At 46.0% G+C, this 41632-nt stretch carries 32 protein-coding genes and 1 tRNA gene; 16 read left to right on the top strand and 17 right to left on the bottom strand.

Annotated elements, in window-relative coordinates; genetic code table 11:
• Nucleotides 1-195 precede the first annotated feature (195 nt).
• From cysC to L876_RS0118495, 3 genes are all read left to right on the top strand, one after another.
• Complete coding sequence (gene cysC, locus L876_RS0118505; protein WP_028765156.1) at nt 196-852, top strand: adenylyl-sulfate kinase; 657 nt, start codon at nt 196-198, stop codon at nt 850-852.
• Between the two features lie 481 nt (nt 853-1333).
• Entirely contained in the window at nt 1334-3988 is a 2655-nt protein-coding gene (locus L876_RS0118500; RefSeq protein ID WP_028765155.1) for a glycoside hydrolase family 16 protein, read from the top strand.
• 106 nt (nt 3989-4094) lie between these two features.
• A complete protein-coding gene (locus L876_RS0118495) occupies nt 4095-7091 on the top strand; it encodes a TonB-dependent receptor (protein WP_028765154.1) in 2997 nt (998 codons plus the stop codon).
• Nucleotides 7092-7349: 258 nt separating this feature from the next.
• Here L876_RS0118495 and L876_RS0118490 read toward each other — a convergent pair whose 3' ends face one another.
• The 4 genes from L876_RS0118490 to L876_RS0118470 all read right to left on the bottom strand — a co-directional run bounded on the left by L876_RS0118490 (nt 7350) and on the right by L876_RS0118470 (nt 13603).
• Nucleotides 7350-8816, bottom strand: a complete 1467-nt coding sequence (locus tag L876_RS0118490) for a capsule assembly Wzi family protein (RefSeq protein ID WP_028765153.1) — start codon at nt 8814-8816, stop codon at nt 7350-7352.
• Between the two features lie 867 nt (nt 8817-9683).
• Nucleotides 9684-10682, bottom strand: a complete 999-nt coding sequence (locus L876_RS0118480; protein ID WP_028765151.1) for a LacI family DNA-binding transcriptional regulator — start codon at nt 10680-10682, stop codon at nt 9684-9686.
• 37 nt (nt 10683-10719) lie between these two features.
• Nucleotides 10720-12048, bottom strand: a complete 1329-nt coding sequence (locus L876_RS0118475) for a glycoside-pentoside-hexuronide (GPH):cation symporter (RefSeq protein WP_028765150.1) — start codon at nt 12046-12048, stop codon at nt 10720-10722.
• A 226-nt stretch (nt 12049-12274) separates the two neighbouring features.
• The gene (locus L876_RS0118470; protein WP_028765149.1) at nt 12275-13603 is read right to left on the bottom strand and encodes a GH1 family beta-glucosidase; all 1329 of its coding nucleotides are present in this window, start codon (nt 13601-13603) and stop codon (nt 12275-12277) included.
• A 419-nt stretch (nt 13604-14022) separates the two neighbouring features.
• Here L876_RS0118470 and L876_RS0118465 point away from each other — a divergent pair, with 419 nt between their 5' ends.
• From L876_RS0118465 to L876_RS0118435, 7 genes are all read left to right on the top strand, one after another.
• Complete coding sequence (locus L876_RS0118465; protein WP_248674665.1) at nt 14023-15285, top strand: sugar MFS transporter; 1263 nt, start codon at nt 14023-14025, stop codon at nt 15283-15285.
• Nucleotides 15286-15322: 37 nt separating this feature from the next.
• Nucleotides 15323-17884 carry a glycoside hydrolase family 3 protein gene (locus L876_RS0118460; RefSeq protein WP_037429279.1) on the top strand — a complete coding sequence of 854 codons (2562 nt, stop codon included), beginning with the start codon at nt 15323-15325 and terminating at the stop codon, nt 17882-17884.
• A 177-nt stretch (nt 17885-18061) separates the two neighbouring features.
• Entirely contained in the window at nt 18062-19147 is a 1086-nt protein-coding gene (locus L876_RS22090; protein WP_051413192.1) for a glycoside hydrolase family 16 protein, read from the top strand.
• A 243-nt stretch (nt 19148-19390) separates the two neighbouring features.
• Nucleotides 19391-20188, top strand: a complete 798-nt coding sequence (gene cysQ, locus L876_RS0118450) for a 3'(2'),5'-bisphosphate nucleotidase CysQ (protein ID WP_028765146.1) — start codon at nt 19391-19393, stop codon at nt 20186-20188.
• 25 nt (nt 20189-20213) lie between these two features.
• A complete protein-coding gene (mak, locus tag L876_RS0118445; protein WP_028765145.1) occupies nt 20214-21104 on the top strand; it encodes a fructokinase in 891 nt (296 codons plus the stop codon).
• A 73-nt stretch (nt 21105-21177) separates the two neighbouring features.
• Nucleotides 21178-21951: a YdcF family protein gene (locus L876_RS0118440; RefSeq protein ID WP_028765144.1), complete on the top strand. Its 774-nt coding sequence runs from the start codon at nt 21178-21180 to the stop codon at nt 21949-21951.
• A gap of 31 nt (nt 21952-21982) precedes the next feature.
• Nucleotides 21983-22657 carry a DUF2982 domain-containing protein gene (locus L876_RS0118435; RefSeq protein WP_037429273.1) on the top strand — a complete coding sequence of 225 codons (675 nt, stop codon included), beginning with the start codon at nt 21983-21985 and terminating at the stop codon, nt 22655-22657.
• 18 nt (nt 22658-22675) lie between these two features.
• Here the strand turns inward: L876_RS0118435 and L876_RS0118430 are convergent, their stop codons facing one another.
• From L876_RS0118430 to galU, 4 genes are all read right to left on the bottom strand, one after another.
• Nucleotides 22676-23086 (bottom strand): bactofilin family protein, encoded by a 411-nt coding sequence (locus L876_RS0118430; RefSeq protein ID WP_028765142.1) that lies wholly within the window; start codon nt 23084-23086, stop codon nt 22676-22678.
• 113 nt (nt 23087-23199) lie between these two features.
• Nucleotides 23200-23679 (bottom strand): ferredoxin-type protein NapF, encoded by a 480-nt coding sequence (napF, locus tag L876_RS0118425; protein ID WP_028765141.1) that lies wholly within the window; start codon nt 23677-23679, stop codon nt 23200-23202.
• A 56-nt stretch (nt 23680-23735) separates the two neighbouring features.
• Nucleotides 23736-24749, bottom strand: coding sequence for a UDP-glucose 4-epimerase GalE (galE, locus tag L876_RS0118420; RefSeq protein WP_028765140.1), 1014 nt, complete (start codon nt 24747-24749; stop codon nt 23736-23738).
• Nucleotides 24746-25669, bottom strand: a complete 924-nt coding sequence (gene galU, locus L876_RS0118415; RefSeq protein ID WP_028765139.1) for a UTP--glucose-1-phosphate uridylyltransferase GalU — start codon at nt 25667-25669, stop codon at nt 24746-24748. The genes galE and galU overlap by 4 nt, the downstream gene beginning before the upstream one ends.
• 297 nt (nt 25670-25966) lie before the next feature.
• Between galU and phhA the strand changes: the two genes are divergently transcribed.
• The 5 genes from phhA to maiA all read left to right on the top strand — a co-directional run bounded on the left by phhA (nt 25967) and on the right by maiA (nt 30850).
• A complete protein-coding gene (gene phhA, locus L876_RS0118410) occupies nt 25967-26764 on the top strand; it encodes a phenylalanine 4-monooxygenase (protein WP_028765138.1) in 798 nt (265 codons plus the stop codon).
• Nucleotides 26765-26784: 20 nt separating this feature from the next.
• The gene (locus L876_RS0118405) at nt 26785-27123 is read left to right on the top strand and encodes a 4a-hydroxytetrahydrobiopterin dehydratase (RefSeq protein WP_028765137.1); all 339 of its coding nucleotides are present in this window, start codon (nt 26785-26787) and stop codon (nt 27121-27123) included.
• A gap of 217 nt (nt 27124-27340) precedes the next feature.
• Nucleotides 27341-28885, top strand: a complete 1545-nt coding sequence (gene tyrR / locus L876_RS0118400) for a transcriptional regulator TyrR (RefSeq protein WP_028765136.1) — start codon at nt 27341-27343, stop codon at nt 28883-28885.
• 247 nt (nt 28886-29132) lie between these two features.
• Entirely contained in the window at nt 29133-30119 is a 987-nt protein-coding gene (locus L876_RS0118395; RefSeq protein WP_028765135.1) for a fumarylacetoacetate hydrolase family protein, read from the top strand.
• Between the two features lie 77 nt (nt 30120-30196).
• Nucleotides 30197-30850, top strand: a complete 654-nt coding sequence (gene maiA / locus L876_RS0118390; RefSeq protein WP_028765134.1) for a maleylacetoacetate isomerase — start codon at nt 30197-30199, stop codon at nt 30848-30850.
• A gap of 9 nt (nt 30851-30859) precedes the next feature.
• Here the strand turns inward: maiA and L876_RS0118385 are convergent, their stop codons facing one another.
• Nucleotides 30860-31750: a LysR family transcriptional regulator gene (locus L876_RS0118385; RefSeq protein ID WP_028765133.1), complete on the bottom strand. Its 891-nt coding sequence runs from the start codon at nt 31748-31750 to the stop codon at nt 30860-30862.
• A gap of 144 nt (nt 31751-31894) precedes the next feature.
• Between L876_RS0118385 and L876_RS0118380 the strand changes: the two genes are divergently transcribed.
• A complete protein-coding gene (locus tag L876_RS0118380; protein ID WP_028765132.1) occupies nt 31895-33109 on the top strand; it encodes an MFS transporter in 1215 nt (404 codons plus the stop codon).
• Here the strand turns inward: L876_RS0118380 and L876_RS0118375 are convergent.
• The 8 genes from L876_RS0118375 to L876_RS0118340 form a co-directional block, all read right to left on the bottom strand.
• A complete protein-coding gene (locus L876_RS0118375; RefSeq protein WP_211237673.1) occupies nt 33099-34466 on the bottom strand; it encodes a sigma-54-dependent transcriptional regulator in 1368 nt (455 codons plus the stop codon). The two genes, L876_RS0118380 and L876_RS0118375, sit on opposite strands and share 11 nt — an antisense overlap.
• Nucleotides 34466-36289 carry a sensor histidine kinase gene (locus L876_RS0118370; RefSeq protein ID WP_028765130.1) on the bottom strand — a complete coding sequence of 608 codons (1824 nt, stop codon included), beginning with the start codon at nt 36287-36289 and terminating at the stop codon, nt 34466-34468. Before L876_RS0118370 ends, L876_RS0118375 begins: the two co-directional genes overlap by 1 nt.
• 100 nt (nt 36290-36389) lie before the next feature.
• Nucleotides 36390-37787, bottom strand: coding sequence for a TRAP transporter large permease (locus tag L876_RS0118365; protein WP_028765129.1), 1398 nt, complete (start codon nt 37785-37787; stop codon nt 36390-36392).
• Entirely contained in the window at nt 37787-38425 is a 639-nt protein-coding gene (locus tag L876_RS0118360; RefSeq protein ID WP_028765128.1) for a TRAP transporter small permease, read from the bottom strand. Before L876_RS0118360 ends, L876_RS0118365 begins: the two co-directional genes overlap by 1 nt.
• A gap of 77 nt (nt 38426-38502) precedes the next feature.
• Nucleotides 38503-39522, bottom strand: coding sequence for a TRAP transporter substrate-binding protein (locus tag L876_RS0118355; protein WP_037429266.1), 1020 nt, complete (start codon nt 39520-39522; stop codon nt 38503-38505).
• Nucleotides 39523-39761: 239 nt separating this feature from the next.
• Nucleotides 39762-40991 carry an MFS transporter gene (locus L876_RS22085; RefSeq protein WP_051413191.1) on the bottom strand — a complete coding sequence of 410 codons (1230 nt, stop codon included), beginning with the start codon at nt 40989-40991 and terminating at the stop codon, nt 39762-39764.
• Nucleotides 40992-41172: 181 nt separating this feature from the next.
• Nucleotides 41173-41400: a hypothetical protein gene (locus L876_RS0118345; RefSeq protein ID WP_028765126.1), complete on the bottom strand. Its 228-nt coding sequence runs from the start codon at nt 41398-41400 to the stop codon at nt 41173-41175.
• Between the two features lie 151 nt (nt 41401-41551).
• Nucleotides 41552-41627, bottom strand: a tRNA-Val gene (locus L876_RS0118340).
• Nucleotides 41628-41632: the final 5 nt, after the last annotated feature.

Here is a 41632-nt window from a genome sequence, read left to right as displayed (position 1 = left end):
GGCATCGGGCTACGAGTTAAAGACAGAGCAAAGAAGGCATCGGGCTACGAGCCTATGATTAAAGCCGTTATGCAACAGATTAGCCGTTGTCGTTTGTTGATTGGATTTTTACTATCGCGTAGCTCGTAGCTCGTAGCTCGTAGCTCGTAGCTCGTAGCTCGTAGCTCGTAGCTCGAATTAACTTATGGATACTTTATGACATCGTTATTGAAAACTGAGGCATCGCCTTATAAAGAAATTGACAGCGAAATGGATAAATCTACCGATGTTGTGTGGCACCTTGCTAGTGTCTCGCATCAAGACCGTGTTGTGGCCAATGGCCATCAAGGCGCTGTGTTGTGGTTTACAGGCTTAAGCGGTTCAGGCAAATCTACGGTTGCTAATGCGGTTGATAAAATGCTGCATGATTTAGGGGCTAAAACCTATGTGCTCGACGGAGATAATGTGCGTCATGGGCTTAATGGTGACTTAGGCTTTTCAGATAGTGACAGAATCGAAAATATTCGCCGTATCGGTGAGGTGGCTAAACTGTTTGTCGATGCAGGTCTATTAGTCTCGACGGCATTTATTTCCCCCTTTGCGGCTGACCGTGGGTTGGTGCGCGGATTACTCGGTGACAAGTCATTTATTGAAGTCTTTGTTGATACACCACTTGAGGTGTGTGAGCAACGTGATCCAAAGGGGTTATACAAGAAAGCGCGCGCAGGTGAGATAAAGCATTTTACTGGTATCGACTCGGCTTATGATGTCCCTGTGTCGCCAGAGATCCATGTTCAGACTGCAAACCAAGATGTGCAGCAATGTGCCATGCAAGTCATTGAGTACCTCAAAGCCAAAGGACTAATGAATTAAGGTGCTCCGTTGTTAGCACCTTTTAAGTTACTTGTTATTTTTCAAATGGCTTCGTAAACGATTTGATACAGCTAATGGTTAACACCTTAGAGGCACTGTTAGCTTAAAGGTATTTTCGGTAGCGCTCTGAGCACCCTATAAATAAAAAGCCCTGACTATCATTAAGTCAGGGCTTTTTTGTTGTAGGTTAGCTTCAAGTTGCGTGTAAGGTTTCACCTAATTTAATTCTATTCATCCTCTCTCTTAACGTCACAATTTCAAGCCTTTATTAGTCGTTAGTCTAATTCTCTTTTGCTTACCACCGTGGTTGGGGAGTTTTTTAATGAGTTGTTAACATAGATTCTGTTGATTTTTTACAAGTTAGTCACTAGTATGATTCAAGTAAGCGCTTACATTTTTCATGTTGGTGTTAAAATTAAGAATAAATACGACATATTAAGCTGAATAATTTTGTTAATAAACAATGGGTTGGGCTTCGGTGATGAGAAAGGTTTCTGGAACGACCAAATATTTATCCCTTGGTATTATAGCGTTGGCTATTCAGGGGTGTGGGGGAGAGACAAATACCTCCACCAATTTGGATAATGTGGATATTTCTGGGCCAGCTACGGGCTGGGAAATGGTATGGAGTGACGAGTTTAGCGGGAGTAATATTGATACGGCTAAGTGGACTCATGAGATTGATTGCGCGGGGGGAGGTAATCAAGAAGCACAATGCTACACCGATGCGCCTGAGAACTCTTGGATTGAAGATGGTGTGCTGAATATTGCAGCGTTAAAAGCCGTTGAAGGCGCAGAAAAGCCTTACACTTCAGCAAGACTCTCTACTAAAGGCAAGGCTGATTTTTTGTATGGCCGCATAGAGATGCGTGCCAAGTTGCCAGTTGGGCAGGGCAGTTGGCCAGCATTTTGGATGTTGCCCACTGACAACGTTTACGGTATTTGGCCACGAAGTGGCGAAATCGATATTGTAGAAGCGGTTAACCTAAAAGCTAAAGATGCTGAAGGTAACCCTGAAGCCCACGTATACGGCACCCTTCATTATGGTCGTGAATGGCCTAAGAATGAGCAATCTGGCAAAGCCTATACCCTGCCTGACAACATCAACCCAGGAGATGACTTTCATACCTATGCAATTGAATGGCAGCGAGGTGAAATTCGCTGGTATGTTGATGACTACTTGTATGCGACTCAACGTCGCTCAGAGCTTAGATATAACGCTAAAGAGCAACCCGTTGGTTTAGCGTATAAAGGGTGGTTTACCGAATATTTTGATCAATCCACAGGTGACTTGAACTTAACCTGGGGTAATCAACCCTTCGATGAAAAATTTCATTTAATGCTCAATTTTGCTGTAGGTGGTAACTGGCCAATCAATGTAAATGAAACCGGCATTGATGAGGCTGCCTTTAACAGCGAAAACAAATATCAAGTTGATTATGTTAGGGTTTATCAATGTAGTGCTAACCCTGATACTGGTAAAGGTTGTGAAACTGTCCGTCCTGGTTACGATAAGCTTGATGATGCCCTCGTTGAGGGGAAAGCGCCCGCGCCAACGCCTCCATCTGATGGCGTGGCAAAAGATCTACTTATTTTTGACAGTATGCCAAATCCAAACTGGGCAGCGTGGGATTGTTGTGGTGGCTCAACGCCTGATTTAGTCGCCGATGCGGACAAAGGTGATGTTTATCGCTTTGTGGTGGGCGAAAGCCCAACGGTTAATGGGTTTATCAGTCGCTCTGCATTTATTACCGATCCTGAAGGTGTTCCAAGTCCATTTGATGCCTCACCGATAGAGTCTACTGGTGTGCTGAGTTTTGCCATGAAGTTGGTCAGTGCTCCGGCTGCACCTGATGTCACTTGGTCGGTGAAATTGGAAAGTAATGAAGGTGCGACGGCGGTGGAAGTGCCCATTACTGATAGCACCGAAGGTGTCCTACCTACAGTAGGCCAATGGCAAACTTATAGTTTTCCTCTCTCCTTGTTAGCGTCTAAAGGGCTAGATCTATCAGCTATCGATGTGGTGATGGTGTTCCCTGCATGGGGAAGTGGCAATGGCGCCGAGTACCTTATGGATGAAGTTAAGATCGCCCGTCCTAATACAACACTGCCTTCTGTCGTTATCTTTGCTGATAATGAAAACCCTGACTGGCCAATGTGGGATTGCTGTGGTGGCTCAACGCCTACCGTGGTCTCTGATGATGCGGAACATGGAATCGTATCTGAGTTCACCATTGGTAGCGAACCTACAGTGATGGGGTATATTAATCGCACTGAGTTTGGGGGTTCTGGGGCAACGTTTGATGCGAGCGCTATCTTTGAGAAAGGTTTGATTCAGTTTGACCTTAAGGTGGTCAATGCGCCAACTACACCAGATGCACCTTGGTTGTTTAAGGTGGAATCCAATAACGGTGATTCGGCTGCTGAAGTGGCACTAACAGCCAGTGTTGAAGGAGTGGCGCCAACAGCCGAGTGGCAAACCTTCAGCTTCTCTTTAGCAGATCTTTCTGCTGCGGGTCTCGATATCAGTGCGATTGATGTGTTGATGATATTTCCTGCATGGGGCCAGGGTGAGGGCGCAGTTTATCGTATCGATAATGTAAAAATCTCTCAGCCCGGTGCAGAAGGCCCTGCTTTAGATGGACTTACGCTTTTTGTTGACCAAATTGCCGATGCTTGGTCGATTTGGGATTGCTGTTCGGGCAGTACTCCTGCGGTTGTCTCTGATGACAATGATCATGGTGCTGTAGCAGAGTATGTGATTGGCGAACAACCAACCGTTGTTGGCTTCCTCGCGGACGATGGGGTTTATTACGATGCCAGTGCTGCCGTGCCTACCGGTATGGTTCGCTTTGACATGAAGGTCGTGAGTTCGCCAAGTGATCCGAGTTCAGAATGGAAATTTAAGATTGAATCTGGCGATGCAAGCAGTGCGGTGGAACTTAGTTTATCAGACAGTGCTGAAGGGATTGAGCCAGTCGTTGGCGAATGGCAAACGTACACTTTTCCCCTTCAAACGTTAGCGGATGCTGGACTTGATGCCAGTGCAATTGATGTCTTGATGGTCTTCCCCTCTTGGGGCACAGGAGATGGAGCGGTGTTCAGACTTGATAACGCCATCATAGGTACGCCTTGATATATGTGTGCTGATACCGCCACCTTGATTGATTTTGGTGGCGGTGCTTAATCAAATAAAACCAGTGAAATAAGACTGTTTCAATTCAAAGAATAATGAGGCAACTATGCGCGAACAAAAATTCAGACTCAATAGATTGTCGGCCGCGTTGGCCGCTGTTATGGGGGTGGCGATGGTCCCCAATACATTTGCCGCAGAAGAAGCTCCCGCGGTTGATGAACCAACGATCGAAGTGATTGAAGTCCGGGGGATAAGGGGAAGTCTTTATCGCTCTATGGATATTAAGCGTGGTTCAAATGGCGTGGTGGATGCGATATCTTCTGAGGAGCTTGGTAAATTTCCAGATACCAACCTAGCTGAGTCACTGCAACGTATCACGGGCGTGACCGTAAGCCGTGCAAATGGTGAAGGAAGTCAGATCACTGTGCGTGGTTTTGGCCCTGAATACAACTTGATCACCGTTAACGGCCGACAGATGCCCGGCACAGGTTACACGCGATCATATAATTTAGAGAACCTGTCATCAGAAGGGGTTAAAACCCTTGAAGTCGTCAAAACTGCACGTGCAGAAACGCCGACAGGTGGCCTTGGTGCTACGGTAAACATCATCACCCAAAAACCGTTAGATAATCCGGGGCAATCGTTTAACCTGTCTGCTAAAGGGATCTATGACGAGTCCAATGAGCAGGGCGATGATATTACCCCTGAAGTCGCGGCCATTTACAACAACACCTTTCTCGATGATGACTTCGGCATCATGGTGTCAGTATCACAACAGGAAAGAGATTTCCGTCAGCAGACTGCCAATGTTCAGGGGTGGGTCGCTCAAACAGACAACAGTCGTTTACCTATTCTCGCTGGGCAACAAGGGCTAGATCATCGCGAGAAAGATGCAGACGGTAACCCTATTGCCAACTTTAAAGATGCCGATGGCAATGCCATTGCGCCATTTTTTATGCCAAGGGACTTGAACTTCAGCATCAGTGATGTAGAACGCGAGCGCACCAATGGCATGGTGTCATTGCAATATAGTCCTATCGACAGTTTAGTGATAACAGCTGATTATATGGGAACCCGAGCGCTAACGGCGACGAATGGCTTTGGCTGGGGGATATGGAACTCTTCAACCGATGGCTCGCCGCTCATTGGTTATGAAATTGACGAGAACGGCACTGGTGTTTATTCAGAGATCCGTGGTGGCGATGGATCATTTACAGCCGAACGCAATACCACTGAAGTTAGAGCAGATAGTATTGGCTTAAATCTCGATTGGAGTGCGAATGAATATTGGCGCTTTACCTTCGACTATCACGATTCATCGAATAAGATTGATAACGGAGCCGATAAAGGGCTGGGCAGTGCAGCTCAAATCATTTTGGGGTCAGATCAGCTAACCTCAAAGGTTTACGATTACCGTACTGGTGACATCCCTAATTACCTGATCAACTGGAAAAATGGGACTAATCAGCTCTCTCCAGGTGAGATCGACTCTAACTTTAGTCAGTTTATCCACTCTCCAGGTGAAAGTGATATTCAGCAGGCGCAGTTTAATACCAACTGGTATCCTGAGTTTTATGATGCTCTCGTGAAAGTGGATTTCGGCGCGTCTTACACTAAGCAGTCAATGTCGGGGACAACCGCGTGGAGTGGTTTGCGTGGCGGCCCAGGCTTTAATCCGTCTTACACTGAGATCTTCCCTGATGGTATGTTTCAGGCACATGATGCTTCTGGATTGTTGGACGCCCTCGGCGGCGGTGGAAGCAGCATAAACCCTGATTACTATTATACCTTTAGCTTTGACGAAGCCATTGCACGCCAGCTGGCTTATATTACCCCAGACATCGCTGGCGATAACTATTACTCAATCGACCCTTACATTGACGGTATTGACAGCTCAAGCCTAGTGGAAGAAGAGACGCTTGCATTGTATCTAACCACTCAATGGGGGTTTGACATTGGTGATGTCGCTGTGAACGTTAATCTGGGCCTGAGATATGAGCAAACAGATACCTCAAGCACGGTTAAACAACGAGTTGAAGAGCAAGTCGTTTGGGCAAGCCCTACAGAGTGGATCATGAAATATGTCGATGGGGGAGATGATAACTATCTTACTCAAACTGGCGATTATGATGTTTGGCTACCAATGTTAGACATTGATGCGGAAGTGGTGGAAGACGTTGTGGTGCGTTTTTCAGCAGGTAAAACCATTGCCCGCCCATTGCTGGGTGACATGGTGGCTGGCAGAAGCTTAAGTGGTAGCCCCAAAATTGGTGCGCGTCGCGGGGGAAGTGGTAATCCTGGTCTACTGCCTTTGGAATCGTTTAACTTAGATCTATCCTTGGAATACTACTATGCTGATGCCAGTTATGCGGCGATTGGTTTATTCCACAAGGATGTAGATAACTTCGTTTCACGCTCGACATCGCAAACGACGATCGATGGTTTGCATGATGTCTACAACAGTCCGCGTTATCTTGAAGCTGTGTCACAGCTTGAGACGGCAGGCACTGCCGTTAATGAAAATACCATTTTCGAGCAAATGATTGCCAATGGATATGGTAATGCAGATGGCCAGATTGCGCCGCTAGACTCAGATCCGTTAATCGTTTGGGACCTAACAAGCCCTGTAAACAGTAACAAAAAGTCAGTACAGGGGATTGAGTTAGCGTTTCAACATGTATTTGGTGAATCGGGCTTTGGTCTAGGCGTCAATGGCACACTTGTCGAAGGCGATGTTGAGTTTGACCCCTACAGCCTTGCACAACAGCAACCGCTGGAAGGCCTGGGTAATTCAGCCAACTTTCAAGCCTTCTATGAGAAGGATGGGTTATCGGTGAAATTTACCTATGCTTGGCGTGATAGCTATCTGATTGGCGTAGGACAATCTCAGGGGTCTGCCGATGCGCCGCCACAATATGCCAAGGACTTTGGTCAACTTGATGCGAGCATCAACTACGATGTCAACGAGTACTTAACGGTATTTCTTGAAGGCATCAACCTTAACAATGAAGTTGAGCAGGGCTATGGTCGGTTTGAAGAGCAGTTCCTATTTGCTAATCAGTACGGTAGCCGTTACGCATTAGGGGCAAGAGTATCTTTTTAACGCCTAATGTAGGTCGTTTATAAAGAGATACACAATAAAAACGCTGAGAGACTACTCAGCGTTTTTTTCTGCTTATTGCTCTCAAGTCTTTCTAGCAAGTCAGTGCTAGGGGGCTATTTGGCTTAGTGGTTAAAACATACCTGATAAAATGAGAACAGCTCAAACACCGTAAAGGGCTTGAGTTAAAATATTAAAATAGCTGTAAAGAAAAAGCCCTGAATCAACGATGAATCAGGGCTTTTCGCTACTACGGGCCAGCTAGAAGCTGCGCTCCCAGCTTGCATAGACGCTGGTATCCCAGTCATTACCGCCTTGATGGACATACTGGCTGTAGCCTAGTGTGCCGCCCATCTTTAGTGTGCCTTGATAAAGCGGTCTGTGGTAGCTGGTGTCAAACTGATATACACGTTCGTATTCGCCCGGCGAGACAGGATTGCCGCCCTCTGGGTTACCAGTGTCTCTTCCATCTGTGTTAAGACGCAGCCAACGGAATTTGTTGGTGATGCTTTGGCCATTTCCGAGCTGAGTGATACCGCCGATGACCAGTGTTTCAGAGTCATTGTCATAGGTGCTACCTAAACTTTTACCGTAGTAACGGTAGCCGCTTTTGTAAAAACCATGCTCATACAAACAGTTATAGACTTGTGAGTCGAGGCCGCAAGACACCTTGGTATCTGAGTATTCGATGAAAACTCGAGTATTGAGGTCACTTAATACAAAGTCGATACCGCCCATATTGGCCGCATTAATAAGCTTGTTTTTACCGTTATGATAGTCTTCGTGAATGCGCTCAAAGTAGATGCCGTAAGGAATGCCAAATGCAGTATCTGACCAACGCAAATCATAGCCAGCGAGCATATTCTCTTGGCCGTTTTCGATTTCGCTTTCAGTTTGGCCACCGTTAAAGAGTCCATCCCACCAGTCACTTAAACTGTTGCCATAACCTTCACCGCCCCATTGCATGGTCCATGAAAAACCCACTTCCAGTTTTGAGATAGGTTTTAGTGTGCCACGTGCGCCCCAATGTTTGGTGTCAGGAACATAGCGATCGCTCTCCATCTGGCTAAAGCTGGTGGTAAAGGTCCAAGGGCCAACCCAATTAAGCCAAGGCGTTTCGAAGGCTGAACTGTTGTTGCGACTGAAGGTAATACCAGGCATAGGCCGGGCATTGGTGGTCTGAATTAAACCACTGTCCCAGCCGGGTCCCCAATACTTTTGCTGGGCACCAGCACTGACTATCCAGTTGCCTAACATGACCGCAGCAAAGCTGTCATCGAGGCGTGCGCGATTGCCATCGAGTGGATCGGCATGATAACTACCAGAGAGGCGGCCACTAAACCAAGATTGGGTGACATCGACACTGATTTCGGCTTCTGCTTTATCGCGATAGTCGTGACCAAAGCCTAAGAAGCGAGCTGTATCAGTTGCCGCGGCGAGTTTTACGTGGGTGCTAACGGCCTGATGGTCATTGTCATAAGCACTTATCACTCTATTGAAGGCATCCGCTTGAATACGTGACAGTGACGCAATATCGGCGTTATCGAGATCTTGCTTGAGTCCTGCCCACATCAACGGAAAGGTGGTAACAGGTTGCAAAATAATTCCAGTATCCGCAAGTAGTTGGATGTCTGCACGCAGCGGTAAGTCTGTGGGCTCAACCCACCACGCAGCTTGTGCTGAGCTAATGCTGAGTATCATCATTCCAGCGAGTAAGTATTTTTTCATGATATTCCCTTAACGATTTATGCCGCGCATTTTAGCGACATTGGGCGAGATAACAAGGCTATAAGTGTCATAGCGACTGAAGCGCTGGTGTTTGTTATTAGCTTGTTTTTATTGGGTTTGATATTGGTTGTAATCCTGTGGGATAGGGTTATATGTTAAGTTGTGAGCAAGGCTGGCAGTAACAAACTGAGAACGAAATAGGCTTGTAGGCGATTTGCTGCACGACCGTATTGGAGAACATCTACCAAGGTGATGACTTAAGCTTATGAATTAGCGTCACGTTACTGCGCGGCTTGCGCTAAGAAGTGGAGGTGTGTTTCTACTCTGTTGCCTCTATGTTCAGTTTCATTATTGGTCAGATATTCTTGTTGAAAACGGTTAGCGCTGAATGAGAGTTTAGGGTCAGGTTTTAGGCTACTTTGTTGTCCTTGATGTGGGGAAGTAAAACCGATTGTAAGCGCTTTCATTTTGTTGGCGATAGGCATATACTCTAGTTGTCGAGATGTTAATTAAGGTCGCATCTTGGTATTTAGGTGGTGTTTCTTTACGGAAGGCTGCAAAGGTGACCCCATCAGATTAGCCAAAGTTTTGGATATGCTGTTTGACACGGAAAGTGGGCAGCAAATTTTTTAATGTTAGGCTTTTATCCTGTCTTGCTGAACATCCCTGTCCATAACTCTTGTGTTGCACATTTTACCGCTTAGCTTTTGTATTATTGGCTGCGAGTGTTAAGGCTGAAAGCTAGCCTATACATTTAAGCCCTTGTCCGCTGTTTATCTCTGTTCCACTATTTTGTTAGGCTTTCTGCACTTATCTAACATTTAACCGCTAGCCTATTTATAGCCGATAACCTATTTAGGGCTGCGATTAGACGGCTTGAGTAGAATCTCGAATCACTACGCTTGGGGTAAAGATATGAGTGATATCATGCTCGGCTTGGTTAAAGGTGTGTTTCAGTGTCCAGCACGCGGCCATCTTGCCCATCTGTTTGATCGGGTAATCCACTGTCGACAACTTAGGATGAATAAATTGCGAAAAAAAGATGTTGTCAAATCCCATAAGCGAGATGTCATCAGGAACCCTGATACCTTTCTCTCGCAGCACCGTCATGGCTCCCAATGCCATCTCATCGTTGGCACAGACGAGTGCGGTGAAAGGTCGAGATTGTTCAAGCAGGTAGCTGGTTCCTTGGCTGCCACTGGTTTCTTGATAGTCACCTTCATAGGTTAATGCGTCATTGTAGGAGACATTAAACTCTTTTAGGGCGCGTTGGTGGCCTTTTAAACGCTCTTGAGCATCCATTTTCCATGAAGGGCCAGATATATAAGCAAACTGCCTGTGACCCTGTTCTAACAGGGCTTTAGTGGCGTAGTAACCACCGAGTTCGTTATTGAGGCTAATACAATGATCGGCAATTTCTGCGATGTAGCGATTGATGAGCACGATAGGGATATCACCCTTAACCAGTTCAACTAAGTACTCATCAGACACGGCTTCAACGTGCAAAATGAGCGCATCACATCTGCGGCTAATGAGAAACTCAATCCCTTCTTTTTCTAATGCTTCTTCGCTGTGGCCTGCCGCGATAATGACGTGTTTTTCAGCGGTTCTTAATTCCGCTTCAATGCCACTCATCATAGAACCATAAAAAGGGCCATGTAGCTCAGAAACTAAGATACCAACACTATTAGAGCGATTAGAAGCCAGGGATTGTGCAATAGCGTTAGGGCGGTAGCCTAACTGCTTCATTGCATCCTGCACCTTTTGGGCTGTTTTTTCGCTTACCTTGGCATTTTTGTTCATCACCCTTGAGACGGTGGCGAGAGAGACGCCTGCGAGCACTGATACATCATAAATTGTTGCCATAAAAATCCTTTACATTGCTACCAAAAGGAAAACCAAATCAGTTGGTAGCAGGTTGTAACTCCTGTTGTATTTGTGCGACTCGGTTGTCGTCCAAAATATACCAGCGCATGATACCTGCGACAATGAGTGAGCCGATAGCCGGATAGAGAGTAAATGAGAGTAAGATCCCCTCTTTAGTGGTGTTAGTTTGCGCGGCGTCAGAAACATAGCCGTAATACGCTAATGCCCACCCTGCGATAGCACCACCGAGTGCAATGCCCAATTTAATAAAAAATATCACCGTAGAATAAACCATGCCGGTCACACGGGTCCCGGTTTTCCACTGACCATAGTCAATTGTATCAGCCATTTTCGCCCAAAGTAATGGGCTGGCCATACCAAGGAAAAACTTCCAAAGGAAGAAGGCGACGAAGGCAATGATTATTTGCTCTGCCTGAATGAAAAAGCTCACTGCACAGATGATGGCGGCAATGATCTGCAACCCAATATAGGCCTTAACTTTACAGATATGTTGTGCCAATTTTTGTGCGAGCGCACAGCCTAACATACTGCCCACCATACCTGTGGTCATAAAGGCTGTAATTAAATCTTCGCGCTGTAAAAAGTACTTCACATAATAAACAGCTAATGTGATCCTCAATACCTGGCCAGTTAATAAGAATAGACCTGACATGCACAATAAACGAGCTTGGTCGTTATTCCAGAGGTGGCGTACCCCCTCTAAAAATGGTGTTTTCTGGGTTTTATTGGTGTGAACTCGTTCTTTGGTTCCAGCAAAACAGAGCAGAAATAAGACCACACCACCTAAACTCATCGCGGCCATGGTGAGTTGATAACCTTTTGCTGTATCGCCATTACCAAACCATTCCACCAGTGGCATGGTACATGATGCTACGATGACGCCACCAAGCATGGCACAGACAAAGCGGTAAGATTGAATCGAGACACGCTCTTTAGGATTTGCGGTGAGTACCCCACCTAAGGCGCAATAGGGGATGTTGATGGCAGTGTAGGCAATCATCAATAGCGTGTAAGTAACAAAGGCAAAAATGAGTTTACTAGTGTCACTAAGGTCTGGTGTAGTAAAGGCCAACACACTGATAAGCCCAAAGGGGATAGCTAACCAGAGTAGATAGGGGCGAAACTGCCCCCAACGAGTATGTGTTCTGTCGGCAAGAGAGCCCATTAATGGATCTGTGATAGCATCAAATACTCTGACAACCAAAAACAGGGTTCCGACCGTTGCAGGCGATAGACCAACGACATCAGTATAAAAAATGAGGAGAAACATCATTACGGTTTGAAAAATGATATTGCTTGCGGTGTCACCTAAACCATATGCAATTTTTTCTTTTATAGCGATCACTGACATCTTACATTACCCCTGCTTACACGATATTTTTTATTATTGTTCATGATAGGGCTGACTCCATGTTATCTGTGCTGGGTTGAAAGCTTTCACTCATTTTTGTTTGAAACGGCATGCTCTCTTCATAGAAGCGGACAAATTGTGCACCACACAGCGAAGCGATATCTCAAAGAACGGCCTTAATCGTTGTCGATTCTCGTTATCCATGGATGGTGACTTATTTTTATCTATTACTAATCAGTGCCTTATATGCATTGCCACTGGCTTTGATTATTCTTTCTTGGGTGTTGTAATCAACGTAAACGATACCAAATCGTTTCAGGTAGCCTTCAGCCCACTCAAAGTTGTCCATTAGGCTCCAGGCAAAATAGCCGCGAATATCAACGCCGGCGCTAATGGCGTTATTGACGGCATTAAGGTGGTCATTGTAATAAGCGACTCTTTCATCATCATTGACTTTACCATCAACCAGTTTATCAACCATGGCCGCGCCATTCTCGGTGATAAATATTGGCGGTAGGCGGTATTTTTGGTTAAGAGAGATCAGTAGGTCGCTAAAAGCCTTAGGGTAGATCTCCCACCCCATATCAGTAACAGGCACATCCTTTGGCGGCACATCTTGAAACCCTGCCAGCGGGTCGCTGCGATAGATAGCGCGGGTATAAAAGTTAATACCAAGGTAATCGATTGGGGCTGAAATGATTGCCAAGTCACCCTCTTGGATGTCGGGGCATTCATCTGAAGGTAGTGCGGCAAGTAGATCTGGGTAGGCACCATCGAAAATAGGCTTGATATACCACTGATTAAAATGATCATCAGCCAGTTTGGCCGCTTCTCTATCTTTGAGGTTGTCAGTTTCTGCATAACAAGGGGTAAAATTTAATACTATGCCATGTTGGGCATTTGGGGCATTTTTTCGTAATACCTCTAGTGCTAAACCATGGGCTAACAACAGGTGGTGCGCGGCTTTTTTACCGAATTGCTTACCTTGAATACCTGGGGCATGAATACCTGCTTCATAGCCTAAATAGGCACTGCAAAATGGCTCGTTTAAGGTTGCATAGGCAAAGACTCTATCGCCAAAAGCCTTAGAGATAAGATTAGCGTAGTGTTGAAACTGAAAAGCGGTATCCCGGTTTAGCCAGCCACCACGGTCTTCTAAGTACTGGGGCAGATCCCAATGATAAAGTGTGATGTAAGGTTTAATGCCTTTGGCGATCAACCTATCGAGTATCTGTATATAGAAATCGACCCCGCTTGGATTGAGTTCACCGGATAGGGTCATCACTCGCGGCCAAGAGATCGATAGGCGATAGGCATCAACTTCTAGTGAATCAATCAGATCGATATCTTGCTGCCATAGATGAAAATGGTTACATGCTATTTCGCCATTTGAACCATCACGAATCTTATTAGGGGTATTGCAAAATGTATCCCAAATGGAGGGAAGACGATTGTGTGCGGCCCCCTCTATTTGAAAAGAAGCGGTTGCAACACCATAGGTAAATTCTGGTGTTAACATAGGTGAGTTATCTGGCAGCAAAATGTTCATAACAATCTATATCAATCCCTTAAAAAATTCTTTTTTTGTTGGTGCCGATAGCACATGGACTCATAAGCACCGACACAATTAGTTGCTTAGCCAAAGCGATTAGTAACTTAAAATACTGTATCGCCATGATGGTATTTGGCGTTGACTATGGGACTAAATACTCATCGGTTTGGTCATCATACCACCATTCTGTAAGCGCTTACACAAATGTTGTCGCCATGGTTGTGTTTCGTTGTTATTATGTTATAAATGAAAGCGCTTACATGTGGCTAAAACCTAAAATAATAAAGGTCAATTTATTAGGACGATGTATGAATCATCAATGCAACTGTAGTGGTAAGTAAGCCTTTGTTCTTAGGAAAGAGTCGGTGTCGTTTAACAATAATAATGAAATAGAGGTAATTATGGCTGGTTCACCAATGATGTCGGATAGTCGTGCAGGGTTGGCTGCAAGCAAGGGGGAGGGGCATCGATTTGCGCTGGTTTCTTTAACATCTCTATTTTTTATGTGGGGATTCATTACCTGTTTAAATGATATTCTCATTCCTCACCTTAAAGCTGTTTTTTCATTGAGTTATACCGAAGCGATGCTAATACAGTTCTGCTTCTTTGGCGCCTACTTTTTAGTGTCGATTCCTGCGGGGAAGATGGTAAAAAAACTGGGTTATCAAAAAGGTATTGTGACGGGGTTACTTATCGCTAGCGCAGGGTGTGCGCTTTTTTATCCCGCTGCTGACCAAGCTATTTATAGTCTGTTTTTAGCGGCTTTATTCGTGTTGGCATCTGGAATCACCGTATTACAAGTGGCGGCCAACCCTTATGTCAACGCCCTAGGAAGTGCTGAGACCGCTTCAAGCCGATTAAATTTGACGCAAGCATTTAATGCATTGGGTACGACTGTCGCTCCCTATTTTGGTGCTGTGTTAATTCTCTCCGTGGCCGCGGGTGCAGGCAGTGATTTAAGCCATGCACAAGCTGAAGCTGAGCAGGTAAAGCTGCCATATCTAATGTTGTCTGCCATGCTAGCGATGCTGGCCGTTATTTTTTATCAGTTGAAATTACCCGTTATAGCGGAGCACGCCAGTGGTGATGACAGGGATATGGTAGAGCATTTAGGGAAAACCAGTGCGTTACAGCATCGTCATTTGGCAATGGGCACCGTCGCGATTTTTCTTTATGTTGGTGCAGAGGTGTCAATCGGTAGCTTCTTAGTTAATTTTCTTGGAGAACCTCATATCGCTGGGCTAGAGGAAGCCGATGCTGCTAAATATATAACCTATTATTGGGGCGGGGCAATGATTGGGCGCTTTGTAGGCTCTGCAGTGATGCAAAAAATTGCAGCAGGCAAGGTACTTGGGTTCAATGCTTTGGTGGCAGGCTTACTGGTAACCTTGGCGATGGTAAGTAGTGGACAAATAGCGATGTGGTCGATTCTTGCAGTGGGCTTATTTAATTCTATTATGTTCCCAACTATCTTTAGTTTGGCGCTGCAAAAGTTAGGCCCGCACACCTCTCAAGGATCTGGCTGGTTATGCCTAGCTATTGTTGGTGGCGCAATTGTCCCTCTTTTACAAGGTGTTATGGCCGATAGTCTAGGTATTCAGGTCGCCTTTATTCTTCCCGTGCTTTGCTACAGCTATATTGTTTTTTATGGCGTTAAAGGCAGCTACCCAGCCGTTTAATTGGTTGATTAAATAAAGACAATTAAGGACTTTTCATATGTTTCATGGTTCAAAAATTGCGTTGCCGTTGACTCTCGCTGTCGCGGTGTCAGCGTGTTCAACTGACAATATTAATGCCGTTTCCGATAACGACAGTGTTGTATCTATTGGGGACAGTCTGTCACGTGATGCTAGCCTCATTTGGCCGAAACTTAGCTTGCCTTTGGGTAAAAAAAGTGACATTGAGCAACGCGTCACCACAATGTTGCAGCAGATGACTTTAGAGCAAAAAATTGCCCAGATGATCCAACCTGAGATTAGAGATATTACCGTCGAAGACATGCGTCGTTATGGCTTTGGTTCTTACCTTAATGGTGGCGGGGCGTTTCCGAATAATGATAAGCATGCCACGCCTGCCGATTGGATAGCTTTGGCTGAGTCCATGTATCAAGCTTCTGTTGATGATTCGCTAGACGGTTCTAGTATTCCAACAATGTGGGGGACTGATGCCGTACATGGTCACAATAACGTGATCGGTGCGACCTTGTTTCCACATAATATTGGGCTAGGCGCTGCTAATAATCCGCAGTTAATAGAGCAGGTGGCTGCAGTCACAGCAAGGGAAGTGATGGTCACGGGGATTGACTGGGTTTTTGCACCAACGGTTGCTGTGGTGCGTGACGACCGATGGGGGCGAACCTATGAAGGGTATTCGGAAGATCCTGACATAGTGAAAGCTTACTCTGCCGCTATTGTAACCGGACTGCAGGGCAAGGTCGGTGAGACCTTTCTAGATGAACAACATGTCATCTCGACGGTGAAGCATTTTCTTGGCGATGGTGGCACAGAAGGTGGAGTCGATCAGGGCGATAACACCGCCTCTGAGCAGGCATTATTTGAACTTCATGCTCAGGGCTATGTTGGTGGGTTAACGGCTGGTGCCCAAACTGTGATGGCGTCATTTAACAGCTGGAACGGTGAGAAAATCCACGGTGACGAGTACCTCATGACACAAGTGTTAAAACAGCAGATGGGATTTGATGGTTTAGTGGTTGGTGATTGGAATGGCCACGGACAAGTTGATGGCTGTAGCAATGAAAGCTGTGCTCGTGCGGCGAATGCAGGACTTGATATCTATATGGTACCCACCTCAGCGTGGAAACCCTTATATGAAAATACCTTAGCTCAGGCTAAATCAGGTGAGATCCCTATGAGTCGTATTGACGACGCGGTTAGTCGGATATTACGGGTAAAGCTACGTGCAGGCTTATTTGAGAAACCAAGTCCAAAGAACCGTCCACTTGCGGGTAAAACGCAGTTGATTGGTTCAAAAGCACATAGAGATATTGCTAGGCAAGCGGTGAGAGAGTCACTGGTGCTATTAAAAAATACTCAGGGAATTTTACCTCTATCGCCTAAGCAAAAAATATTAGTGACTGGCGATGCGGCCGACAATATCGGCAAACAATCAGGTGGCTGGACGATCACTTGGCAAGGGACAAACAACACCAATGCTGACTTTCCTGGTGGTCGTTCGATCTATGCGGGATTGGCTGAGCAAGTGGTTGCTGCCGGAGGGGAAATTGAGTTAAGCCAAGATGGTCGTTTCAACAGTAGACCCGATGTAGCCATTGTTGTTTTTGGTGAAGAGCCATACGCCGAGGGTAATGGCGATCTCGACGACTTGGAATATCAACGAGGTGATAAACGTGATTTAGCGCTGCTTCAATCGTTGAAGTCTCAAGGTATCCCTGTGGTCTCAGTGTTTATTAGTGGCCGACCAATGTGGGTCAACCCTGAACTGAATGCATCAGACGCCTTTGTGGCGGCTTGGTTACCGGGGTCAGAGGGCGATGGTATCGCGCAAGTACTGCTGCGAGACGCGCAGGATAAGGTACAACACGACTTTACAGGCAAGCTTTCTTTCTCATGGCCAGCGCACGCAAATCAAACTGCGGTGAACCGTTTTGATACTGATTATCAGCCATTGCTGCCCTACGGCTTTGGCTTGCATGCGGGCGAGGCTGGTCAGCTAGCTAATGATTTACCTGAAACCGTGCAGCGTGATCATCATGAGTTGGCAGCGTTAAGGTTATTTGAGCGAACAGTGGTTAAACCTTGGATTATGGGGATTGGAGCTGGTGGTGATAATCAAGCGATCAGAGAGACGATTCAACAAAACTCGGTGGTCTATACGCGCACTATCGACAAGAAGGTACAAGAGGATGCTCGACTATTTACCTTTAACGGTAGTGGCCAGGGCAACGTTGCCATCTTTGGTGCTTTTCCTCGTGATTTAAGAGGCTTTAGCGAAAATCAGTCTGTACTAAGCTTTGATGTGCAGTTAATCGAGCCACAAACCGAGAAGGTTGTATTGAGCATGGACTGTGAACCGAGTTGCTCAACGAGTATCGACGTATCAAGCACTTTAGCAAGTTTACCAGTAAAGGTATGGTCAACTGTCACGGTCGATCTTAGCTGCTTTGAACAAAAAGGTGTTGATTTCAGCCGAGTGATTAAACCTTTTTCCTTGCAGACTAAGGGGCAACTTTCGCTCGGACTCGCTAATATTGCCATAGTGCCGCCTGAGGTTGAGGCTGCAACGGTCAGTTGCCGATAGAGTGAGCATCAGAGAGAGTGACTTAATGATTTTCTATAGAGATAGTGATAAAAGCTTAAGCCACTCTCAATGTTTAATAATGAGTCTGTTCGCTCGTAAACTTGTGTCGATTTAGCGCACTCGATTTACATTATAAATTGGCTGTTTGTGGTACTTATTTTGATAGGAAACCTCTCAATGACACTCCACTGTAAAAGTATAGGATTACTGCTGACTTTGTTGATGTTTGCGTTAGGTGCTTGCACCTCCAGTGGCACTGCACCGCTAATGGATCAGCAAACCGCTACCGAGCAAACGGGACCTTGGCATTTAGTTTGGAGCGATGAGTTTGCAGGCAAGGAGATAGATTTAACGCGCTGGGGCTTTGAAGTGAACTGTTATGGTGGAGGAAATGCTGAGCAGCAGTGTTATACCGACAGGACCGATAACGCGTTTGTGCGTGATGGCATACTTAATATTGTTGCAAAGTCAGAAGTTTTTAGTGGTCCAGCACTGCAAGATGATGATGTTAATTATGATGCGCTAGACAAGAGTAAAACCTTGCCCTATACCTCGGCGCGGCTGCGAAGTGCCAAAAAGGGTGACTGGCAATATGGGCGATTTGAGATCCGTGCCAAATTACCACAGGGGCAAGGTACCTGGCCTGCTATCTGGATGCTGCCTACTGATTGGGTGTATGGCGGCTGGGCAGCTTCGGGAGAAATAGACATTATGGAAGCGGTAAATCTCAAGGCGCGTAGCGACAGAGAGGAAGCCGAAGAAAATGAGTTAGAAGCTAGGGTGCACGGGACGTTGCATTATGGTCGAAGTTGGCCTGATAACGTCTATTCTGGGCAAGAGTATCGTTTACCAAACGATGTTAATCCGGCGGATGGTTTTCATACCTACGCCATTGAGTGGCAAGCCGGGGAGATCCGTTGGTACGTGGATGAAGTGCATTACGCCACTCAGCGCTCATCGGGTTGGTACAGCCAAACTGTGCAAGGTGGTCAATTAATCACTGGTGACAGCGATGCGCCTTTTAACCAACCTTTTCACTTGATTCTTAACTTGGCCGTGGGCGGTGCATGGGCTGGTAATGTCAACGATACGGGGATTGATGGCAGTGTATTTCCTCAAACTATGCAGGTTGATTTCGTTAGAGTATATGAGTGCAGTCTCTCTCCTGCAACGGGAGTTGGGTGCAGCAAGGTTGATGATTCGGTGCTAGTCCTTAAGGGACATCAAGCCCCCGTTTTTACTGACATAACTCAAGGCTCTTGACTGCAAACCATGCCGTACAAACCAGTTGGTTGTGACTCCTGAAGGTTAACGCTGGCATAGTGATGATGGTCTGTATAAGTGGTCGTCACTTTGAATACGAATGCAGCCAAACACTATTGCTGTTAATGAATCATGCCCTAGCTTAGTATCTTTTGCTAAAAGTATGATTAAATCGTTATTACCTGCTTTTTCATTGCAATGGCATACTCACTTTGCCGTTAATAATAAGAGAGATAGATAAGTTTGAAGCATACATTTAAGCAAGAGTGGTTGGCTGAAATTGTCGATATTGCCAAAGAGGCGGGTCAGGCGATTATGGATATTTACCATTCCGATGGGTTTGCGGTACAAACCAAAGTCGATGACAGCCCGGTAACAGCAGCCGATATCGCCAGTCATGAAGCCATCGTTGCTAGGCTTGCAGCATTAACCCCAGATATTCCGGTGATGTCGGAAGAGGCGGCTAACATTGCCTGGGATGAGCGTAAACATTGGCAACAATATTGGCTTATAGACCCCCTTGATGGCACCAAGGAATTTATTAAACGTAATGGTGAGTTTACCGTCAATATCGCCTTTATCGACAGTGGTAAAGCCGTTGCTGGGGTTGTTTATGCACCTGTTCTAGATAAGTGCTACTACGGCGCATTATCGATGGGCGCGTGGTTAGCCACGGATAGTCAGATTGTTGATCTCAACGTGAGCAAGCATAGCGCACCGGAAACGCCGCGTGTTGTAGGCAGTCGCTCCCATGTGAGCCCAGGCCTAGAGCGCTATTTAGTTGAGCTGGGCGCACATAGTATGACCAGCATTGGTAGCTCGTTAAAGTTTTGTTTATTGGCCGAAGGCGTCGCTGAAATTTATCCGCGTTTAGGGTTAACCAGTGAGTGGGATACAGCAGCTGCGCAGGCAGTACTTGAGAGTGCACATGGGGCGGTTATCAATTACGAAACAGGCTTACCTCTTGATTACAATCAGAAAGAAAATATTTTAAATCCTTACTTTATTGCCACGGCTAAACATTGGCCAAGCAAACAATAAAAAGATAAACACGTTGGAGTTGAGTATGTTGAGAATGGGTGTTGACCTTGGTGGAACCAAGATTGAGTTAGTTGCGCTTAATGAGGATGGCAAAGAGCTGTTTCGTAAGCGCATTCCAACACCGCGTGAGTATGAGGCGACGTTAGCCGCGATTGAATCGTTAGTCGTTGAAGCCGAAACAACACTTGGGATGACGGGCACCGTTGGTGTTGGTATTCCTGGGGTGATCTCACCATTTTCTGGTCTGGTTAAAAATGCCAACTCCACCTGGATAAACGGCCACCCGTTGGACGTCGATTTAGGTAACCGACTTAATCGTGAGGTGCGTGTTGCCAACGATGCAAACTGTTTTGCGGTGTCGGAAGCAGTTGATGGCGCGGCGGCAGGGAAGGGCATGGTGTTTGGCGTCATTATTGGTACTGGGTGTGGTGCCGGTTTGGCGATAAACGGTAAGGTCCATGGTGGCAGTAATGGTATTGGTGGCGAATGGGGGCATAACCCGTTGCCTTGGATGACTGCGGACGAATTTAACTCGACTCAGTGTTTTTGTGGTAACCAAGATTGTATCGAAACCTTTATTTCTGGCACTGGCTTTGTGCGTGACTATAAGGCTGCTGGTGGTGATGCGCCCAGCGGGATAGAGATTGCCCAGAGGATGGCACAAGGTGAGACGCTAGCGACCGCTGCTTTTAATCGTCATATCGATAGACTGGCGCGTGCTTTGGCCCATGTTATTAATGTACTCGATCCCGACGTGATAGTGCTCGGTGGCGGCGTGTCTAATATTGAGGCTATCTATCCGCTATTGCCGGATGTATTACCTAAGTATGTATTGGGCGGCGAGTGTCGAACCCCTGTGGTGCAGAACATGTACGGCGGTTCATCTGGTGTACGTGGCGCCGCTTGGCTTTGGTAATGACTTCATAGGTCGCCTAGGTTACACTTGCCCCACTTTAATATGTGAACTAAATACTGGGGCAAGGATAGCCATGTTTTGGATTAAAAAGCTTATTACGCAACTGTTTATGCCGATTTCGTTGTCGCTCATATTGTTGCTGGTTGCTATGATTATTTTACGGCGTCGCAAGTTAGTTAAGTCGCTTATCTTCACCTCTTTTTCGATTCTTCTGTTTGTTAGCAGTCAATGGGGCGCTAACCTGTTGGTTAACCCGCTCGAAATCCAATATCCGGTCAACAATCAACCCGCGTCAGCTGAGTGTGTGGTGATGGTGCTGGGCAGTGGCCATGATGACAGCATTCAAGGGGCGGCAACTCAACAGTTGTCTGCCACGGCATTGTCAAGGTTGACAGAAGGGCTAAGGCAGCTTGAACTCGGGCAAGGGTGTCAGCTGGTGGTGAGTGGTTGGGGCGGTGGGTTAAACCATTCGGCCCACGCCATGGTGATGGCGCAAGCAGCAATGTCGCTTGGCGTACCAGAGCACAAGATTATTGTCCTGCCTTTAGCCAAGGACACCATCGAAGAAGCCCAACATCTTAAATGGGAAATAGGTGATTTACCCTTTCGTTTAGTGACATCGGCGACACATATGCCGAGGTCGATGGCAATCTTTAAACAAGCGGGATTAAGGCCTCAAGCTGCACCGACAGACTTTATCGGCCGTAACGGTTATTGGTGGCAACTGGATGCGCGAAATCTTTTATCGTCACAACGGGCGATTCACGAGTATGTCGGCAAGCTTTGGTTCGATATACGTTATGGTGATGAGGTTGAATTAAGTGATGCCGTATCCAAATCCCTGTAGTGCATGTTTTCAATAATGAAAGGAACAATGAGTGAGCGTAGAGCCTATTATTTTTCGTCCAACCACTAAGCACAATGGGTGGACGTTTACCTTTGTCGGCGCCGTGATGCTGATCTGTGGGTTGCTGTTTTTTGTGTTATCGAAAACGATGTTTGGCCCCGGTATGGTCTGTTTTCTATTTGGTATGGTGTTGACAGTCCTTGGTGTGGCTAAGCTTATCCAGCCTGAGGTGAGTGTTGAGTTTAGATCGCAGGGGCTGGTTTATCATCATCGGCGCGGCACTATCTATCTGCGGTGGGAGAATATTCAAAGAGTCGATGTTCCGCGCAGTATTTTAGCGCTTGATAGCGATGAGCTGCCTTATATCGGTTTACGGTTAAACCAGCTGTCAGCTTTGCTTGATGATATCCCCCCACGTTTGGCCACAGGCTTATTGACTGAGCAGCGTCCACTGCTGATGTCGTCGCTTACACTCGATGGTGAACTGTCTGGGTTAGAGCATTATTTAAACTCAGAGTTCTCGCCGCTGAATGTCGATGGTAAGCCGTATGATGGGGTTAAAGGGATGTTTGCTCGGCGCTGTGAGCAGTTAAATAATCAGTTGGGATACCATCTCTACCTTCCCACAGATTGTCTCGACCGAGAACCCAGAGCATTTTTAACCTTATTGAGAGATTATAAAGCGCGTGCTACGGCGGAAAACTAGCCCGCGCGATGTCTCTCGTTAATTAACGAGCTGCGGCTCGTTTGAATCATCAATCGGTGAATTAAGGCGGGTCTGCTCGCCTTCAAGTAGGGCTATCTCTTCACGTACGCGCATACCGATAAATTGCCCGCCTTCAAAAATCTCCATTGAATTACAGGCGATTTCGCCTTCAACGGTACCAGTACTGGTGATATTGAGCTTTTCGCACTTAAGTTTGCCCTTGAATACACCAGAGACTTTGAGCTCTTTGCATTGCAACTCGCCATCGATATAGCCATCCACTTCGATGGTTAACTTACCGTTCGCACTGATTTTACCGTGTAGCTCACCACCGATAAGTGCTTCGCCTGCAAAATGGGTCTCACCGGAGAGTTTAGTGCCTTGAGCAATAAAGGTGAGGCCTGCGTTATTGTTTTTCTTTCCAAACATAATTGTTAACTTTTGTCGCGACTTTCACTAGATATTACCTGTAAAACTGGGCTAACAAAACCACTAATATTTGGCGCTTGTCTGTCAGAATTTTGGCAATCTATCATTGTTCCTTAAGCTTGAATCTTAATCGACTGGTTAGGACAGGGAGCGACACAGGCGCCACAGCCAGTGCAGCTTTCAAGATCAATAAGCGGCTTAGGTGCTTGGCCTATTGCTGGCTTAAAGCTAATTGCCCGAGGATCGCAGGCATCTTTGCAGGTTTGGCACCAAATTCCGCTATTGGCTAAGCAGGTATCATTGATGGTGGCTTTTATCTGCCATGGAACGTTTTGTGCTAAGTCAAATATTGGTTCAGGGCAGGCCTGTACGCATTTTTGGCAAAAAGTGCACTCGTCTTGCGCAAAATTGATCTCAGGGAATCCACCATCGCCACGAGAGATGATGGCTGTTTCACAGGCTGTAATACATCGATCGCAGCGGGTACAGATATCGGTGAAGTCGATATCTGCTTTTACCCATGGCGGCCTAACCACGTTGCTTTTACGGCGACTAAACAGGTTGCGGCGGCTTTGATTAATACTATTACTCATTGGGTGCTTCTTTTTTTTATGATTGAGAGCGCACTCTAGTGCGCTCTGTAGACCGTTTAGCCGCCATATCCGTTAGGGTTACTCGACTGCCAATGCCAGCTGCTGTTGGCCATATCTTCAAGTGAATGGCTTGCTTGCCAGTTAAGTTCGCTTTGGGCTTTGGCTGGGTCGGCGTAGCAGGCGGCAATATCACCAGGGCGTCTATCGACAACCTTATAGGCAATGGCGTGTCCACAGGCTTGTTCAAAGGCTTTAACCATATCTAAAACGCTATAACCTTGACCTGTGCCAAGGTTGTAGGTCACAAGACCTGGTTGGGTATTGAGTTTTTCCAGCGCTTTGAGGTGACCTTTAGCTAAGTCGACCACATGAATATAGTCGCGCACGCCTGTGCCATCGGGGGTGTTGTAGTCGTCACCAAATACGCTCAACGCGTCTCTTTTCCCCACTGCCACTTGTGCAATAAACGGCATTAAGTTGTTAGGGATGTCATTGGGATCTTCGCCAATCAGTCCACTTTTATGGGCTCCGACCGGATTAAAATAACGCAAACGGGCAATGTTCCAGCTGCTATCTGAGTGATGCAAATCTGCCAATATATGCTCAACCATTAACTTTGATTGACCGTAGGGGTTGGTGGCTCCGGTAGGGAAATCTTCCAAAATGGGTAAGGAGGCGGGGTCGCCATACACGGTCGCTGATGAGCTAAACACGAGATTTTTAACCTTAAATTCAGCCATCACTTCACACAGGATTAAGGTGCCGGTGACATTGTTCTCATAATAACGCAGAGGTTGTGCAACCGACTCACCCACCGCTTTAAGCCCTGCAAAATGGATCACAGATTTTATCTCATGATCGCTAAATATTTTTTGCAAGAAAGGCTTATTTAACACATCTCCTTGATAAAAGGTTACCGTTTTTTGGGTGATCTGTTCGACACGCTTTAGGGCTTCAATGCTTGAGTTGCTCAGGTTGTCGACAACCACGACTTGCTGATTATCGTTGAGCAGCTCTACAAGGGTATGGCTGCCAATATATCCTGCTCCACCTGTGACTAATATGGTCATGCATTATCTTCCTGATTAATTTTCTTTACTAAGTCTGTTAGGTACTGCTTAAAGTCTTCGCCAATCTCATGGTGGCGCAAGGCATGCTCAACACTGGCTTGCATATAACCTTGCTTGTTACCGCAATCGTGGCTCTTGCCCTTCATGTAGTAAGCATTTACTGGCACTGTGTCCATGAGCATGGTAATCGCATCGGTGAGTTGTATCTCATCACCAGCCCCTGCTGGGGTTTTAGCCAGTAATGGCCAAATGGCTTTGGGGAGAATATAGCGTCCCACGACCGCTAGGTTAGAGGGCGCATCATCAATATCTGGCTTTTCCACCAAGGCAATAATGGGTTGTGACTCGCCAGGTTGCAGGGCGTGGCCATTGACATCGGCAATACCGTATTGATTGACGCAATGATGGGGGACACCTTCAACCATGATTTGGCCTACTTCAGTTTGATCGAAGCGGGTAACCATATCTGCGAGATTATCATGGGTTAGGTCACAGCTGGCTTCGTCGATAATGACATCGGGAAGAAGAACGGCAAATGGCTCATCCCCGACGACCTTTTGTGCGCATAATATAGCGTGGCCAAGGCCTTTTGCTTGAGATTGCCTTACGCTTATTACGGTGACATTAGCAGGGCAAATGGCTTGCACTTCAGCAAGTAATTGTCTTTTAACCCGTCGTTCAAGTTGTGCTTCTAGCTCAAAACTTGAGTCAAAATGGTTTTCGATTGAGTTTTTACTCGCATGTGTCACGAGCACGATCTCATTGATACCCGCCGCAATGGCTTCATTAACCACGTATTGAATTAACGGTCTGTCGACGACTGGGAGCATCTCTTTGGGTATGGCTTTGGTCGCAGGAAGCATGCGCGTACCGAGTCCTGCGACGGGGATAACAGCTTTACGGATCTTATGGTGTTTCATCCTAGTCCTAATGCGGCAGGTAAATGTTCCCTCATTCTAATAAAAAACAACTGAAAAGCCATTTTAAACTGAAGCTTAAGTAGAGAAAGGTGCAATTTTAGTCATTGTGCGCCTATTTCGTTACAGTCGTTAGTTAGTTGAAATTGTAGAGATTTAACATTTAGCGCCCACTAAATGTAAATTTTAAGTTACATAACTTGGGTGCGCCAGAGGCAACTATAAAGTGTGATCCTGTTAACAAAATGACGCGTTTGGTCAAATATGGAGTTAGGAACAGTCAATTGTGTTGTATTTATTATGAGCAAGCAAACAGCGTATCAGGCAAGATTACCTGATAGCAGTGGATATATTGAATATCCTCAAAATGAGCATGAAATTTGGCAGGCACTATACGACAGACAACAAGGTAATTTAGGCCAGTTTGCCTGTGATGCTTACCTGAATGGGTTAGCGGATCTCTCCTTACCACGTGACCGCATCCCTCAGCTTAGTGAGATAGACCAAGTGTTACACGCTGCGACGGGTTGGAAAACGGCTGGCGTGCCAGCTTTGATCTCTTTCGAGAAGTTCTTCCAGCTACTCGCCAATAAAGAGTTTCCTGTGGCGACGTTTATACGCAGTAAAGAGGAGTTCGATTACCTGCAAGAGCCCGATATCTTTCATGAGATATTTGGACATTGCCCGCTGTTAACTAATGACTCGTTTGCACGATTTTCTCACCAATACGGCAAACTAGGCTTGGCCGCCTCGAAAGAGGAGCGGGTATTTTTAGCTAGACTTTACTGGTTTACGGTTGAGTTTGGTTTGATCCGTAATCGTCAAAATGAATTGAAGATATATGGCGGCGGGATTTTGAGCTCACCAGGCGAAACGCTTTACGCCATGAGCGATGCCCCGTTAATTAAACCCTTTGATCTGGTTGATATCTTACGCACGCCTTATCGAATAGATATTATGCAACCTGTGTACTATGCAATTGAATCAATAGATTATCTAGATGAAATCGTTAAAATGGATATCATGGCTGCTGTCACAAAGGCCCGAGAGCTTGGGTTGCATGCGCCGCTATTTGAGCCAAAATCCAAAGCCAGTTAAACAAGTTATAAGGATGAAGTATGACTGAATTAGCACAAATGAAATGCGAAGCTTGCCAAGCCGATGCACCGAAAGTCAGTGACAGTGAGTTGGCAGAACTTATCCGCCTAATTCCTGATTGGGGCGTGGAAGTGCGTGATGGCATTATGCAGTTAGAGCGTGTGTATAAATTTAAAAACTTTAAGTTGGCGATGGCATTTACCAACAAGTTGGCGGATTTAGCTGAGGAAGAGTTTCACCACCCTGGGATTTTAACCGAATGGGGCAAGGTGACGGTGACCTGGTGGTCTCATTCGATTAAGGGATTACACCGCAACGATTTCATTATGGCGGCCAAAACAGACCAGTTGTTAGACTAGAATTTAAACTAATAAAATCAGCGTTATAGTATAACTATAGCGCTGATTTTTTTATTTGAATCACTTTCAGCTGTAAACAACTCTTGCCACAATTATCAGAACACACTAACGTATAGGCGATTTATCGACGCCAATATTATCACTCGGCCACTTGCCGTGTTGGTGAGATATTCCCAAAAACGATGAAGTTAAAAATAATAAAAGGGACGATAGCTGTATGCGCTTAGAAGTAAGTTGCATCGACCGTGTGGGTCTAGCAAAAGATATTCTGGAGATTCTAGAAGGCTACGGGATTAATCTGATTGCGATTGATGCCAGTAACCAAGGATTCCTCTACCTGCAGTTTGCTGAAGTAAACTTTGATGTACTCAGTGAACTCTTGCCGCTGATCAGAAAGGTGGAAGCCGTTCATGACGTGCGAACTGTGTCATTTATGCCGTCTGAACAAGAACATTACGCTTTAAAAACCTTATTAAAAACCCTGCCAGATTCGGTATTTTCCATCGACATCAAAGGACGCATTCGCATTATCAATGAGTCTGCGGTAATGACGTTGGGAATGGCTGAGCATGAAGTGTTAGAGGAGCCGCTGAACCATTGGGTACAAGGGTTCAACTTTGCACGTTGGTTAAGTGAACCTTTAGTGCTGGCACAAGCCACTCGCGTCAATATTGGCCAGAGTGAATACCTTGCCGAAATGTTACCTATCTATCTGCCTGATGAGAACGATAAAACGATCCTTGCTGGTGCGGTGGTATCGCTTAAATCTCCTGCTCGTGTAGGTAAGCAGTTTAATGCCCTTCAAAATCAAACCACAGGTTTTGAGAATGTGCTGGCCGTTAGTGACAAGATGAAAGAGGTCTTGGTGCAGGCGCAGCGTATGGCACAGCTTGATGCCCCGTTGTTGATCACTGGGGAAACTGGCACAGGTAAAGAGTTAATGGCCAGAGCTTGCCATGATGCGAGCATGCGACGTGAACATCCATTTATTGCCATCAACTGCGCGGCGATGCCTGACAGTGCTGCTGAAGAGGAGTTGTTTGGTTATGTGAGTGGCGGTGAAGTGGTCAAACGTGGATTTTTTGAGGAAGCCAAGGGCGGTACTGTCTTTTTAGATGGAATTGCCGAGATGTCGAAAGCGGCACAGGTGAAACTGTTAAGGTTACTGCAAGATGGCACCTTTAGGCGTGTGGGAGGCGATGTTGAGGTGCGTTCCGATGTCCGCATTATCTGCTCAACTCAGAAAAACTTGGCCGAGTTATGTCAGACAGGTGAGTTTAGAGAAGATCTTTACTATCGCATTCATGTGCTCAGTTTCCACATGCCAAGCTTGCGAGATCGTAAGGTCGATGTGATCCCACTGACAGAGATGTTCCTAGAGCACTATAGTCAGCAGTTATCTATTCCTATTCGCCGGATCTCAGCGCCTTGTCGTGAGCACCTTTTGAGCTATGCCTGGCCCGGCAATGTCAGACAGTTAAAAAATGCCATATTTAGAGCGGTATCAATGTGGGATGGCTCTGCTGAACTAACGGTTGAGCAATTAAAGTTACCCTCTTATGCAGAAGGTTTTGGTTATTTCGATCACCAGTTTGAGGGCAGCTTAGATCAAGCGATGAAACAGTTTGAGGCGAGCCTGCTCAGACGTTTATATCCGGCTTATCCCAGCACGCGACAATTAGCCAAAAAACTGGGCGTATCCCATACCGCAATTGCGAATAAGCTTAGAGAGTATAAGATCAGCAAGCAAAAAGGGATGTAACAGCAGATTGCCAGTATAGTGGCGTATTTTTAGGCGGATAAAGTCCACATTGTACTGATATCGGTGGAAAACCCCGGATGTAATGATAAGTTTACAAAAAGAGTGGTTGCACAAGGTAATGTGATTCAGGTCACGCTATTCCTATCTTGGGAGCCATAGGGTATTTCTATGCCCATTAACGAGTGGATTGCTGTGCCGCGATGGCGTTATTGAGCAACACATTGAACAGATTGCGATAGGAGTCGGTATGAAGTTAGCAAGTTATAACAATGGTCGTCGTGATGGCCAGCTCATGCTTGTGAGTAAAGATTTAACCAAAACGGTAGCAGTGCCAGCCATTGCCCATACTATGCAGCAACTTATTGATGCGTGGGATTTGCTACAACCTCAGCTACAAGAGCTTTATGAAGCCCTTAATGACGGTCAACTCGATAACGCGGTAGATTTTGATGAAACTAAATGTTTATCACCGCTTCCACGTGCTTATCAATGGGCCGATGGCAGTGCCTATGTTAATCATGTTGAATTAGTGCGTAAGGCACGTAATGCTGAGATGCCAGAAACATTTTGGACCGACCCATTAGTTTACCAAGGTGGCTCCGATTGTTTTATTGCACCAAAGGCTGACATTGAGTTAGCAAGTGAAGAATGGGGCATAGATTTTGAGTCAGAAGTGGCAGTGATCACCGATGATGTGCCTATGGGCGTGTCGGTTGAAAATGCCCATAAACATATCAAGCTGATCATGTTAGTGAACGATGTATCACTGCGTAATTTGATCCCAGGTGAGTTAGCAAAAGGCTTTGGCTTTTTCCAGTCTAAGCCATCGAGTAGCTTCTCACCTGTTGCGGTAACGCCTGATGAGCTTGGCGATAAATGGCAAGATTCTAAGGTTCACTTACCCTTAGTGACACACCTAAACAGTGAGTTGTTTGGTCGTCCTAATTGCGGCGTCGATATGACGTTCGACTTTAGCCAGTTGATTTCGCATTTTACTAAAACACGTCCATTAGGTGCAGGTGCCATTATTGGTTCTGGTACGATTTCAAACTATGACCGTAGTGCAGGTTCGAGCTGTTTGGCAGAAATTCGTATGTTAGAGACCATTGCAGAGGGTAAGCCTGCAACCTCATTTATGCGTTTTGGTGACAGAGTACGCATCGAAATGTTTGATGAAAACGAGGTGTCGATATTTGGCGCAATCGATCAACAGGTTGTCGAATATAAAGCTTAAGCTTAGTGGCTAGAGCGGAAAGTCGGGGCGCCTTTGGTCGCCCCGTTTTTTTATAGCATAGACCAGGGAGTCAGTGAATGAAATTGTATGGCTATTGGCGCTCAAGCGCCGCCTATCGTGTACGTATCGCATTAAACTTAAAAGGGTTAGATGCAGAGTTAATTTCAGTTCATCTGGTTAAAGGGGGCGGTGAGCAACATAGTGAAAGCTATGCAGCGCTTAATCCACAGGAGTTGGTTCCTACATTTATTGATAGCGACCAAGATGGCAATGCTTTTGTATTAACGCAATCCATGGCGATTGTAGAGTATTTGGACGAGCAGTACCCACAAGCGCCGCTGTTGCCAAGCACTACGCAAGCGAAGGCATCAGTTCGAGCCTTAGCGTTGTCGATTGCCTGTGAAATTCACCCTTTAAATAATCTACGGGTACTGCAATACCTGAGTGACACCTTAAAAGTGAGCGATGAAGCAAAAAACCAGTGGTACCACCATTGGATAGCGCAAGGGTTTAGTGCCTTAGAGCAGCAGTTAGCTCACTGTGCGGGACGCTATTGCTTTGGTGACAGTGTGACGGTGGCCGACTTATGCTTAATTCCGCAAATTTATAACGCCAAACGTTTTAATGTAGATTTGGCGCCATATCCGACTATTTGCCGCATTTGGGATAGCTGCCACCAACTTGATGCCTTTATCAACGCGGCGCCTGAGCAGCAGGCTGATGCGAGTTAACCCCTGGGGTTAACGATGGGCCATCAGAAACTCAACAAACGCCCTATCGGCTAATCCGACGGGGCGCTCTTTATTCCACGCAATATGTAAATCAAGAAATACCGCAGGATTAAACGGCCTAGCTTGAATCTTGTCATGGGCTTCTATCACCATCTCCAATACGCTGGTGATGGCGTAGCCTTGTGACACGACCTGTTTGATTAAGTTGATTAAGTTGGTTTCAAAGGCGATATTGACCTCAATTCCCAAACTTTTAGCGTGAGAGAGCATCCATTCTCGATGGAAGTAGCCAGGCTTAAACATCACTAACTCGTGGGTCAGAAACTGCGGCAATGTGATGCTTGAACACTGTGACAAAGGGTGATCATCGCTGAGTGCAACCACCATCTGTTCGCTCAGCAGTAAGTGGCTATCAAAATTGGGCTGCAGATCTTGGCCTGTAATGATGGCAATATCCACCTCTTCATTTTGTAGCATACGCAAACTGTCACGTGTTCCACCTTCAAATAACGACAGTTTTAAGTCTGGATACTGATGTCTGAAAGCCATTAGTCTTGATGGCAGGTAGTAAGAGCCTAGCATTCCGGGCACGGCAATACGTACTTCGCCTTGAGTCAGGTTCGCCATCGATCTTATCTGTGCTTCAGCCTGTTTAAGTTGGTTGATAATAAGTGCCGCGTGTTGTTGCAGCGCAACCCCTTCAGCGGTCAAGGTTAAACGGCTACCATCTTGGCCTCGATAGTGCGGATTGCGATTAACAAGAGTGACCCCTAAGTGCTGCTCCAAACGTTTAATGCTTTGGCTTAAAGCTGGTTGGGCCATGCTCAGTTGCTTTGCTGCTAAGGTGAAGCTGCCTTTTTGCGCCAATGCACTAAAATGCTTTAACTGTTTGATGTCCATGATCACTTACCTTGCTGCCTAAGGGCAATGGGTTTCATGTCTATAATAAAATTGTATGGACATGATAATAATAATCTATTTTTGTTATGTTAATGTCAGTGGTAGCCTGTGTCTATCGTCTCAATAGAAAAGTGTGCGCTATTCATGCAGGGCAATATTCGATTACAGCATAGGTTGATATGGGGGCTCTCACTCGCGTCGGTCGTGGTGTATATCAACCTCTATGTGGTGCAAGGAATGCTGCCACTGATCGCGACCCATTTTAATGTAATGCCTGCACATGCGACTTTACTGTTGTCGGTAACCAGCTTTTCCATGGCCTTTTCATTACTGTTTTATGCCGTGATGTCAGACAAGATTGGTCGCCGAAAGCCTCTTTTATGGAGCCTTGGCCTCTTAGTGCTGGTGGACTTGATTTTGGTTGGCCTGCAAGGCTTCTCAAGCTTAATCGCGATGCGATTGTTGCAAGGTGTACTGCTTGCTGCAGTGCCAGCAATTGCGATGGCCTATTTTAAAGATATGCTCGATAAAACCATTTTATTGTCTGCAGGGGCGGTATATATCGCGGCAAACAGTTTAGGGGGGATTGCTGGACGCTTGATTGGCGGAGCGATGGCGGCCTATCTTGATTGGCCTATGGCGATGATGATCTTAACGTTTATCAGCGCCGTAGGGGTGTTGATGGTTTATTTTTTACTGCCAAACCGCGACCGAGTTAGGGCAGAACGTGAGCCTAAAATACGCTTAAGTTTTGATGATCTGCGTGGGTTTACCACTCACCTCTCAGATAGCACGTTGCGTAAGCTCTACTTGTTGGGGGCTATCGCTTTTATGGTGATGGTTAACCAATTTAGCTATATCCAGTTGCACTTGATGCAAGCGCCGTTTAACTGGGGACGTTTTGAGGTGACCTTAATTTTTCTCTGTTACCTGAGCGGGACTTATGCCTCTTTTCGGTCGGCAAAATGGGTCACGCGAGTGGGGCGTCAACCGCTGTTTGTTCTATCAACATCGGTTATGTTGCTTGGTAGTCTAGTGACAACCATAGACACTAGCAGCACCATTATTGCTGGTTTTCTGTTGTCTAGCTTTGGTTTCTTCACCTTTCACAGTGTGTGTAATGCTTGGGTGGCTCAGCGAGCGCAGCAACATAGGGCCAAAGCAACGGCGCTTTACCTGTGTAGCTATTACCTTGGGGCGGCGCTAGGCGGACCATTTTTATTGCCATTTTGGCATCAGTGGGGCTGGAATGGGGTGGTAGTTGGTAGTTTATTGTTGCTCTTGGTGGTGATGGGCGTTGTGGCATTATTGGCGCGAGACAATCGTTCGCGCCAAACGAATGCCTTGCTTACTGAATAAAGGCTTTACGGTTTATGGCAAACTTCTGCATCTTGTCGTAGAGGGTTTTACGCGGCAGTTCCAGTTGCTCCATGGTGAGCTTAATACTGCCTTTGTTATGGCTTAGTGCTTCTTCAATCAATAAACGTTCAAAAAACTCGACCCGTTGTTGTAACGACATATTAGCATTGAGTTGTTTAGTCTGATTGAGCGAGGTTGCAAAGGCCGCATCAGCACCGAGTAGTACATAACGTTCTGCCAGATTTCTCAGCTCCCTGACATTACCCGGCCAGTCGTGCGACACTAATTGGGCGCTGTGTTCACTATTGAGCGGGATTAAGGCCTTGTGGTAGCGTGCCGATGCAATACGAGCAAAGTGAAGGAACAAAAGACTAATGTCTTCACGGCGCTCTCTGAGCGCTGGGATCGGTACAGTAACAAGGTTAAGACGATAGAGTAGATCTTGTCGAAACTCTCCGGTGTCACATAGCCCTTTAAGATCCACTTTGGTGGCGGCAATAATGCGGATATCTAAATCAATACTTTTATTTGATCCTAAGCGTTCAACTTTTCTATCTTCCAGTACTCGTAATAGTTTGACCTGCAACGACAGCGGGGTACTTTCAATTTCATCTAAAAATAGCGTGCCACCATTGGCGTATTCAAATTTGCCGATGCGGGTTTTATCCGCGCCGGTAAAGGCGCCTGATTCTGCGCCAAACAGTTCACTTTCAATAATGGTTTCAGGGATCGCGCCGCAGTTGATGGCAACAAAATTGGCTTCGCTTCGTTGGCTATGATCGTGAAGATAACGCGCTACTAGCTCTTTACCCGTTCCTGTCTCTCCCTCAATGAGCACATCAGCCGGCATATCTATCACTTGATGAATAATATGCCGCATCTGTTTAATGCCAGGGCTGCTACCTAAAATGCGCGGGCCTGGTGTGCTTTGAGACTCTAGCTCTTTTTTCAGGCTGCGATTTTCTAGGGTGAGGGCGCGTTTCTCTATGGCGCGTTTAGCAATATCGAGCATATGCTCATTATTGAATGGTTTTTCGATAAAGTCATATGCCCCCTGTTTGAGTGCTTGTACGGCCATGGCAATATCACCATGGCCGGTGAGCAGGATAATCGGAATATCTTTATCGATAGAAAGCAATGAGCCCATTAAGGTTAAGCCATCAATATCAGGCATATTAACGTCTGAAATGATTATGCCTGGCCAATTTTCGGGGATCCCTTGTTCAATCAGCTGCGGATCCGTGACCGATAATGCGCGGTAGGATTCCAATTCAAACAGTTGTACTAAGGCTGAACCAATTAATGGCTCGTCATCGACGATCACGATATCAAACTTATTGAGCGTGTCACTGAGCATTATGCGTGTCCTGCGGCATGTATCGGCAATGAGATAATAAACATAGCGCCACCATCTTTGCGGTTGGTGACGCTAATTTGGCCCTGCATCGCTTCGACAATACGGCGAGAAATAGAGAGACCGAGACCAAGACCTTGACGAGAGCTGGTGTAATAGGGGTCAAAGATTTTTTTCATTTGGCTCTCTTCGATACCAGTACCAGTATCTTCAATCAAAATCTGCAGCTTATCTTGCTGTTTCACGCTGATGATAAGTTGTTTGGGCGAGCTGTGGTGCATCGCAACAATGGCGTTACTCATTAAGTTAATCAGCACCTGCTGTAGACGGATTGAATCACACCAAATCAATGCCTGCGTGTCAGTATTATTTAAGATCAGCTGAATGCCTTGTTTATCGACTTCTGGTTGAATAATGGTCAGCGCATCATGGATCGATTGTGCCACACTGGTGGCTTTATCATTGCCGCTGCTTTTGCGGGTAAAACTTTTAAACTGGGCAACGATGGCTGCTAGTCTGTCGGTCAGTTCAATGATGGTGATGATATTGGTGGACACATCATCCCACTTTGCTCGTGATAGTAGGGTTTGGGTATTTTGAGCGTAACTGCGTATGGCGGCAAGGGGCTGATTTATTTCATGGTTAATACTGGCAGATAGGCTACCAATCACGGTGAGTTTAGCCGCTTGGACGAGCTCATCTTGAGTCTCTTTTAGCTGTTTGTTGCTGTTTTCAAGCTCCAGAGTACGCGCTTTTACACGTTGTTCGAGCTGTTCATGGGCCTGTTTAAGCCGTAGACCGTTCTTACGTCGCTCTATGGCATATAAGAGCGCGACTGCGCAAAGCAAGTACAGCGCACCGTAGAGCAATAACAGCGGCGGTAGTGCGCTATAGGTTGGAGCCATGGGTGCTAAGATATGAACTTTCCACCCTGCATTAGTCATCAATGCTTTAGTCTCCATATATTCTTGGAGGCCTTGGCTAGCGTTTCCGATTCGATAGATGTTGTAGGTGTCATCAAGGGGTGCTTGGTAGGGCGGTTGAACCGTTAAACTGGAAATAGTGCGATTAGCATAACGGCGTGATTTAGCTATTAGTAATTGTTTATCGTCTGTGAGGGGGCTAAGTGAGTGTAACCGCCATTGTTGGTTACTTGATAGAAAAATGACGTCGTCACTGTCTGTAATGGTAAAGTCGTAGCCACTGGCTCTTGCCATGCCTGTGCTTTGCTGCTCAATTTCGGTGATATCGACTTTGACCACGATAACCCCAAGGATCTTGCTATCTGATTGTTCAGGGGTTAATGGATAGCCATGCTCATAGATGGGGTAGGAGAAGTAGTAACCTCGCTTGTTTGAGCTAGTTCCTACAGCAAAATAGCGTCCCAACCCTCCGTTAATTGCCTGAGTAAAGTAGGGGCGAAACCCGAAGTTTTTACCGATAAATGAATAATCTTGTTGCCAGTTGCTTGCAGCAATAGCTAACCCATCGGCATTAATGAGGTAGATATCTAGTGCTTCGGTAATGCTTTGGACCTCTTCAAGATAATGATTTAGTGGCTTAATGACCTCACTATTCGTGTTGGCGCGCAGGGCATTAGCAAGTAGCGGATTGGTTGAGAGCACATGCGGAATACTTTCGTAGCGAGAGAGTGAGCCAGACATAAAGCTCATTAACTCTTTAATTTGTGCTTTGGATTGTGTTTGCGTCTGTTGATAACCTATTTCGAGGTGAAACCAATAGGCCAAGCGGAGAATGGCAACCAATCCTAATAAAACGATAAAGGTAACGCTAAGGTATTTTTTTGTTTTTATATTTATTGACATAAAAATGCATGTCCAAGTGGTAACAAAGCGAATCTAAACCTGTCACAAAGGTGTATGACATGTGTCAGACTCGCTTATATGTTACGCAAAATCAAGCTATTTAGTAACCATTTAACTTATCAATATATTCGGGCAAAAATAGCGAAATTTGCGGAATATAAGTGATTAAAATAAGGAAAAACAGCAACAATAATAACCAAGGTAAGCAGGAGTGGATCACCCAGCCCATACTTTTACCCGTGATCCCTGCCGTGACAAAGAGGTTTAAGCCCACGGGTGGGGTTAGCATCCCTATCTCCATGTTGACGACCATGATGATCCCCAGATGAATCGGGTCAATACCTAACTGTGTAGCGATTGGGAACAGTATGGGCGCCATGATCAGCAAAATTGCCGAGGGTTCCATAAAATTACCCGCCGCGAGTAGCAGCAAGTTGACGATGATAAGGAACCCCCAAACGGGGAGGCCCATTCCGACAATGGTTTCTGCAATAATATGCGGGATACGTTCCGTGGTGAGTACATGGGCAAACAACATCGCATTAGCAATGATAAATAGCAGCATAATACTGACTTTGGCGCCATCTCTGACGACATGACGGATCTCTTTATCGGTCGGAGTTTTTATCACGGCAAGTAGCATATAGCCGATATTTCTTAGGCCTGCACTCAGCAATGCCTCCCTATTTTTACGCCACGCGACATGTTTGAGCGGACCAATGTCGCGATAACCAAACACTGCGATGAAATAGGCATAAACACAGGCAACGGCGGCCGCTTCAGTTGGACTGGCAACACCACCATAAATAGAACCCAACACAATAAAGATAAGTGCTAACCCACCCATGGCTTTGGCACTCGATATCGCCAACACTTTTACCCCAGGAAAGGGACGAGAGGGCAGCTTTTTAATGCGCGCTACAATGTAGATAGCGAGCATTAGCAGTAAGCCCATCATTAATCCTGGAATAAGGCCTGCCATGAACATTCTGGCTGCCGATACTTCAGTTGCCGCAGCATAGACTAGCATCACAATCGACGGCGGAATAAGGATCCCCAATGTGCCAGATGTGGTGATAACCCCAGCAGCAAACTTTTCTGGGTAGCCCGCTCTCACCATTCCTACAATCACGATAGAGCCAATTGCCGCCACCGTTGCCGGTGAAGAGCCTGATACGGCTGCAAATAACATACATGCCATCACAGAGGCCATAGCAAGACCACCACGGATGTGGCCAACACTGTCCATGGCAAAATCAATGATGCGTCTGGCAACCCCGCCAGTGGACAAGAAGGCTGAAGACAGAATGAAAAAGGGAATGGCCAACAAAGTGTAGTGCTCAGAGGTTGACTCATAAAGCTTCAGGGCAATGGAGGCCAGTGAATCATCGGAGTAAAGCAAAATGGTGAGCATGCTTGAGAAGCCCAGTGCGATAGCGATTGGCATGCCGATTAACATACACAGGAACAAGCTGATAAATAGTGTGGCGATAGTCATTATTTATCTCCTTGCTTATGCGTGACTGAGGTGTCAGCTTCTTGGTCAATTAAATGCATGCTTTCCTTGGCTTCATCGGCAAATTTAAACCCATCAGTTTGATTGCGAATAATGGCGATGGCTAATTCAATAAATCGCCACGAAAGCAATGAAAACCCAATTAGTAGGATGCTTTGGGACATCCAAAGTGGTACCGCTGGCTCTTCTACATCAATGCGTAAATATTCCCATGCATTGTCCGGGTCAAGCTGGCTAACTAGAAAATGAGGTAGGTCAATATCTTCCATTGGTACACCGACCTGATACATTTTCGCTAAGTAATCCCAGCTGCCCAGCAGAAACATGACGCAATAGATTAAGCAGATAACCACTGCGATCAACGCGGTGATTTTACGTTTCTTTTTGTTTAACTTAGTGACAAAAGCGTCTACGCCTATGTGGGCACCCACTTTTACGCCATAAGACATGCCAAAGAGTACAAACCACCCACACAGAGTAAGGGTAAGCTCTTGGATCCACAGAAAACCTGTGTTGAAGAAGAATCTAGCGATCACTTCAGCAAACACTAGCAGTGTCATTGCAGAGATCAGTGCGTTGAGTACGCCTTCTTCAATGTGAGAAAAAATGCGAGATATCATCTCTTGTGCTCCTCAAGTAGGAATTAAACCTAGCTGTTCAGGTTACTAGGCTTAATTCCTTGGGATGTAATGATGATTTACTGGTTTGATGCTACCGCTGCGTCGATCAGATCTTTACCAATCTTCTCTTCAAACTGGGCCCATACAGGTTTCATTGAAGCTACCCATGCAGCGCGTTGGCTTGCATTGAGATAGGTGATTTCTGAGCGCTTTGAATCGATAATCGCTTGCTTGTCTTTGTTGACCTTTGCCGCCGCAATCTCATTACCATAAGCAACCGCTTCATCCAGTGAGGCTTTAATCACTTTACGCTTATCACCTGGAAGCCCTTTCCAAAACTCATTTGAGGTGACCACCATGTAATCCAGCACACCGTGATTACTTTCGGTTATGTTGCTTTGTACTTCATAAAACTTTTTAGAGTATATGTTTGACCAAGTATTTTCTTGGCCATCGATTGCGCGTGTTTGCAGCAAGGTAAATACTTCAGAGAAAGGCTTTTTCACTGGGATGGCATCGATAGCCTGGAACTGCGCCGCTAATACATCAGAAGCCATGATGCGAAACTTCTTACCTTTGGCATCTTCAGGATTAACCAATGGACTGCTTGCTGAGAATTGCTTCATCCCATTATGCAGGTAACCTAAACCAATTAACCCTTTACGTTTCATTGAATTAAGCAGTTTTTGCCCTGCTTCACTTTGTTGGAAGCGATTCACTGCATCCATGTCTTGAAACAGAAATGGCAGATCAAATATCTGTAATTTTTTGGTGTAGCGTTCAAATTTAGACAGTGAAGGTGCCACAAATTGCACATCGTTTAGCAGCAGCGCTGACAGTTCATTGTTATCGCCAAACAGTTGCGAATTTGGAAATACGTTAACTTGGTATTCGCCGGGAAGTCGCTGTTCGACCAGCTCTTTAAACTTAAGGGCCATCTGTCCTTTTGGGGTATTTTCCGCCACGACGTGGGAAAATTTTATTTCAACGGGAGCGGCAAAAGCGGTAAGGCTAGCTCCGAATAAAGCTGCAATAGCACTGATTTTGACTAATTGCTTGAGTGGAGACAGGTTTGTAGAGGTATTGAGTGTTGTCATCTTAATGTCCTTTTTTGTTAACTCTGTTGAACTGTTGTCGTTCAATGGGAGTTTTAGATCTATTTGACTCAATTAGTAATAGGCAAGGACTAGGCCATAGTTGTTTTTATTTTGTTAATTTATCTATATCAATATGTTACGTGGCGGGGTTGTGGGAGGCTCTGCATGTTGTGGGCCATATACCGCCCACTTGTTTTGAGGCAATGGGTGGATAACCACCCATTGTCTTTAGGCAAAAACTAGGTTTGTTGCCATTGCGCTTGTTGGTAATGGCCACGATAAAAGAGTAAGGCAGCCCCAAGAGCGCTGAGTGCGCCAAAGAGCAGTGCTACTTTGACGTCGAATATCGATAGCACTCCGCCAATCAATGCCGCTAATAGATTGCCGACGCAGAAGATGGTGACCAGCATGCCCATCAATTGTCCCTGAGCACGATGCTGATAAGCGGTTGATAGATAAGAGGGCAGAAATCCATTGTAAATGGCGATACCTGCACCAATCGTCATAAAGGTAAAGAGATAAGCCGAGTGGTTGATAAAGGGAAAGCTCATTAAAGAGAAGATAAAGATCGCGATGCCCACTAAGCTGGCGTTGGCGTGCGAGAGTCTGCGTTGGATGATCGGGTTAAACCAGACACTTGTGGCGATCATGCTGGCAGTTAATAACACTGTAACCCAGCTGATATCGGTTGCAGTAAAATCAAATGCTGTGACTAAGTAGAGTGGGTAGAATTCATAGTAAAGGTTGACCCCCATAGTTAGCAGTAGGTACAGAATAAAAAAGCGTTTCAGTGCTGGGTCTTGCAAAAGTCGTAGACTCGAGCCTTGCTCTGCATGTTCTACGGGATTATTGAGGCTGCTTGGCAGCAGCTGATGGCTGAGCCCAGCGCAGAGCAAACAGGCGATGGCGGCGCTCCAAAAGACCATATCTATCCCCATGTAAAGCAAGTAGCCCCCCGCAAGCGGCCCGATAAGGTAACCGCCGTATCCCATGGCACTGATGAGTGAAAAACTACGGGTTTTGTCGAGTACAGGATGTAAATCCGCGGCAATAGCGCGCGCGATGGCTATATTTCCCTCGCAAAAACCGGTGAGCAATCTCGCTAAACAGAAAAGAATGAAGTGTTCTGATAGTGCCGCAATGGCGGTAAGCATGTAGCCGATGGCACTCCCCAGAAGCGTGAAGGTTAATAGGCGTTTTCGGCCATGATGATCCGAGAGTGCACCAATCATGCTACTGCCAATAATAATACCTAACGGATAGATCCCTAATACAATACCAAGCAGTAGCTCACTGGGGAGCCCCAAAAACTGCGTTAACGGTGAACTACTTTCCGCAAAGAGTGGGGCTAGCACTGGGTAGGGGAGTGCGATGCCTGCCACGCTAATTAGGGTGACAATGAGAGTCACCATTAGTATCTGTTTAGCCGTTGCATGTGCATCTGCAGGATTAACATCTATCTGTGGCATACGATCAATAGCTTGTTGAGTCGACGAAAGAGTGAATTGACTTTGTCATTAAAGCTTAATTAAGTAAAGCTTTTTGTTTATATAGTGGTGTGATCTGCTAGGGAAGCACTTTTAGGGAAGGGCTTTAGTCGATAAATGGTTCAACGCAATGGACACTGCGTGAGAGGCATAATGGCCAAGGCTATTTTGTTGGATTAATACGTTTTAGAATGGCCTCACTAGGAAGGAGTTCTAAATGGCCATGCGCATCAAAGTACCATCCGGTGATAAACCCTTTTTGTCGCATGGTAACTAGGTTTTGCATCACCTCTTTCGCTTCAACCATTGCTGTTTGTTCGTCACATTCATGAGTGAGCTTTAAATATGCAGCAATACTCGCCAAAGAGGCTGATTGAGTTACATCGGCCATAAGTCACCACCGTAAAAATAGAGGGATTGAACTTGTAATAGTTGAAGAATAGTTGAGCTGATGGGAACTGCAACGGTAAACCACTAGCTAATGGTGTGCCTGATAGGCTGATTAATTATAAATTTTGAGAAAATATGAAGATGAAGAAATATGGTGGTCGATACTGGGCTCGAACCAGTGACCCCCTCCTTGTAAGGGAGGTGCTCTCCCAGCTGAGCTAATCGACCTGGGA

The organism is Shewanella colwelliana ATCC 39565 (assembly GCF_000518705.1).
GTDB lineage: Bacteria > Pseudomonadota > Gammaproteobacteria > Enterobacterales > Shewanellaceae > Shewanella > Shewanella colwelliana.
The sequence above is the reverse complement of the archived record's forward strand: the minus strand, read 5'-3'. Positions and strand labels throughout refer to the sequence as shown.

Coding starts and splice junctions, on each gene's coding strand:
- L876_RS0118380 (WP_028765132.1), top strand. CDS start 31,895: ATGCAGGGCAATATTCGATTACAGCATAGGTTGATATGGGGGCTCTCA.
- L876_RS0118490 (WP_028765153.1), bottom strand. CDS start 8,816: ATGAAAAAATACTTACTCGCTGGAATGATGATACTCAGCATTAGCTCA.
- L876_RS0118430 (WP_028765142.1), bottom strand. CDS start 23,086: ATGTTTGGAAAGAAAAACAATAACGCAGGCCTCACCTTTATTGCTCAA.
- L876_RS0118495 (WP_028765154.1), top strand. CDS start 4,095: ATGCGCGAACAAAAATTCAGACTCAATAGATTGTCGGCCGCGTTGGCC.
- L876_RS0118385 (WP_028765133.1), bottom strand. CDS start 31,750: ATGGACATCAAACAGTTAAAGCATTTTAGTGCATTGGCGCAAAAAGGC.
- napF (WP_028765141.1), bottom strand. CDS start 23,679: ATGAGTAATAGTATTAATCAAAGCCGCCGCAACCTGTTTAGTCGCCGT.
- L876_RS0118500 (WP_028765155.1), top strand. CDS start 1,334: ATGAGAAAGGTTTCTGGAACGACCAAATATTTATCCCTTGGTATTATA.
- L876_RS0118370 (WP_028765130.1), bottom strand. CDS start 36,289: ATGTCAATAAATATAAAAACAAAAAAATACCTTAGCGTTACCTTTATC.
- mak (WP_028765145.1), top strand. CDS start 20,214: ATGTTGAGAATGGGTGTTGACCTTGGTGGAACCAAGATTGAGTTAGTT.
- L876_RS0118360 (WP_028765128.1), bottom strand. CDS start 38,425: ATGATATCTCGCATTTTTTCTCACATTGAAGAAGGCGTACTCAACGCA.
- galE (WP_028765140.1), bottom strand. CDS start 24,749: ATGACCATATTAGTCACAGGTGGAGCAGGATATATTGGCAGCCATACC.
- phhA (WP_028765138.1), top strand. CDS start 25,967: ATGAGCAAGCAAACAGCGTATCAGGCAAGATTACCTGATAGCAGTGGA.
- L876_RS0118460 (WP_037429279.1), top strand. CDS start 15,323: ATGTTTCATGGTTCAAAAATTGCGTTGCCGTTGACTCTCGCTGTCGCG.
- L876_RS0118375 (WP_211237673.1), bottom strand. CDS start 34,466: ATGCTCAGTGACACGCTCAATAAGTTTGATATCGTGATCGTCGATGAC.
- L876_RS0118395 (WP_028765135.1), top strand. CDS start 29,133: ATGAAGTTAGCAAGTTATAACAATGGTCGTCGTGATGGCCAGCTCATG.
- L876_RS0118405 (WP_028765137.1), top strand. CDS start 26,785: ATGACTGAATTAGCACAAATGAAATGCGAAGCTTGCCAAGCCGATGCA.
- tyrR (WP_028765136.1), top strand. CDS start 27,341: ATGCGCTTAGAAGTAAGTTGCATCGACCGTGTGGGTCTAGCAAAAGAT.
- L876_RS0118345 (WP_028765126.1), bottom strand. CDS start 41,400: ATGGCCGATGTAACTCAATCAGCCTCTTTGGCGAGTATTGCTGCATAT.
- L876_RS22090 (WP_051413192.1), top strand. CDS start 18,062: ATGACACTCCACTGTAAAAGTATAGGATTACTGCTGACTTTGTTGATG.
- L876_RS22085 (WP_051413191.1), bottom strand. CDS start 40,991: ATGCCACAGATAGATGTTAATCCTGCAGATGCACATGCAACGGCTAAA.
- L876_RS0118440 (WP_028765144.1), top strand. CDS start 21,178: ATGTTTTGGATTAAAAAGCTTATTACGCAACTGTTTATGCCGATTTCG.
- L876_RS0118480 (WP_028765151.1), bottom strand. CDS start 10,682: ATGGCAACAATTTATGATGTATCAGTGCTCGCAGGCGTCTCTCTCGCC.
- L876_RS0118465 (WP_248674665.1), top strand. CDS start 14,023: ATGATGTCGGATAGTCGTGCAGGGTTGGCTGCAAGCAAGGGGGAGGGG.
- maiA (WP_028765134.1), top strand. CDS start 30,197: ATGAAATTGTATGGCTATTGGCGCTCAAGCGCCGCCTATCGTGTACGT.
- galU (WP_028765139.1), bottom strand. CDS start 25,669: ATGAAACACCATAAGATCCGTAAAGCTGTTATCCCCGTCGCAGGACTC.
- L876_RS0118470 (WP_028765149.1), bottom strand. CDS start 13,603: ATGAACATTTTGCTGCCAGATAACTCACCTATGTTAACACCAGAATTT.
- cysC (WP_028765156.1), top strand. CDS start 196: ATGACATCGTTATTGAAAACTGAGGCATCGCCTTATAAAGAAATTGAC.
- L876_RS0118355 (WP_037429266.1), bottom strand. CDS start 39,522: ATGACAACACTCAATACCTCTACAAACCTGTCTCCACTCAAGCAATTA.
- L876_RS0118365 (WP_028765129.1), bottom strand. CDS start 37,787: ATGACTATCGCCACACTATTTATCAGCTTGTTCCTGTGTATGTTAATC.